The organism is Nonomuraea sp. NPDC049421, assembly GCF_040677005.1.
GTDB lineage: Bacteria > Actinomycetota > Actinomycetes > Streptosporangiales > Streptosporangiaceae > Nonomuraea > Nonomuraea salmonea.
Genome location: NZ_JBFAQA010000018.1, coordinates 1 through 57,510 on the forward strand (window position 1 = coordinate 1; position 57,510 = coordinate 57,510).

The following is a 57,510-nucleotide window of genomic DNA, read 5'->3' on the forward strand; positions in this document are numbered from 1 at the left end:
ACGACGAACCGGGGCCTGCTACCGGGCGCTCCGATGCTTACCCGGACGGGACTTTCACCCGCAGGCCTGGACCAGCTTCCAGGACGCAACATGCGGCGCAGTCTAGGGCGGCGAGCCCGGTGCGCGGCGCCGTTTGCCGCTCTGCGTGGGGGTATGCGGCATTTGTCCCCGGCATCGAGGAGTCGAGCATGAAGGCAGTCACCTGGCACGGCAAGCGCGACGTACGGGTCGAGGAAGTGCCCGACCCCGCCATCAAGGAGCCCAACGACGCGGTCATCAGGGTCACCAGCAGCGGGATCTGCGGCTCCGACCTGCACCTGTACGAGGTCCTCGGCCCCTTCATGACCGAGGGCGACATCCTCGGTCACGAGCCCATGGGCGTCGTCGAGGAGGTCGGCTCCGCGATCACCACGCTCAAGCCCGGCGACCGCGTCGTCATCCCGTTCAACATCTCCTGCGGCCACTGCCACATGTGCGGCCTGGAGATGTACGCGCAGTGCGAGACCACCCAGGTGCGCGAGCAGGGCATGGGCGCCGCGCTGTTCGGCTACACCAAGCTGTACGGCCAGGTCCCCGGCGGCCAGGCCGAGTACCTGCGGGTGCCCGAGGCCCAGTTCGGCCCGATCAAGGTCCCGGACGGACCGCCGGACGAGCGGTTCCTCTACCTGTCGGACGTGCTGCCCACCGCCTGGCAGGCCGTCGCGTACGCCGACATCCCCGAGGGCGGCAGCGTCACCGTGTTCGGCCTCGGCCCGATCGGTCAGATGTGCGCCCGCATCGCCCGCCACCTCGGCCACCGCGTGCTCGCCGTGGACGGCATCACCGCCCGCCTGGAGCTGGCCCGCCGCCACGGCATCGAGGTCATCGACGCGAGCGAGGTCACCGACGTGCCAGGCGAGGTCAGGGAGCGCACGTCGGGGCGCGGCACCGACTCCGTCATCGACGCGGTCGGCATGGAGGCGCACGGCTCGCCCGCCGCCAAGCTCGCCCAGACACTCACCGGCCTGCTGCCCGACGCGGTGGCCGCGCCGCTCATGGCGAACGCGGGCGTCGACCGGCTGAACGCGCTCAACCAGGCCATCGAGACGGTCAGGCGCGGCGGCGTCATCTCCATCACCGGCGTCTACGGCGGCATGACGGACCCGCTGCCCATGCTGCGCCTGTTCGACAAGGGCGTCACGCTGCGCATGGGGCAGGCGCACGTCAAGCGCTGGGTGAGCCCGATCATGCCGTTGGTCACCGACGACGGCGACCCGCTGGGCGTGATGGACCTCGCCACCCACCGGATGCCGCTGGATCAGGCGCCGCAGGCGTACGAGATGTTCCAGAAGAAGGCGGACGGCGCGGTGAAGATCCTGCTCAAGCCCTGACCGCTGGTTTCGCCGCCGCGGGCTCGGGCAGCGGTGCTGCCATGAGAGTCGTAGTGGTGGGAGCCACGGGGAACGTGGGCACCAGTGTGGTGCGTGCGCTGGCCGCGGACGACGACGTCACCTCGATCGTCGGCGTCGCCCGCCGGCTGCCGGGCTGGCGGGCGGAGCGCACCGAGTGGCACCAGGCCGACGTGGCGACCGCCGACCTGACCAGGATCTTCGACGGCGCGGACGCCGTGGTGCACCTGGCGTGGCTGTTCCAGCCGACCAGGGACCCGGCGATCACCTGGCGGGCGAACGTGCTCGGCAGCATGCGCGTCTTCCGCGCCGCGGCGGAGGCCGGGGTGCCGGCGCTGGTGCACGCCTCGTCGGTGGGGGCCTACTCGCCGGGGCCCAAGGACCGGCCGGTGGACGAGAGCTGGCCCACGCACGGCTGGCCGGGGGCGGCGTACGGGCGGGAGAAGGCGTACGTCGAGCGGGTGCTCGACGTCTTCGAGCACGATCACCCGAACATCAGGGTCGTCCGCATGCGGCCCGGCTTCATCTTCCAGCGGGTTGCGGCGACCGAGCAGCGCAGGCTGTTCGGCGGGCCCCTCGTGCCGCGGCGGATGATCAAGGCGGGCCGGGTGCCGTTCGTGCCTGACATCCCCGGGCTGCGGTTGCAGGTGCTGCACGCCGAGGATGCGGCGCAGGCGTACCGGCTGGCCGTGACCAGGCCCGTGCACGGCGCGTTCAACCTGGCCGCCGAGCCCGTGCTGGATCCGGGCGACCTCGCCGAGCTGCTGGGCACGCGTACGGTGCGGGTGCCGCCCAAGCTGGCCATGGCGGCGGTCTCGGCCGCCTGGAACCTGCGGCTCGTGCCGGCCTCGCCCGGGCTGCTGGAGATGGCGCTGCGGATCCCGCTCATGCGGACCGACCGGGCCAGAGACGTGCTGGGCTGGACGCCCGGCCACTCGTCGTCCGAGGCGATGCGGGCGTTGTTCGAGGGGTTGCGGGAGGGCGCGGGCATGGACACCGCGCCGCTGGCCCCCGACGGCGGCCCGGCCGGGCGGGTCCGCGAGATGGCCTCGGGTATGGGCAGACGTCCTTGACACTCTGACTTTGTGTAAATTCCGGGGGTCGGGGAAAAGGATCACGTGAGGTCCTGAAGCGCGGCCTGTGTCGGAATTGGCACGGAGGAGCGCATGCGCGTGTTGTTCAGCCAGACCTTCACCTTCCACGACGTCGGCAGGCTGCGCCACGAGGTCGCCGAGCACGCCGGAAGTTGCGGGCTGCACGGGGTGAGACTCGACGACTTCGTGCTCGCCGTGCACGAGAGTGTGGTCAACGCCGTGGAGCACGCGGGCGGGTACGGCCGGTTGCGGCTGTGGACGGTCGACGGCGTCATCAGGGCCGAGACGAGCGACCGGGGCGCGGGCATCCCCGAGCCGTACGTGGACGGCGACAAGCAGGCCTCCGGCCAGGCGTGCACGGGACGCGGCCTCTACCTGATCCACCGATTGTGCGACGGGGCCGACCTGCGCACCGGGCCGGAGGGCACCCGCGTCCTGCTCACCATGCGGTTACCGCGCGGCGCCGACCTGCCCGTGCGCAGGGGCATGCGGCGGATCAGGGTCGTCGCCCCCGGAGACGGGCACTCCGGCCGCTTCACCGCCTGATCATTCACCGTCCCGCGCGCGGCTGACCAGCGCAGGCGCCGGGTAGTCTCGTAGGGACGGAGAGGATCACCACGTGAGCGGCGACATGCCATCCCCCGAGATCATCGCTCCCGTCCGGCGTCTCGGCCGGCGAGAGTTCGATTTCGAGCGCCAGGTCGCGATCATGGCCATCGTCAACAGGACGCCCAACTCCTTCCACGACCAGGGCCGCACCTTCGAGCTCGACCAGGCGGTCGCGGCGGCCACGAAGGCCGTGTCCGAGGGGGCCGACTGGGTCGACATCGGCGGGTTCGCCTTCAGCGCCGCCCAGGCTCCGATCAGCGTGGCCGAGGAGATCGACCGGGTGGCGCCCGTCATCGCCGGTGTCAGGGCCGCCACCGACGCCGTGATCTCGGTCGACACCCACCGGCCCGAGGTGGCCGAGGCCGCCGTCGCGGCCGGCGCCGACGTCATCAACGACACCAACGGCCTGCGCGAGCCGGGCATCGCCGAGGTCGCGGCGGCCACCGGCGCGGCCGTGGTCGTCACCCACAGCCTGGGCGGGCCGGGCCGGCGGGTGCTGCGGCCCAGCTACGCCGACGTCGTCGCCGAGGTGGCCGACTATCTGCGGGAGCGGGTGGCGTACGCGCTGAAGGCCGGCATCGCGGCCGAGAAGATCATCATCGACCCCGGCCACGACCTCAACAAGAACACCTTCCACTCCCTTGAGCTGACCCGCCGCCTCGAGGAGATCACCGCGATCGGCTATCCGACGCTGGTCGCGCTGTCCAACAAGGACTTCATCGGCGAGACGCTCGACCGGCCGCAGGGCGAGCGCAAAGAGGGCACGATCGCGGCCAACGTGGTCTCCGTCCTCAAGGGCGCGCGCATCCTGCGGGTCCACGACGTCGCGGCCACCGTCGCCTCCATCCGCATGACCGAGGCCGTGCTCGGCTGGCGCGGCCCGCTCGCACCCCGTCACAACCTGGCATGAGGAGGTTCCCCACGTGACCCGGCGCAAGCCCATCGGGATGCCCTTCGAGAGCTGGATCGACCGGCAGATCCGCGAGGCGGAGGAGCGCGGCGAGTTCGACGACCTGCCCGGCAAGGGCAAGCCCCTGCCCGGTGAGGGCAAGCCGCTCGACGAGATGTGGTGGGTGAAGCAGAAGATCGAGAGCGAGGGGCTGTCGATGCCGCTGCCCCCGACGCTGGCGCTGCGCAAGGACGCCGAGAAGGCGCTGGCCGCGGCGCGTGACGCCCGGTCCGAGGCCGAGGCGCGGCGGATCGTCGAGGAGATCAACGAGCGCATCCGCGAGGCGATCCGCACGGGGCTGTCGGGGCCGCCGCTCAACCTGATGCCGTTCGACGTGGACGACGTCGCCGCCGAGTGGCGCCGCACCCGCCGCTGACCCCCTGGTAAGCGTCGGGCCGGCCCATGCGTGGGACCGGGGTCCGGGCGCGGCGGCCCGGACCCCGGTCCGGTTGCTGAGGGACCCGGGTCAGGCGGGTCCCTCTGGCCGGCCGGCGCCCCGGGTCAGGCGGGACGCCGGTCGGCCGGGTCCTTCAGTTGATCGGCGGGTAGGCGTTCTGCAGCAGCTGACGGAACTGCGCCGAGAACCACTGACCGGAGATCGGCGCGTTCGCCAGGGCGCCCGACATGTTGTTGCCGTTGAGGTCGTTGCCCTCGTACGTCGGGTCGCACATCCGGTCGAACCGCTTGCCCTCGTCGTTGTCGATCTCCTCGCTGGAGCCGTCGGACTCGCCCGGAGGCTTGACCCAGACGTAGGCGTCGATGCCGCTGGCGGGCGCGGCGGTCGGGCGGGCGCCCATGCCGGCACCGCTCTGGTTGCACCAGTTACCGGCGTGGATGCGCCGGTCGACGCGGGACTGGTCGACGAACTGGTCCACGTTGGTCGAGGTGCTCGGGCCGCCCGGGCGGGCGCTGCCGCCCCAGCCGTTGCGCGAGGTGTCGATCAGCATGCCGAGTCCGGAGCGGAAGCCCTTGGCGACCAGGGCGTTGCGCAGGGCGACGGCGAAGGACTGCTCGTCGACGTAGTAGTTCCAGTCCACCCACTTGGACTGGCGGACCGAGGTGCCGTTCACCGTGGTGTTGATGGTGAAGTGCGGCTCGACCGTGGCGGAGTAGTTGGCGGTGTTGACGATGAAGCCGTCCACGCTGTCCACGCCGTCGGCGGTGCCGGCCACCGTCTCGTAGAAGAGGTTGACGGAGGGCTGGAAGTTCGAGTCCCAGCCGAGCCAGGCGTGGTGGGCGGCGTCCACGTAGGTGTAGACGTTGGGGATGGCGTGGAGCTGGTCGAGCGCGTACCGGACGCCGTCACGGTAGCCGCCGGTGCCGTTGGCCTCGCGGCAGTCGGCGAACCTGTCGAGGTTCGTGACGAGGTTCGGCAGCGAGTCGGGCTCGATGATGGTGACGATGCGCAGGTTCGCGTAGGCGGAGTCGCCGAGGATGTCGGCGATGGGGTCGATGTACTCCGTCTTGTAGCGGTTGAAGCCGTTCTCCGAGATGCGCAGCTCGCCGTTGGAGGCCAGCGCCGAGCAGTCGCGGTTCGGCAGGTTGTAGATGACGACCTGGATGGTCAGCGGCGCGGAGCCGTTGGCGGCGTCCTGCCTGACGGCCTCGTCCATGTGCTCGCGCAGGCTCAGCGCGTCGCCAGGGCCCTCGATGGCGGCGATGCGGTCCATCCACACGGCGGTGGAGGTGTCGGCGACGGCGTCGCCGCCCGGCTCGGCCGCGGCCCTGGCGCTCCAGCTGGGGTTCACGTAGCCGGTGGCGCCGGAGTACGGGTTCTCCACGTGGGTGGGCGTGGGGCCGCCGTCGTCGTCGGCCTCGGTGGCGGTGACCGTACGCGAGGTCAGGCCGGTCGAGGCGACGGTGAAGGTGCGGGTGCCGTTCGCCGAGTCGGAGTCCTGCGCGGCGGCCAGGGTGACCGTCTGCGGGGTGTTCCAGTTCGACGTGCTGAAGGTGAGCGAGCCGCCGGACCTGACGGTCAGGTCGGAGTCGCCGCTGCCGGCCGTCGTGGTGACGGTCACGCTGGAGGACGGCTGCGCGGCCAGGCGCGCGGTGAACGTGCCGGTCGAGCCCTCGGGGACGGTCACCGAGGTCGGCGTCACGACGATGGCCTGCTCCACCGTGGCGTCGTCGTCCACCTCGGTCGCGGTGAGCGTGGCGCCGGTGACGCCGCTGCCGCCGACGCTGAAGGCGGCGGTGCCCGCGGTGGTGTCGGAGTCCTGCGCGGCGGCCAGGGTGACCGTCTGCGCGGTGCTCCAGTTGCTCGGGGTGAAGGTGAGCGAGGCGCCCGAGCTGACCGTCAGGTCGGTGTCGCCGCTGGTGCGGGCGGTGGCGACGGTGACGTTCGAGCTGGGCGCGGCGGACAGGCGCGCGGTGAACGTGGCCGTGCCGCCCTCGTTGACGGCCACGGAGCTGGCCGACAGGATCACCGACGGGGTGGTGGGCGTGGTGTCACCACAGGTGGTGCCGTTGACGGAGAACGTCTGCGGGCTGGGGTTCGTGCCCGTCCAGGTGCCGTTGAAGCCGACGGAGACCGACGCGCCGGTGGCCAGGCTGCCGTTGTACGGCATGTTGGTGCCGGTGACGCGGGTGCCCGACTGGCTCCAGTTCGCGCCCCAGCCGCTGGGGGTGTACTTCTGGCCGGTGGTCGGATAGTCGAAGGCCAGCGTCCATGAGGAGATGGGGTCGCCGGTGTTCTTCAACGTGATGTTCGCGGTGAAACCGCCCTGACCAGGGCTGCTCGTCCACGAGTTGGCTGTGTAGGTCACGTCGCAGGCGACGGCGGCGTTCGCGGCCGTGCTCTGGCCTGCGACGAGCCCTAAGGCCGCGACACTCGCGGCGGTCATGGTCACGGCCCATTTGCGGAGGCCGCGGTGGAGTCTCACTTGCGATCATCTCCAGTACTAGGTGGCTGGGAGCGCTCCCATGGTCTGCCGCCCTCGCGACGGTGTACAGAGCGCGGTTCTCTGGAGGGCCGCCGCCGCCCCGCATGCTCGTCTAATGCCCCGGAACGTGGATGAAACTTTCATCCCGGGCAGCCTGGTGAGAGGAAACGCGAGGGTTACCGCGACGCCATTCCGTTGACATACGAGCGAGGTCACCCACAATCCCGTTTGGGAGCGCTCCCACATCCCTACTCCCATGGAGACCCCGTGAAGCACAGACCTCCGATCCTCTTGACCCGCTTATCGAGGCGGCTCGCCGTGGCCACCTCCCTGGTCCTCGCGGCCGGGCTGACCTCGGCCATCACGGCGGCCCCCGCCCAGGCGGCCGTGGCGTGCGACGTGACGTACGCCGCCAACCAGTGGACCAGCGGCCAGGGCCAGGGCGGTTTCACCGCGAACATCACGTTGAAGAACACCGGCGACCCCATCACGTCGTGGACGCTGGCCTTCGACTTCCCGACCACCGGCCAGCGCTACACGCCGAGCGGCTGGGGCGCGAACTGGAGCCAGTCGGGCACCCGCGTCACGGCCACCAACATGCCGTGGAACGGCAACCTGGCCACCGGCGCCAGCACCAACATCGGCTTCAACGGCACCTGGACGGGCAGCAACCCGAGCCCGGAGACGTTCAGCGTGAACGGCGTGACCTGTGGCGGCACGGGCAGCGCGCCCAGCGTCGCGCTGACCTCGCCGACCGCGGGCCAGACGTTCACCGCCCCGGCCACCGTGCCGATCGCGGCGACCGCCTCCGACTCCGACGGCACGGTCACCAAGGTCGACTTCTACCAGGGCTCCACCCTGCTCGGCACCGACACCTCCTCGCCCTACAGCTACAGCTGGGCGAACGTGGCGGCCGGCAGCTACTCCATCACCGCCCGCGCCACCGACAACTCCGGCCAGGTGACCACCTCGTCGCCGGTCGGCATCACGGTCTCGCCCAACAGCGGCCCGGCGCTGGTCGTCAGCCCGACGACGGTGTCCGTGCCCGAGACGGGCGAGGCGACCTTCGGCGTCCGGCTGTCGCAGGCGCCCTCGTCGAGCGTGACCGTCTCGGTCGCCCGCGCCAGCGGTGACGCCGACCTCACGGTCTCGCCGTCGTCCAGGACGTTCACCACGTCGAACTGGAACACCGCGCAGAACTTCACGATCAGCGCGGCCGACGACGACGACACGACCGCCGGCTCGGCCGTCTTCCGGGTCAGCGCCACCGGCTACACCGCCGTGGACGTGACCGCCAACGAGGCGGACGACGACGTCGGCGGCGACAACGAGTACGTGCAGCGCTTCGTGGAGCTCTACAACGAGATCCACGACCCGGCCAACGGCTACTTCTCGCCCGAGGGCGTGCCGTACCACTCGATCGAGACGTTCATGGTCGAGGCGCCCGACCACGGGCACGAGACCACGTCCGAGGCCTACAGCTACTACCTGTGGCTGGAGGCGGCCTACGGGCGGGTGACCGGCGACTGGTCGAAGTTCAACACCGCGTGGGCGTCGATGGAGAAGTACATCATCCCGTCCACGGCCGACCAGCCGACGAACTCCTTCTACGACCCGTCGAAGCCGGCCACGTACGCGTCGGAGCACAACGACATCAGCCAGTACCCGACGGAACTGGAGACCGGCGTCAGCGTCGGCTCCGACCCGATCGCGAACGAGCTGCAGAGCGCGTACGGCACCCGCGACATCTACGGCATGCACTGGCTGCTGGACGTCGACAACACCTACGGCTTCGGCCGCTGCGGCGACGGCACCACCAGGCCCGCCTACATCAACACCTACCAGCGCGGCGCCGAGGAGTCGGTCTTCGAGACGATCCCGCAGCCGTCCTGCGACACCTTCGAGCACGGCGGCCCGAACGGCTTCCTCGACCTGTTCACCAAGGACGCCTCGTACGCCAAGCAGTGGAAGTACACCAACGCCCCCGACGCGGACGCCCGCGCCGTGCAGGCCGCCTACTGGGCGCTGACCTGGGCGAAGGAGCAGAACAAGGAAGGTGACATCTCCAGCACCGTGGCCAAGGCCGCCAAGATGGGCGACTACCTGCGGTACGCGATGTACGACAAGTACTTCAAGCAGCCCGGCTGCACGAGCCCCTCGTGCCCGGCCGGCACCGGCAAGAACTCCTCCAACTACCTGCTGAGCTGGTACTACGCGTGGGGCGGCGCGACCGACGCCAACGCCGGTTGGGCGTGGCGCATCGGCTCCAGCCACAACCACGCGGGCTACCAGAACCCGTTCGCGGCCTGGGCGCTGTCGAACGTCAACGAGCTCAAGCCGAAGAGCGCCACCGGCGCCAGCGACTGGAGCACCAGCCTCACCCGGCAGCTGCAGTTCTACACCTGGCTGCAGTCGGCCGAGGGCGCGATCGCGGGTGGCGCGACCAACAGCTGGGAGGGCGGCTACGGCACGCCGCCGTCGAACCTGCCGAAGTTCCACGGCATGGCCTACGACTGGCAGCCCGTCTACCACGACCCGCCGTCGAACCAGTGGTTCGGCTTCCAGGCGTGGACGATGGACCGCGTGGCGCAGCTCTACTACGCCACCGGCAACACCGCCGCCAAGGCGCTGCTCGACAAGTGGGTGGAGTGGGCGCTCGACCACACCACCGTCAACGCCGACGGCACCTACGAGGTCCCCTCCACGCTGGAGTGGTCCGGCCAGCCGGCCGGCAACTTCAACGCCACGACCGGCATGCCGCCGGCCAACCCCGGCCTGCACGTGACCGTCAAGGACTACACGCAGGACGTCGGCGTGGTCGGCGCGTACGCCAAGGTGCTCATGTACTACGCGGCCAAGGCGAACCACGCCGAGGCGCGCGACACGGCCAAGGCGCTGCTCGACGGCGTCTGGGAGAACCGTGACGACAAGGGCGTCTCGGTGCCGGAGACCAAGGCCGACTACCGGCGCGTGGACGACCCCGTCTACGTCCCGCCGGGCTGGAGCGGCACGATGCCGAACGGCGACCCGATCAACTCGAACTCCACGTTCCTGTCGATCAGGTCGTTCTACGAGGACGACCCGGACTGGCCGAAGGTCGAGGCGTACCTCGACGGCAGCGGCCCCGCGCCCGTCTTCAACTACCACCGGTTCTGGGCGCAGGTGGACGTCGCCGTCGCCCTCGCCGAGTACGGGCGGCTCTTCCCGTGAGAAAGGCAGCACTGATCGCTGCGGCGTCGCTGGTCCTGCCCCTGCTGGGGGCGGGGCCGGCGGCCCACGGGCAGCACGCCGCTGAGACCGCGCAGGCGGCGCCCGCCTTCCCCTACGGTGAGGCGCTGCAGAAGTCGCTGTGGTTCTACGAGGCCCAGCAGTCGGGCCGGCTGCCCGACTGGAACCGCGTCTCCTGGCGCGGCGACTCGGGCCTGGACGACGGCGACGACGTGGGGGTGGACCTGACGGGTGGCTGGTACGACGCGGGCGACCACGTCAAGTTCGGCTTCCCGATGGCCTTCTCCGCCACCATGCTGGCCTGGGGCGCGGTCGAGTACCGCGACGCCTACGCCTCCTCCGGCCAGCTCACCCACCTGCTCGACAACCTCAAGTTCGTCAACGACTACTTCATCAAGGCCCACCCGTCGGCGAACGTGCTCTACGGGCAGGTCGGCAACGGCGGCACCGACCACGCCTGGTGGGGGCCGGCCGAGGCGATGGCGATGAACCGGCCGGCGCACAAGATCGACGCGTCGTGCGGCGGGTCGGACCTCGCGGGGGAGACGGCGGCGGCGATGGCGGCCTCCTCGATCGTCTTCCGCCCGACGAACCCGTCCTACGCCGACACGCTGGTGACGCACGCCAAGCAGCTGTACTCCTTCGCCGACACGGTCAGGAAGAAGTACACCGAGTGCATCACCGACGCCTCCAGCTTCTACAACTCCTGGAGCGGCTACAACGACGAGCTGGTGTGGGGCGCGATCTGGCTCCACCGGGCCACGAACGACGCCTCCTACCTGGCCAAGGCCGAGGCCGGCTACGCGAACCTCGGCACCGAGCCGCAGAGCACTGTCAAGTCGTACAAGTGGACCATCGCCTGGGACGACAAGTCGTACGGGGCGTACGTGCTGCTGCACAAGCTGACCGGCAAGCAGCAATATCTGGACGACGCCAACCGGTGGCTCGACTACTGGACGGTCGGGGTGAACGGGCAGAAGGTGCCGTACTCGCCGGGCGGCCAGGCCGTGCTCGACCGGTGGGGCTCGCTGCGCTACGCGGCCAACACCGCGTTCGCGGCGCTGGTGCACAGCGACACGATCACCGACGCCACGCGCAAGGCCCGCTACCACGACTTCGCGGTACGGCAGATCGACTACGCGCTCGGCGACAACCCGCGCAACTCCTCGTACGTGGTCGGCTTCGGCGCCAACCCGCCGAAGAACCCGCACCACCGTACGGCGCACGGCTCGTGGACCGACCAGCTCACCAATCCCGAGCAGACCCGCCACACGCTGTACGGCGCCCTCGTCGGCGGCCCGCCCGACCCGAACGACGCCTACACCGACAAACGCGACGACTACGTGATGAACGAGGTCGCGACCGACTACAACGCCGGATTCACCAGCGCGGTGGCCCGGCTCTACAAGGAGTACGGCGGCGAGCCCGCGGCCGACTTCCCCGCCGAGGAGACCCCCGACGGCCCCGAGATCTTCGTCGAGGCCGGCGTGAACGCCTCCGGCTCGACGTTCACCGAGATCAAGGCCATCGTGCGCAACCAGTCGGCGTGGCCGGCGCGGGTGCTGTCGGACGGGAAGTTCCGCTACTACTTCACGCTCGACGGCGACACGACCGCCTCGCAGATCACCGTCTCGTCGGCCTACACGCAGTGCGCGGCGCCGGTGCTGCGCCAGGCGAGCGGCCGCACGTACTACGCGGAGATCGACTGCTCCGGGCAGGTCATCGCGCCCGCCGGGCAGTCGCAGCACCGCAGGGAGGTGCAGTTCAGGATCGCCAGTTCGGGGACGTGGGACCCGGCCAACGACTGGTCGTACCAGAACATCCCGACCACGCCGGGCACCACGCCGGTGCGGACGGACCGCATCACCCTCTACAGCGGCGCCACCAAGATCTGGGGTGAGCCCCCGGGTCAGGAGGAAGAGGACACGACACCGCCCAGCAAGCCGGGCAGGCCCGCGGTCTCCGCGATCACTGGCTCGTCGGCCCGGCTGACCTGGACGGCCTCGACCGACGACGTGGGCGTGGCCGGGTACGACGTCTACCTGGGGTCCACCAAGGCAGGCACGGCCACCAGCACGTCCTTCGACCTGACCGGGCTCACCCCCGCCACGGACTACACCGCCCACGTGGTGGCACGGGACGCGGCGGGCAACACCTCGGCGGAGTCCGACGCGACCGCCTTCACCACCACGGAGTCCACCGACGGGACGCCGCCCAGCAGGCCGGGGAAGCCGGCGGTGTCCGGGATCACCGCGACCGGCGCCCGGGTGAGCTGGACGGCGTCCACGGACGACGTGGGCGTGGCCGGATATGACGTCTACCTGGGGTCCACCAAGGCAGGCACGGCCACGTCCACGTCGTTCGACCTCACCGGGCTGAGCGCGAGCACCGCGTACACGGTGACCGTGGTGGCGCGGGACGCGGCGGGCAACAGCTCGCCGGCCTCCGAGGCCACCTCGTTCACCACGTCCGGCGGGTCGTCGGGCGGGTGCGCGGCGGCGTACAAGGTGATCGGCTCGTGGGGCGGCGCCTTCCAGGCGGAGGTGACGGTCACCAACGCCGGCACGTCCGCCATCAGCGGCTGGACGGTCACCTGGAGCTCGCAGAACACGATCACGCAGCTCTGGGGCGGCCGGCACACCGTGTCAGGCGGCACGGTGACGGTGCGGAACGAGTCGTGGAACGGCTCGCTCGCGCCCGGCGCGTCTGCGACGTTCGGCTTCATCGCCAACGGGACGTCCACGACGCCGGAGCTCACCTGCACGCCCGCATGAAAGACCCCGCCCCCGCCGCAGGAGCGGCGGGGGCGGTTCCACTGAACCCGTCGGCCCGCACGTGCGTATGAGGAGGTGAGGCGAACCCTTCAATCCCTGCCCGAACACCATCCCCGCCCGGATGGGACGGACGCGGCCGAACCTCCACTCGGCCGCGTCCGTTTTTCGCATCCGAGTCGCACACGCGGGCCTCCCATGTGGGCACCTTCTCGCGCGGGCCACCGTCACGTGAACCGCCTTCATCCGGAGCAGCGGGCCTCAAGGAGGCGCGGCCGGAGCTTTCGTCCCGGCCGCGTGCTCTCTAGGGTTTCCCGGCCGCCGAAGTGGCCAGGGCGAAGCGTTCGCGGGCCGCCTCGATGGCGGCGTCGTCGGAGAAGTCCTCGAACGCCTCCTGGTGGTAGCGCTCGGGAATGAGCCGCTTGACCCTGTCGGGGTAGCCGGCGCCCCCCTCGGGCACGCGGACCTGCGGCGGGATGCTGATCTTCACGGCGATCGGCCCCGAGGCCCGGACGGACGACGCCCACTCGGGGCTCTCCCCGGTGATGGCGCACATGTGGCGGGCGTAGACCCAGCGCACCTCGACCAGGGAGGTGGCGTTCGGAGGCTCGGTGCCGAAGGGCTCCACGGCGCACACGACGCCGGAGTCGAAGCTGTGCCCGTGGGAGTGGTGCTCGCCGGGTGAGGCCTGCTCGAGTATCAGGGTCACCTGCGCGGCGAGCTCGTCGTTCAGCGTGGAGGACGGCTGCCTGGCCGCGAAGAACATCACCCCGGCCAGGGTGGCCCCGGCCAGGGTGATGGTCGCCGCGATGAGCCCGCGACGCGTTTTGATCACGGGCTGGTGCAGGTCAGGCTCGGTGCGGGGTTCGGGACCGAGCCGGTGGCGTTGAACCCGAACGTGGTGGACGCGCCGGGCGCGAGCTGCCCGTTGTACGTGGCGTTCTTGACCGCCACGTTGGGCGCTTGCCCGGACAGCACGCCGTTCCACGGTGAGCCGTCGAAGTTCTGCCCGCCGGTGTAGGTCCACTTGACGGTCCAGCCGTTGACGGCGCTGGTGCCGTTGTTCTTGACCGTCACCTCACCCTGGAAGTGGCCGGCCCAGCCGGTGTCGGTGGCCTTCCACGTGGCGGTGCAGGCGCCGGTGGGCGGCGGGTCCGTCGGGTCCGGGTCGGGGTCGGGGTCGGGGCCGGGCGAGCTGCCGCCGGGGCCGACGCCGGTCACTTCGCCGTTGCCGCCGTCGAAGACGACGTCGGAGCAGCTGTAGAAGTTCTCGTTGCTGTCGGAACGGATCCAGTGGGTGAAGATGATGTGCCGGCCGCTCTTACCGGACGGGAGCTGGGCGTTCCAGTAGTAGTAGTTGAGTCCGCCCGCTCCGCCGGACTTGGGCGGGTTGGTGACGCTGCCGAAGCGCTCCAGGTCCGACCACTTCAGCGGCGAGCTGGGGTTCCAGCCGTTCCTGGTGATGTAGTAGTCGAACTTGCCGGGGTGCTCGGCCCAGTTGCTGTGCCGCATCTGGATGTTGGCGCCCGACGTGAGGTGGGTGGTGGGCCAGTCGGTGCGGGCCGCGTTGTAGGCCGAGAAGTCGTAGGGGCCGCCGGTGCCGCCGCTGCAGATCTGGCCGTCGGGGATGAAGCCGGTGGTCCGGCCGGCGCCGTCGGAGCGCAGGACCGCGAACCAGTTGTAGAGGGGGGTGGCGCCGCTCTGGTTGACGGCGGAGGCGCACGCGGGGTTGTAGGGCTGGATCTGCCCGTTCTCCCGCAGGGCGTCCTGCCAGCACAGGAAGGTACGGCTGCCGGGGAACATCGACACGCCGTGCGCCTGTGCCTGTGTGGGCACCATTAACGCGGAGGTGATGAGGACGAGGACGGCGGTGAGTGCCGCCGACTTGAACAACTTCATGGAGATTCCCTTGCGCTGACGACAGAGGAAACCTGCCCACGACCTGCCCGCCCGGCCTGCGCATTGAATCATGCTTTTTCGGGATTCGACAATCTTCCGTGAAACTTTCAGCCGATCTTGGTCATGGTTTGTGCTGGTGGTCGTACTTGGGGGCCATGAAGCACGTACGAAATGCTTGCCGGAGTTTCATGGCGGCTGGAGGCTGACGTACTGGGAGCGCTCCCACTACACTCCCCTGTCAGAGAGGCGGGAGCTACACGCCATGAGGCACGCGCACATCCACCTGATCATCGGGGCGTTACTCAGCCTCGGCCTGTTCGCCTTACCGGCGAAGGCCGCGCCGGTGATCTGCGAGAAGTACGGCTCCACGAGCATCCAGAACGGCCGCTACGTCGTCATGAACAACGTCTGGGGCGCGAGCACGGCCCAGTGCATCGACGTCAACCAGAGCGGCGGCTTCACCATCACCCAGTCCGCGCACAACAACTCCACCAGCGGCGCACCGGCCGGCTACCCCGCCGTCTACGCCGGCTGCCACTACGGCAACTGCACCTCGGGCAGCAACCTGCCCATGCGGGCGAACTCCTCCGGCTTCGCCGCGCTGCGCAGCAGCGTCAGCATGTCGTACCCGGGCTCGGGCACCTACAACGCCTCCTACGACCTGTGGTTCGACCCCACTCCGCGCACCGACGGCCAGAACACCGGCGCCGAGCTGATGATCTGGCTCAACCGGCAGGGCTCGATCCAGCCCATCGGCTCGCGGGTCGGCACCGTCAACCTGGCCGGGTCCACCTGGGAGGTCTGGTTCGGCAACACCGGCTGGAACGTCATCTCGTACGTGCGCACCTCACCCGCCACCTCGCTCGACTTCACCATCGACACCTTCTTCTCCGACGTGGTCAACCGCGGCTACGGCCAGCGGTCGTGGTACCTGACCAGCGTCCAGGCCGGCTTCGAGCCCTGGATCGGCGGAGCGGGGCTGAGCGTCAACTCCTTCTCCTTCACCAACACCGGCGGCGGTGGCGGTGGGGGCGGTGGCGGTGGGGGCGGCAACGGCAGCTGCACGGCCGCCGCCACCACCCAGGGCTCATGGAACAACGGCTACGTCGTCCAGCCCGTGACCGTGACCAACCGCGGCACCTCGGCGCTGAACGGCTGGACGGTCACCTTCCCGCTGCCGTCCGGCCACACGATCACCGGCATGTGGAACGCCGACTACTCGGTCAGCGGCGGCACCGTCACGGTCAGGAGCCTGTCGCACAACGGCGGGCTCGCGCCGGGAGCCGCGACCTCCTTCGGCTTCCAGGCGTCGCGGCCCGACGGGAACACGCAGGTGCCCAGCGGATACACCTGCGCATAAAGGCTCGCGCGGGCACGCTTTGCGAGGGGCCCAGTCCGCGCGAACGAGGGGTACGGCTGGTGCTGCCGTACCCCTCATCAACTTCCCGCATCTGATCTCTCGGTCAGTCGCGCCGCATCGCGGCTTCGATGTCGTCCAGCCGGGCCTGCAGCTCGCTCAGGCAGGCCGGACGCAGGCGGCCTTCGCGCAGCCGGTCGGCCAGCTTCTGGCGCAGGTCCCGCGTCCTGGAGACCTCCTCCGACGGGCCGTGCTCCGGCGCCCGGCCGGGGGAGACCACGCCGGCGAGCACCTGCTTGAGGTCGAGCACCACGTCGTCGTCCGTCGCGCCGCAGGGCGTCCTGGCCTCCAGCGTGGTGGTGAACTCGGCGGCGGCCTGCTCGACCGTGCGCGCGGAGGCAGGAGAGCGCTCGACCAGCCGGGCGGTCGGCGACGGCGGCGTCACCGGCGTCACCGGCGCCACCCCAGGGTCGCGCATCGTCTCCTGCGGTGTCCCCGACTGCTGGAACCACAGCAGCGCCGACAGAGCGAGCGCCGCGGACCCGGCCACCGTGAGCCCGCGCCGCACGTGACGGCCCAGCGTCGCGGTGCCGAGCGCGGAGGTCAGCGCGGAGACGATCTCCGCCGCCGCCGGCCGGTCCTCCGGCCGGTGCGCCAGACAGCGCTGACAGAGCGTGGCGACGGCGTTCGGCACGCCGGGCACGCGGGGCGGCGGCTCGGTCCTGCGCGCCGCCTCGATCTCCTCCCACGTCGTCTCCGGGTACGGCGTCCGCCCGGTCAGCATGAGGTGCAGCAGCACGCCGAAGGCGTAGACGTCCACCGCCGGATGGGTGGGGGCACCCAGCAGCCGCTCGGGGGCGACGTAGGGCGGGGTGCCGCGGTCGTCCTCCGGATCGCCCGCCCAGGCCGCGATGCCGAAGTCGAGCAGCTTGGGGCCGCTCGTGGTGAGCAGCACGTTCTCGGCGGTGACGTCCCGGTGCACCAGGCCCCGGGCGTGCCCGGCCATCAGCACCCTCGCCAGCCGCAGCGCGATGGAGGCGGCCTCCTGCCAGGGCAGGGGGCCCTGCTCGATGCGTTCGGCCAGCGGCGTGCCGTCGAGCAGCGGCATCACCACGTACGCGGCGACGCCGCCGCTGGTGGTGACGGTCTCGCCGTAGTCGTAGATCTCGATCGAGTCGGGATGGATGAAGCGGGCCGCGGCCCTGGCCTCGCTGCGTACGCTGACCCGCTCTCCCGGGTCGGTGTGCAGCGAGGCCGTGAGCACCTTGACCGCGATCATCCGGTGCAGGGACTGGTCGAAGGCACGCCAGATGACCGACATGCCCCCGCGGGCCAGCGGGTCCAGCAACAGGTACCGCCGGGCCAGGACGTCCCCTGGATTAAGCCGACTCACGGACGACCAGTTCCGTGGGGAGTACGGGGTCGACGCCCGAGGCCCCTGTCAGGAGCAGCCGGGTGGCGACCGTGGCGAGCTCCTCGACGGGCTGGCGGATGGTGGTCAGGGCGGGGACGGTGTGCCGGGCGACCGGCGCGTCGTCGAACCCGATCACCGCGACGTCGGCGGGCACCTTGCGCCCTGCTCTGCGCAGGGCCTGGATGGCGCCCGCCGCCATCAAGTCGCTGGCCACGAACACGGCGTCGAGACCGGGCGCGTGGCGTAACAACCATTGCATGGCGTGGGTGCCGGATGCGGCGGTGAAGTCCCCGTACGCGACGGGGACGTCGGGAGCCCCGGCCGCCTGGAGGGTCCTGACGAGACCTTCCAGCCGGTCGCGGGCGCCGGGTAAGGAGGGTGGGCCGCCGATGGCGGCGACGTTGCGGCGGCCGGAGAGGAGGAAGTGCTCGGCCGCCTGGCGGCCTCCGTCGAGGTTGTCGACGTCGGCGAACGGGAGCTTGAGGTCGTGGGGCGGACGGCCGATGTTGCGGACCGGGATGCCCGAGGTGGATAACTTGATCGCCAGGGGATGGCGTTCTCTGGCGCCGATGATCAGCACCGCGCCGGATAACGCGGGCAGCGTGGACGAGGTCGGGGTGACGGTGGTCACCATGAGGTGGGTGCCGTGCTCGCTGATCACCGCGCCTGCGGCGGACAGGAGCCGGGCGTAGTAGGGTTCGGAGAACAGCCGGGGCAGGTGGTCACAGATCACCGCCGTGACTCCGTCGGCCATGGTCTTGGCGGCCGTTCCCCGGGGTGCGCGTTGTCGGACGTATCCCATTCGGGACACGGCGTCGTAGACTTGGCGGCGGGTCGAGGTACTGACCCGCACCGAGCCCGTGAGGACTCTTGATGCGGTCGCGGGGGAAACCCCTGCAGCGGCCGCCACCTGTGCCAGTGTGGGCTGCTCGGTCATGGAGCACCTCGCGGAAAGATCCTGGGAGCGCTCCCACGTTACCAATGTTTCGCCGCTGTTAATAGGGCCTTTGCTAGGAGTGCGTCCGCTTGTGCGGACGCACTCCGAATTTGCTCAGCTAGAGGCGGTGGTAACCGTCAGAGGTTTCTGTGCAGGAACGAGATCACGGAGATATTTCCGTGCCCGATTTGTCGTATCTGACAATCAGGAAACCCTGCCATTGTGATCATTAGAAGTCCGCGATGTCCGCCTCGTCCAAGGGGCCGTCGCCGACGTCGTTCGTCGCGTCGTCCGGCTGCGTCTGGCGCACCGGTGCGCAGCCCGAGCCGCAGCCGCCGAAGCGGGCCGTGTTGACCGGGTGGAACTCGGTGGCGGGCACGCCCTTGAGCGCGGCCAGCATGGTGTCCTTCCAGATCGGCCCGGGAATCGTGGCGCCGAAGACGTTGCCGTAGTACTTGCCGCCGATGGTGACGCCGTTCAGCTTGTGGTCCTGCGCGCCGCGCGGGTCGCCGATGCTGACCGCGCCCGCGAGGTCGGGGGTGAACCCCGCGAACCAGGCGGTGGCCTGGTTGTCCGTGGTGCCCGTCTTGCCGGCGGCGGGCCGGCCGATGCCGCCCACACCCGACATCGTGCCCTTGGTGAACACGCCCGAGAGGATGTTCGCCGCCGCGTCGGCGACCTCGGGGTCGAGCGCCTTCTTGCACTCCGGCTTGTAGGTGGTGACCTTGCCGTTGCGGTCGGTGATCTTGGTGATCGCCATCGGCTCGCAGAACTTGCCGCGCGCGCCCAGCGTGGCGTACGCGTTGGCCACCGTCACCGGGTCCATCTCGTTGGTGCCCAGCGTGAACGTCTCGTACTCGAGCAGGTCCAGCCCGTCGGAGCGGTGGATGCCCAGCGACTTGGCGGTCTGGACCGTCTCACACAGGCCGACCTTCTGCTCCAGCATCACGAAGAAGGTGTTGACCGACTGCCACGTGCCGGTGGCCAGCGTCTTGAAGCCGCCGCCGCCCTCGTCGTTGGTGACGGTGTGGCTGGGGTCGCCGATGCTCTCACCCTTGCAGTTCTTGAACGAGGAGTAGTACGGCGCGGTGTAGCCGCTGCCCACGGTGAACCCGTCGTTGATCTTCCAGCCCTTCTTCAGGGCCGTGACCAGCGTGAACGTCTTGAACGTGGAGCCCGCCTGGAAGCCGGTGCCGCCGCCGTGCTTCGCGTCGGCGACGACGTTGTACGACATCTCCTTCTTGCGCTTGTTGTTGCCGTACTTGCGGCTGGCCGCCATCGCCTTGATCTCGCCGGTGCCCGGCTGCACCAGGGCCTCGGCGGCGACCGGGTTGTCCTTGGCGAAGACGTACTTCTTGATCGCCTGCTCGGCGGCCCGCTGCATCTTCGGGTCGAGCGTGGTCTGGATCGTCAGGCCGCCCCGGTTGAGGAACTGCGAGCGCGCCTTGGCCGTCTTGCCGAACGCCTTGTTGCTGAGCACCTCGTTGCGCACGTACATGCAGAAGTACGGGTACTGGCTCGCGCTGCAGCCGCCGGGCAGCGAGGTGCCCTTGTAGCCGAGCGGCTTGGACTTGGCCTCCTCGGCCTCCTCGGGCGTGATCTTCTTCAGCTCGGCCATCCGGTCGAGCACCACGTTGCGCCGGTTGAGCAGCCGCTTGCGCTGGGCCTTGCCGAGGTTGGGGTCGGTCGCGTTGGGGTCCTGCACGGCGCCCGCCAGGGTCGCCGCCTGCACGAGGTTGAGCTGGGACGCCTTGACGCCGAAGAAGCGCTTGGCGGCGGCCTCGACGCCGTTGGCGTGGGCGCCGAAGTAGGCGATGTTGAGGTACTTCTCCAGGATCTCGTCCTTGGTGTACTTCTCCTCCACCGCCATCGCGTAGCGCAGCTCCTTGAGCTTGCGCGCGTAGCTGGCCTCCAGGGCGGCGTTGCGCTCCTTGTCGGTGGTGGCCGAGTTGAGCAGCACCTGCTTGACGTACTGCTGGGTGATGGAGGAGCCGCCCTGCGCGATGCCGCCCGAGGCGAAGTTCTTGGCCAGGGCGCGCATGGTGCCCTCGATGTCGATGGCGCCGTGCTCGTAGAAGCGGAAGTCCTCGATGGAGATGATGGCCGTCTTCATGATCGGCGCGACCTCGTCGAGCGTGACCGACTCGCGGTACTGCTCGTAGAACTGCGCGATCGGGTTGCCCTTGGCGTCGACGACGGTGGTCTTCTCCGCGAGCGGGGGCTCTTTGAGCTCTTCGGGTTTGATCCCGAGGTCCTCGGATGCCGAGACGAATATCGCTCCGGTGCCGCCGACCGCGGGCAAGGCGACCGCGGCGGCCAGCACGCCGGCCGCCGCAGCGGCCGCCGTCAGGCGCGCGACACTCGACAAACGGGAACCCATGGTGGTAATCCCCTCCCCCTCGTGGCAATAGGGTGCATCCTAAACCCGGGCATGACATGCTCCGCGTAAAAGCTTGGACGTCCCTTGACCCCGGAAAGTTGATCCACATCGGCGTTTTGTGCCGGGATCCTGGGTATAACCGACGTTTGCCCAGCTTGAGGCCGCTGCGGTTCCAGTGATCTTCTGTGGCGGCTGTGATTCCGTCCAGCCCCGGGCAAAGAAGCGTGTCGGCCGCCGTGTCCCCCTACGCCGATCTGGCAACGTCTACCAGGCCATTTCTTCCCGCGCCTTGGTGGAGGGGCTTCATGCGTCACGTCGGGGAAGGCGAGCACGTCGATCGGCTGCTCGCCGCCGCCAGGACCTGCTGGGGGGAGCGCCCCGGCGGAGACGGGTACGTCGCGGTGGAGGCGTACGACGAGGACCTGCGGGCCGTGGCCAGGACCCTGCTGGTGGGGCGGGCGCTCTGCGGCCTGCTGGGGACGCGGCTCGTCGCGCGCACCCGGCCGTCGTGGGCCCGGCTCGCGGTGGCCTTCGGCGCCACCGACACGCCGCCCGACCAGCCGCCCGCGGCCGTGGTCACCACGGTCGCCGACCGGTCGGTGCCGAGGGAGATCCCCGTCCTGCACGTGCACGGCACGGGCTCGCTCCAGGCGTACGCGCTCTTCCCCGACCAGGGGTCATGCTCGATCGACGAGGAGCTGCCCGCCAGGGTCGGCGCGTTCTTCGAGCGGCACGTCTGGCCCCGCCGCGAGGCGATCAGGCCGGGCGCCGAGCGGGTGACAAGGCGGGCCCGGCGCGGCTACCAGGTCCGTACGGAGACCGAGCGCCGCCAGCTCCGCCACTACGGCTGCGCCAGGCTCGGCCTCGACCCCGACCGCCCCACGATCGCCGTGCACGCCCACGCGCCCGGTCGCGACGACCGCATGTTCGCCGCGATCACGCAGTACGCCGCCTCCGACGAGTCCGCGAACTGGCTCTTCCACGACCCCGTCACCTGGCACGCCCGCACCCGGCGGGTGGACGGCAGGCTCTCGGCGAACCTGCTGTGGAGCATGACCGACGCCGCCGTCACGTTCGGCGACAGCGACCTGCCCGCGTTCGGCATCCCCGTCGTCCAGGCCGGCTGGTCGGCGGGCCGCGCGTGCGGCGCCGTGCACGCGCCGGCCACGCCGTCGGAGCTGCGCGCGCTGCTGGGCGAGGCCATCGCCAGGCACGCCAAGGGCGAGAGCATCCTCGGGCCGGAGCAGCGCGAGCGCGCCCGCCTCTGGCTCTGGCTGCGCCGCTGCGGCGCCGACGTGCCGAGCCAGCTCCTGCCCCACTGGGAGCAGGGCGACGACTACGCGCGGGTGCTCGCCGTCAACCTGCGGCACGTCGAGCCGGACGGCGACCCGCTGTTCAGCGCCGTCGCCCGGCTGTGGGAACGGCGCGACCCCGTGCTCACCCGCTTCGACTTCCACGATCAGGACATCACGTGCACCCCCTGGAGGAACACCCGATGAGCAGCTCAGGATCAGTCACCGACGTGGACCCGGTGATCCTTCCCGCCATCCCGCCCGTGCATCTGAGCAGCGGCAAGGTGGCCCCGCTGCAGGTCACCGACCGGCTGCGCAGGGGCACCCAGATCGTGGGCAGGTTCGAGACGTCGGGGCTGGCCGGGTTCAAGGTCTCGGCGCAGGGGCGGCCGCTGCGGGTGCAGGTGTCGCTGTCGGCCGACGAGCGGTCGGTGAGCGGCTGGCACGAGGGGCGGGTCGAGCCGCTGGGGCCCGTGCCGCGCTTCCTCCAGGTCAGGTCCCAGGGCCGGCTGCGGCAGTGCGTGCTGCTGCGTGGCCGCAGGGCGCACGCCAGGGTGTCCTTCGACCTGACGCCGGAGGAGATCCCGGACGACGGGCTCATCTGCGTCGAGGTCCTCGACATCACCGAGGGCGACGGCATCAGCGCGGAGGTCCGCGAGGCCGTCGCCGGGCGGATCGCGTCCGACGGGGTGGCCGGGGTGCGGCTGGACAAGGTCGTCTTCGAGGAGCCGCCGCCCGTGGACTACGACCCCGACACGCTCGACGGGTCGCGCTGCGAGCTCTACTCGCTGATCAGCGCGGGCGGCCTGGCGAACGTCAACCGGCAGGGCGCGCGGGTGCTGCGCTCGGGCATGTTCGTGGTCAATCCCGTGCTCAAGGACCGGTTCGGCTCCAGCGGGGACATCACGCTGCGGCTCGGCACGCGGGCCGAGGCCGTGAGCATGATCCCCGCGACGTGGAAGCGGGTCAACAGCGAGCTGCGCTGGCTGCGGCACGCCACCAGGAAGCTGCTGCACTCGGCCGCGCCGCCGGTCGATCGGGTGCTCAGCGTCAGGGACGGCTCCCTGGGCGAGCCCGCGCAGAGCGTGCGGGGGAACGTGACCGAGCTGGTGGTGCCGAGCCCGTCCACCTCGCCGCTGCTCGTCATGCTGGGGCCGAGCCCCGACTGCGTGCCGACGCTGGAGTCCGGTACGCAGTCGGTCTGACCCGCCCCAGGTCGCATGCCGGATCCGCCCAGTTTTAGCGGCTTATATCGCGATCACCTGTGAGAACGCCGCTCAGCGGGCAGTGTTCTTCTGTGGGAACGAGCGGATTGCGGATCGAGACGACCCGGCACCTGCACTGCACGGTCGTCCGTGCCGACGGAGTGCTCGACCACGCCGGCCGCGTGCGCTTCAGCTCCTGCATCGACCTCGTCTGGAACTGGTCGGTCGGCCCCGTCCTCGTGTTCGACCTGGCCGACCTGGACTTCTACGACGCCTCGATCATCGGGGTGCTCGGCATGGCGCTGCAGCGCATGGAGGAGGAGGGCGGCAGCGGCCGGATCATCCTGGTCCGGCCGTCGGCGCACCTGCTGACCGTGCTGCGGCAGACCGACCTTCTGCCACACGTGGAGCTGCGCGACAGCGTCGCCGAGACGGTCACCGAGCTGACCCTGCACCCCTCGGAGCCCGAGGAACACCCCGGCGCCGCCCGCCGCGCCACCGGCTGACCGGCTCTTACAGCCCGTACGTCTCCAGCAGCCGCAGCCAGATCTCGCTCACCGTCGGGAAGGACGGGACCGCGTGCCAGAGGCGGTCGAGCGGCACCTCGGCCGTCACCGCGATCGTGGCCGCGTGGAGCAGCTCCGCCGCGCCCGGCCCGGCGAACGTGACGCCCAGCAGGACCTTCCTGTCCTCGTCCACGACGGCCTTGGCCTTGCCGCGGTAGCCGTCGCCCAGCAGGTAGGCCCCGGTGACGGCGCCCATGTCGTACTCGACCGCCCGCACCTGGAAGCCCTCGTTGCGGGCCTGCTCCTCCGTGCGGCCGACCGCGCAGACCTGCGGGTCGGTGAAGACGACCTGGGGCGAGCCGTAGGGGCCGGCCAGGTCGCGCATGGCGGGCAGCTCGTCGCCGCGCGCCCTGGCGGCGATCACGTCACCGCAGATCCGCGCCTGGTACTTGCCCATGTGCGTGAGCAGCGCCCGCCCGTTGACGTCGCCCACGGCGTAGAGCCAGCCGTCGGCCACGCCGGTGGCCCGCATGCTGTCGTCGACCTCGACGGGGGCGTCGTCGGGCAGGCCGATCGTGTCGAGCCCGAGGCCGCGGGTGGCGACGTCGCGGCCGGTGGCCACCAGCACCTCGTCGGCCTCCAGCGGCGGGCCGTCGCCGAGGTGCACGGTGACCTTGCCGCCCGGCTCGGGCCGCTCGACCCGCTCCGTCTGCGCGTGGAAGCGCACGTCGATGCCGGCCTCGGAGAACGACTCCGCGACCAGCTCGCCGGCGAACGGCTCCATGCGGCCGAGCAGGCGGCCCCCGCGTACCACGACGGTCGTCTGACGGGCGCCCAGCCCGTGCATGGCCTGCGCCATCTCGCAGGCGACCACGCCGCCGCCCAGCACGACCAGCCGCTCGGGGACCGAGGACGCCGCCGTCACCTCGTGGCTCGTCCACGGGTTCGCCTCGGCGAGGCCGGGCACGGGCGGCACGGCGGCGGTGCTGCCGGTGGCGAGCACGACGGCCTGGCGGGCGGTCAGCACGCGATCGTCGCCGTCCTCGCCGGTGACCCGCACCCGCTTGGGACCGTCGAGCCGGCCGCGCCCGCGGAAGAACTCGATCGGCACGCTCTCGATCCAGCGCACCTGCCCGCCGTCGTCGTAGCCGGAGACCGCCTCGTCGCGCCTGGCCAGCACCCTGGCGACGTCGATCTCGCCCAGCGTGAGCCCCGGCATCCTGGCGACCTCGGCGGCCAGATCGACCGGCCGCAGCAGGGCCTTGCTGGGGACGCATGCCCAATAGGAGCATTCGCCGCCGGCCAGCCGTTCCTCGACGATCGCGGCGGTCAGCCCGCCGCGCACCGCGCGGTCCGCCACGTTCTCGCCGGCGGGTCCGGCGCCGATCACGATCACATCGAACTCGTCAGCCACCGCTGCCTCCCCAAGCACTCGCTCGGCCTATGAGGAGATGCTTTCATGTCGCGGCTGTCAGCGGGCGTGGCGGGGGGTGGGCTGGATGCCGCGGAGGCTGGGAAGGTGGCGGCGGGCGGGCGCGGGGAGGCGGTAGGCGTCCACCTGGGCGGCGGCCAGCGCCTCCGCCATCGTGGCGTGCACCGGGATGTCGGCCTGCTCGCCCATCAGCGCGATGAGGCGGCGCAGCGGCGGGCGGGCCTCGGCGACGGCCAGGTGCCCGCCCTTGGCCCGCAGCGCGCGGTGGGTGAGCGTGAGCCGTTCGAGGCCGTTGAGGTCGCAGAACCACAGGTCGGCCGCCGCGACCAGGACGTGCATGAGCGGTGACCGGGGGACGGGGTCGAGGATCGAGGACAGCACGGGCCTGCTCATGTGGTCGAGCTCGCCGGTCAGGGCGACCACCAAGGTGTGGCCGTCCACGGGGACGAGCCGGACGGAAAGGTGCATCATCGCGAGCCCCCTCTCATGTCCGGGGCGCGTCAGCGCTCCCCATCCTCCTCCTGCCGCGCGCGATCGGATAGGTCCTACGGCCTCAAAGCACGTCAAGAAGGGGGTTCGGCAGGCTCGTCCAGTGATCGCCGGTGCCTCTCACCCGCGTGAGCAGGTGAGCTTTGGCCGGGAGCCGTTCCGCGAACAGGGCGGCCCGGTCGGCGGCCGGCAGCACGTCGGCGGCGTCACGTGCGGCGGCGGCCACGACGTGCCACAGCTCGCCCTCCACGGCCCTGTCGCCCCGGCCGACGGCGGAGATCAGGCTGCCGAATGTGGTCGCGGCCAGCGAGCCGAGCAGCTTGGCGTGCAGGACGGCCGGGTCGTCGCTGAGCAGCCGCGCGCTGACCGGCGGGGTCTCGATGCCGTGGCGGGCGAGCCTCTCCGGGCTGATCCGCACGTCGGCCAGGTCGCGGTAGATCAGCCGGTACGGCCGCCCGTCGCCGTCCAGGACCACCAGCAGGTTCTGGCCGTGCGCCTCCAGCGCGATCCCGTGGGCCAGCATCCCCAGCGCGCCCTCCCAGAGCAGCCGCGCGAGCGTCTCCAGCCAGGTGGCCGTCGCCCGGGTGGGGAGGGCGGCGAGGGGCAGGACGGGGTCCGGGTCCTGGGTGGGGTCGCGGAGCATGACCGACACGTCCGCGCTGGGCCGCCCGTTCACCGGCCCCGCGGCGCCGGCCAGGTAGCGGGCGATGCGCAGCCCGCCGCCCTGCTCGGCCACCGTGGTGAGCAGGTCGGACAGAGGGACGCAGTCGCGTACGGAGCCGGGGGAGATGTCCCTGACCCCCGATGTCATGCGGGTGGTGAAGGCGGTCTTGAGGTGAGGGCCGCCGTCGAGCGGGGCGAGCGTCCGTACGGACATGAGGGGCCGCGCGGGCAGCGCTCCCGTCACATGGGGACGGAACCCCAGCCCGGCGAGCACGTGCCGGGTCTGCCACGGGTGCACGGGCAGCAGCAGCCGGTCGCCGTCCACGAAGGGCCATGGCCCGGTGACCAGGCAGTCGCGGGCGGGCAGGGCCAGCAGGTCGAGGTGGACGGTGGGGCGGTGCTCCGGCATGTACGCGAGCTGCTCGGCCACCGACACCCCTGGCCTGTTGCGGCACCCCGGATGGTAGGGATGCCCGTCGATCACGCTCTGCTCGTGCTCCTCGGGCGTCTTCGGGGCCTCCTTCGACGCGCCGGCGCGGGAGAGCGCGAGGGAGGCGACGCTGTTGTCCAGGTCCTCGACCAGGGCGGCGGTGCCCGGCAGGGCGAGCGCTTCGAGCAGCGCGGCCGGGTGGGTGCGGGGCTTTCCTTCCAGCAGCAGCTCGGGCTCGTCCCGGACGTCGTACGGCCGCCGCTCCGGCCCTATGAGCCGGCGTCCGTCGGCGAGCACCACGCACCCGGGTCCGGCCGCTCTCAGCCCTGGCAGCGGCTCGTACAGCAGCCCCCGCCACAGCCGCCCCATGACGGCGGCCCGCGCGCCCGGCAGCTCGGCGGCGTACCGGCCGGACAGCTCGGGCCGTACGCGGGCCAGCTCCCCGGCGAACGCGGCCTCCACCGGCCTCATGATCTCCACCTTCCGCGTCCTCATTCCCGGTGGCTACCCTGTGGGCACCAATGGGGACAAAAGGGTAGGAGTACGGTCGCCATGGCAGCCACCGACGACGTACTCCCGCCCACCGGCCCTCCACCGGACCCGGCCGACGAAGCCGCCGCACTCGCGACGACGGCCCTGCTCAACTGCCTGATCAGGGAGGTGGCTCAGCCCGCACGGTCCGCGCAGGTCCATCGGTTGCCTGCCACCGGGCGGCTGTTGCGCGTGGCGGATGGCCGGCGGCCGGGTGCGCCGCTGTTGCGGGTCGCCGGCGGGTGGCGGCCCCTGACGCTGGACGAGCTGGTCGAGCTGGCCGCCGCCGAGCTGCGGGCGGGCACCGGGGTGGGCAACGACGTGGTGCCTGCCGAGATCCTGCACAGCCGCGACGTCGCCGCCGCCCTGCTCGCCGCCAGGCGGGACGCGCCGGTGCCGGCCGACCTCTACCTGCGCTCCGAGCAGGCGCTGATGGCCGGGCACCCCTACCATCCCGCCCCCAAGGCCAGGGGCGGGATGGGGCCGGAGGCGTGGCTGCCGTACTCGCCGGAGGTGCGGGCGAGCTTCCCGCTGACCTTGCTGGACGTGCCGGACGGCGAGCTGATCGAAAGCGGGGACGTGAGCGCGCTCGGCGGGGCGCTGCCCGCTCATCCCTGGCAGGTCGAGCTGCTCGGCGGGCTGCCGGACCTGCGGAGGCTGGGACACACGCAGGGCAGGGCGGTGGCGACGGCCTCCATCCGTACCGTCTACCTGCCGGACGCGGACCTGTTCCTCAAGTTCAGCCTGGACGTGCGGATCACCAACGACGTACGCCGCCTGTGGCTGCACGACCTGCGCCACCTCCCCGTCGTGGCGGCCCTGCTGGAGACGGTCTTCGACGACCTGCCCGGCCCGTCGCTGCTCCGGGACCGGGGGTACCGCAGCGCCGAGCGGGACGGCGACGGAGGCGAGGCGCTGGCGGTGATCGTCAGGGACGGGCTGGGCGAGCACGTACGCCCGGGGCTGACCCCGCTGCTGGCGGCCGGGATCGCGGAGGGCTTCCCCGGCAACCCCCTGGACGCCTCGGACGAGGACGCGGCCCTGGTGTGGTGGCAGCGCTACCTGGAGCACGTGGTGCCGCCGGTGCTGCACGCGTACTTCAGGCATGGGGTGGTGCTCGAATGCCACCTGCAGAACGTGCTGGTCGCGGTGGACGCGGCCGGGCTGCCCGCGCAGGCGCTGTTCCGCGACTACGAGGGCGTCAAGCTGGTCGCCGAGCGGCACGCGGCGGGGCCGTTGCTGGGCGCCGTACGGGCGTGGGAGCGCCTGGTCTACTGCCTGGTCACCAACAACCTGTGCGAGATCGCGGGCGCGCTGACCGAGCGGCATCCTGGGCTGCGGGCGGAGCTGTGGGCGCGGGCGAGGGCGGTCTTCGCGGCGGCGGGCAAGGAGTACGGCGATCCCCGGGAGCTGCGCGAGCTGCTGGCCGCCGCGTCCGTGCCGGCCAAGGCCAACCTGCTGCTGCGCTGGCTGGACGCCGACGGCGCGGCCATGCGCTGGGTGCCCGTCCCCAATCCGTTGAGACTCTTTACGGCATAAGCTATTGTCGCCTCATTAACTCTTTACGGCGTAACGAATCAGGGGAGGGCGCCATGGCCGAGGCGACGATGCACGACGGCGAGACGATCGAGGTGGAGGTGCACGGGTCGGGTCCCGCCGTGCTGCTGCCGGTCGATCCACAGCCTGTGGAGGGCGAGCGGGCCGAGGAGATGCGCAAGTGGGGCATGGACCCCGCGCTCGGCCGCACCTTCATCGACGGGCTGTCCGACGCCTTCCAGGTGGTGGCCTTCGATTACCAGGGGCACGTGATGGACCACCCCAAACCCGGCACCCTCACCCCCGAGAACGTCGCCCGCGACCTCCTGGCCGTGGCCGACGCGGCCGGGGCCGAGCGGTTCGCCTACTACGGGTACTCGTGGCTGGCGCTCAGCGGGCTCCAGCTCGCCCTCCGCACCGACCGGCTCTCCGCCCTGGTCATGGGCGGGTTCCCGCCGTACGCGGGGCCGTACGCGGAGATGCTCAAGGTGACGATGGCGACGTACGAGATGGCCGTCGACCCGCCCGCACCCTCGGAGAGCGACGACCCCTGGTCGTCGACGGACGGCCTGCCGAGCGAGGAGCAGGCCAGGCAGTTCGTCACCCTCTACGAAGGGCTCCAGGGCTTCGACGACAAGGAGGCCGGGCTCACCTGCCCGCGCCTGTGCTTCGCGGGCTCCGAGGACGAGATCCGCTACGAGGAGAAGTGGGGCGGCGTGACGGTGGACCTGCGCGGCCCGCTCGTCCGGCACCGCGCCGAGCTGGCGGAGCGGGGCTGGGACGTCGAGGTGCTCGACGGGCTCGACCACATGAGCGCGATGCAGCCCGTCAACGTGCTGCCGGTCCTGCGTCCGTGGCTGTCCAAGGCGCTCGGGTGAGTCAGGGCAGCAGGCGCAGGCGGCCGATGATGGCGGTGGTGGAGCGGTCGGGCAGGTAGTCGAGCACCCGCACCTCGCCGCCCAGCGCCCGCACCAGCGGCGCCTCGGGCAGCATCTCGGCGGTGTAGTCGCCGCCCTTCACGTACAACTCGGGGCGGATCATCCGCAGCAGCCGTTCCGGGGTGTCCTCGTCGAACTCGGTCACGTAGTCCACGAAGGTGAGCGCGGCCAGCACCGACATGCGGTCCTCGCACGGGTTGACCGGGCGGCCGGGGCCCTTGAGCCTGGCCACGCCGGCGTCGCCGTTCACCGCCACCACCAGCACGTCGCCGAGCCGGCTCGCCTGCTCCAGGTACGTCACGTGCCCCCGGTGCAGCACGTCGAAGCAGCCGTTCGTGAACACCACCCGCTCGCCCCTGCGCCGGTGCTCGTCCAGGAGCCTGGCCAGCTGCTCGGCGGCCTGCACGGTGCCCTCCTGGCCCTCCTGGCGGCGCAGGGCGCGCTGGAGCTCGTACCGGGTGCAGACGGCGGTGCCCTGGCGGCGGACGACCACCCCGGCCGCCGCCTGCCCGGCCCGCGCCGCCTCCTCGGGGGCCGCGCCGCCGGTCAGCCAGAGCGCGAACGCGGCCGTGTACGTGTCGCCCGCACCCGTCGCCATGTGCTGCGGCGCGGGCTGGGCGTAGGTCCGGTACGGCGGCTGCCCCGGGCGGTGCAGCAGCGTGCCCTCGCCGTCCAGGGTGGTGACGACCATGCGCGCGCCGGTCAGCTCCAGGAGCTGCTCGGACCTGGCCATCAGGTACGCGGGCCGGTCGCCGGTCTCGTCCTCGTCGTCGAGCAGGCGGACGACCTCGGCGAAGTTCGGCAGCACCGCGTACGGGCCGCACTCGCGCCAGGGGGCGACCGCGTGCGCGTCCACGACCAGCAGCGGCTGTCCCGCCAGGGCCTTGCGGACGGCCGGCGTGCAGACGCCGCCCCCGTAGTCGCAGGCGACGACCACGTCGGCCCCGGCCAGGGCGTCGGTCAGCCGGCCGAGCAGCTCGCGCTCGGCGTCCTCGGGGAGTTCGCCGTGGTCCTCCTCGTCGTAGCGGGCGGTGAGCTGGCCGCTGGTGATCAGCCGCCGCTTGTGCGCCGTACGCCGGCCGGGCACGGTCACGAGATCGACGCCGACGCCGAGCAGGCGCAGCGACTCGACGAGCGTCGCGCCGCACTCGTCGTCGCCCACCACGCCGACCAGCCGGACGCGGGCGCCGAGCGCCACCAGGTTGGCGGCGGTGTTGGCGGCGCCGCCGGGAGCGTCCTCGGTGGTCTCCAGGCTCATCACGGGCACCGGCGCCTCCTGGGCGAGGCGCTTGGCAGAGCCGTGGAGCCACGAGTCGAGCATGACGTCGCCGACGACCACGGCGCTGGGGATCTTGTCTGTGCCCATGAGGAGGAGGTACCTGTAAAAGCCCTGCTCAAACCCGGCATACCGGAAGTTAGGCGCGATAGGGGACGGGTAGCCAGGCGGCTATGCACGGCCCTGGAGACCTCGATGTGCTCGTACCGACCAAGGACCGCCCGGCTTCGCTGGCGGTGACGCTGGCCGGGCTCGCGGCGCAGGACGCGCGCGGGTTCCGGGTCGTGATCTCCGACCAGTCGTCCGTGCCGGTGACCGGGGACCCGCTGGTGGCCAGCGCCGTACGGATCCTGGAGCACCGCGGCCATCCCGTCTCGCTGCTGCGCCACGTGCCCGCACGGGGGCTCGCCGAGCAGCGGCAGTTCCTGCTGGAGCAGGCGGAGCGGCGGTGGTGCCTCTACCTGGACGACGACGTGTGGCTCGAGCCTGGTGCGGTCTCCGTGCTGGTGTCCGCTCTCGGGGAGCTGGGGTGCGGGTTCGTCGGGTACGGGCTGCACGGGCTGTCCTACCGGCACGACCGGCGGCCCCACGAGCTGGCGCCGTACGAGGAGTGGGCCCGGCAGGTGTGGCCCGAGCGGGTGCGCAGGGACAGCCCCGCCTGGCGGCGGCACACCCTGCACAACGCGGCCAACCCGCTGCACCTGGCCGAGAAGGTGGGGATCAGGGCGGCGTGGCAGGCGTACAAGGTGGCCTGGATCGGCGGGTGCGTGCTCTACGACCGGGCCCTGCTGGAGGGGTGCGGCGGGTTCGAGTTCTGGCGGTCGGTGCCGGCCGCGCACGCCGGCGAGGACGTCGTGGCGCAGCTCCGCGTCATGGAACGGCACGGTGGCGCCGGGCTGCTGCCCAGCCGCGCCTACCACCTGGAGCTGCCGACCACCGTCGTGGACCGCACCGCCGAGTGCTACGACTACGTGATGGAGCCGTCATGATCGCGCCTGATCCCGCGGTGAGCGCCGGCCTGGGGACCGTGGCCGGCTCGGAAGCGGGCGGCGGGCTGGTGGCGGATGTGCGGCGGATCGCGGTGCTCCGGGCCAACGCGCTCGGCGACTACCTCATGGCCGTGCCGGCGCTGGACGCGCTCAAGCGGGCCTATCCCGGCGCGCAGCTCACCCTGCTCGCCACGCCGTGGCATGCCGCGTTCCTCACCGGGCGGCCAGGGCCGGTGGACGACGTGGTGGCCCTGCCGCCGATCACGGGCGTGTCCACGTACGAGAGCGGGCGCGGCGCCCCCGACGTGCTCTACGACGAGCTGCGGGAGCGGCGCTTCGACCTCGCGGTGCAGATCCACGGCGGCGGACGCTACTCCAACCCGTTCGTGCGCCGGCTGGGCGCCCGGGTGACCGCAGGGCTGCGCGCGCCCGGGGCGGAGAGCCTGGACCGGTGGCTGCCGTACACCCACTACCACCACGACACCCTGCGCTTCCTCCAGGTCGCGGCGCTGGTCGGCGGGGTGGGCGGCGGGCTGGAGCCGCGCATGGAGGTCACCGGCGGCGACCGGGCCGAGCTGGCCCGCGTGCTCGGCAGGACGCCGCGGGGGCTGGTCGCCGTGCATCCCGGCGCCACCGACCCGCGCAGGCGCTGGCCGGTCGAGCGCTTCGCCGAGGCCGCCGACCGTACCGGAAGACCGGTGGTCGTGACCGGCACCCGCGCGGAGGAGGACCTGGTCACGGGCGTCGTCGCGGCCATGCGGCGGCCCGCGATCCCCGTCGTCGGCACCCTCGGGCTGGGCGGCCTCGCCGCGCTCTACGAGCGATGCGACCTGCTCATCGCGAACGACACCGGCCCGCGCCACCTGGCCGCGGCCGTCGGCACCCCCACGGTCGCCGTCTACTGGTGCGGCAACCTCATCAACGCGGGCCCGCTCAGCAGGGCCGCGCACCGGCCGCTGATCTCGTGGACCACGGCCTGCCCGGCCTGCGGCGCGGACGGCGTGGACCCGGCGGCCGAGCGCTGCCCGCACGAGGAGTCCTGGGTGCGCGACGTCACGGTGGACATGGTGGCGGAGCAGGCGGACGACCTGCTCCACGGAACTCCGGGGGAGAGCTGATGACGGAACACGCGGTGCTCGACGAGCTGCGCCAGGCGATCGACGAGGCGTTCCAGGGACGCGAGCGGGTGGCGATGAGAGACGTGTACGCGCAGGCGTCCCGGCACGTCAGCCTGCCCGCCGACCTGCTCGGGCACCTCAACGAGCTGCCCGAGGGCGCCTACGACAGGCAGGAGCTGACCGAGGCCATCAACGCGGTCATCACCCGAAGGGGCGAGCAGGACACGCTCGGCCTGCTGGAGGTGCCGGAGCAGATCCGTCCCGTGGAGGAGACGCCCGAGGCGGAGCGGGCCGTACGGGACGACGCTCCGCTCGAATACCTCAACCCCACGCCGACCCGCCCGGACGACGACGAAGACCCGGACGTCACGCGCTAGGGAGCAGGGCCGGGGACGCGTCCAGCAGCCGGAACCGGTCGCCCTCCCGACAGACCCGTCCGCCGGTGGGATGCGTGAAGTGGGTGCCCAGCAGCAGGTCGTCGGTACCGGCCAGCTCGGTCAGCAGGCGGTGGCGGGTGGTCCGTGCCTCGGCGGGATCGACGTCGCCGACGCTCCCCATGTCGGGGTACGCCAGTTGCACGGGATGATGCAGGCTGTCGCCGCTGATCAGCGCGTTGCGGCCGGCGCCGGTCAGCTTCACCGACAGGTGGCCGGGCGTGTGGCCGCGGGTGGGCACCAGGCGGACGCCGTCGGCCACGTCCAGCCCTGAGGCGGGGATGTCGAGCAGGTCGTACAGGCCGTGGTCGCGGACGGGCCGCAGCGAGTCGCGGTGCGCCTGGGCGACGTCCTCGTCGGTTTCCGCGGCGGCGGTCCAGTAGTCCCATTCCCTGCGGTCGGTGAGGTAGCGGGCGTTCGGGAAGGTCGGCGTCCAGCGGCCGTCGGCCAGGTGGGTGTTCCAGCCGACGTGGTCGACGTGCATGTGCGTGGTGATCACCAGGTCTACGGTGTCCGGGGCGAAGCCCGCGGCGGTCAGCCGGTGCAGCAGCGGGGTCCGGAGGTTGTCGGCGTCGGGGATCTGCCGGGGCTTGTCGTTGCCGATGCCGGTGTCGACGAGGATGCGCCGGCCGTTCGCCTCGATCGCGAAGAGGTGGACGTGCATCGCGACGGCGGTGAAATCGGGGGGGAGCAAGGGGTGGTGCAGGTGTTCCGGGGTGGCGTCGGGCAGCAGCCATTGGCTGGTCGCCGGTGACATGTCGATCTCGTCGATGCGGCGGACCACGATGCCTCCGAGGTCCCAGCCGAGGAAGGCCGGGGATACATGGCTTGCTACCACTTTGAATCCGTTCGTCGTGTTTGCAGGTGGGTTCGACTGTAGAACTGCGGCTCACCTTTCGTAAGTACGTACCTTTTTGTAAGCTCGGGGCATGGCGGTGAGTGAGCAGTTCGAGCTGCCGGCGGACTCCTTCGACAAGGACTGTCCGGCCCGGCCGGTCATGGCCGAGGTGACCGGGCGATGGGGTGCGTTGATCATCGCCGCGCTGGTTCCCGGGCCGATGCGCTTTTCCGCTCTTCACCGGCACATCGGCGGGATCAGCCAGAAGATGCTGTCGCAGCACCTCAAGTCGATGGTGCGCTACGGGCTGGCCGAACGCCTGGTGGAGCCGACGGTCCCGCCGCAGGTCAGCTATCGCCTGACGCCCCTGGGGCGGAGCCTGGCGCGGCAGCTGTGCGCGCTGCTGAGTTGGTTCAGCGAGAACACCCCGGCGCTGCAGGCCGCCCAGCAGCACCACGACCTTCGATAGGTCGCATAGCGGGGCGGCGCCACGGCGTCTGCAAGGGTGATTGTCGATCCCCTTGGAGGTGACCGTGGACGCCGCGGACGAACACCTGTTCCGCGAGTTCGTCGCCGCGCGATCGCCTGCCCTCATGCGGCTCGGATACCTGCTGACCGGCGGGGACCAGCACGCGGCCGAAGACCTGGTGCAGACGGCGCTGGCGAAGCTGGCGGGCAGATGGCGGCGGGTGGCGACGCCGGAGGCGTACGTCCGGCAGATCATGTACCGGCAGCAGGTGAGCTGGTGGCGGGCGAGCGTACGCCGGCCCGAGGTCGTGCAGGCGAGCCCGCCGGAACGGGCCGCGCGCGACGCCCACCACCAGAGCGAGCTGCGCCTCGTGCTGCGCTCGGCTCTGTCCAGGCTGACCGCCCGGCAGCGGGCGGTGCTCGTGCTGCGGTACTTCGAGGACCTGCCTGAGCAGGAGGTGGCGAAGATGCTGGGCTGCACCGTCGGCACCGTGCGCAGCACCGCGCACCGGTCGCTGGCGCGGCTGCGCGAGATCGCCCCCGAGCTGGCACAGGGAATGGAGGAGGTGGCCAGATGAGCAGGTTGCTGCGTGACACGTTCGAGGAATGGGCGGACGAGGCCGAGGTGCCGGCCGACCTCGCCGACCGGGCGCTGCGCAGGCGCGCTCCCTGGGTGCCGCTGGGGGCCATGCTGCTGGTGGGCGCCATGATCGCGGCCGTCGCGGTGTTCGTGACCGGCCGCGCCGACCCCGTCGTGGCGCCCGCCGACGGGGTGCAGCTGCCGGCCAGGCCGTCGCCGGCGCCGACGGACGTGCGTACCGACACGGAGAACGTCCCGCCAGCCAAGCTGATCGCCGCGGGGACCGTGGCCGTCTCGGCGTACTACCAGACAAGCGCCGAGCCCATCGAGAACGACCTGCGGCGCATCCGGTACACCTGGTCCCTGTACGACCCGCGCACCGGCGGCTACGAGCGGACCCCGTACGCGTGGGTGGACGTCGCCCCCGGCCTTCAGGTCGCGGCCGTCGTCGAGGGCGACGTGATGGGCAAGCGGGTGGGCGTGCTCGACATGAACACCCGGCAGATGCTCGCCTGGTACGAGCTGGAGCACTCGGTGGCCTCGGTCGCCTGGTCCCCGGACGGCACCAGGATCCTCGCCACCGCCTACTCCGAATACCCTGACCTGCAGGAATCCCTAGGCGAAGAGTTCGGCCCACGCAGGGCCCCCAGCCCGCGCACCGGCTACTACGTCATCGACGTGCCGGCGGGCACCACCGACTACCACGAGCTGACGCCGCTGCCCACCATGGACGAAGGTCTTCCCTTCCTGCGCACCCCTGGGGAGCGGCGGCTCGAAGGGAACAGGCGCCAGGACCTTGGCTGGAGCCTCGACGGCACGCTGATCTGGAGCCCCACGATCAACCGCCCCGATCGTGTCTGGTACACGATCGACGGCAAGGAAACGGAGGCGCCGGCCGGGCAGCACTACGTCGGCCACTCGCGACACTCGGCGCTCTCGCCGGACGGCCGGCTGCTGCTCGGTGACGACGGGCTGCCCACGAAGATCACCGATATCAAGACCGGCGAGGTGGCCGGCCGTCAGCGGGTGCTGCAGCTGCACGCCTGGGCCGGCGACGACGAGGTCATCGCGCTCGGGTGCGCGGGGACGTGCGAGAACGAGTTCAAGAACGGGCTGGTGCTGGTCAGCGTGGACGGCTCCAGGGCCACCCAGCTCGCCGCCAACTCCAACAGCCAGGCGGACGGTGCCTGGAGGGCAGTCCTCACGCCGCGCTGAGGGGCGGCAGCCGATGTTACCGGCAGCTCGGCGAGACGGATTTTTGACCGATCGGTCTCAATACTGCTAGCGTCACGGCCGTGGCAAGGACCAAGGAGTTCGACCCGGACGTGGCGTTGCAGCATGCGCTTGAGCTGTTCTGGGAGCGCGGCTACGAGTCGACGTCGATGGCCGACCTCGTGGAGCGGCTCGGGGTCGCGAAGGCGAGCATCTACGCGACGTTCGGAGGGAAGCGGGAGCTGTACGTCAAGGCGCTCGACCGCTACGTGCGGGGGCGCGACGTGATCGGCCCGCTCTCCCAGCCGGGGCCGGCGGTGCCCGCCGTCCGGGCGCTCCTGGACTCGTACGTGGCCACCTGCCTGGCCGACGAGCTGCGGCGGGGCTGCATGGTGGTCAACTCGGCCGTCGAGTTCGCCGCCCGCGACCCGGCCGTGCTGGCGAAGGTGGCGGCGAGCTGGACGGAGTTGGAGACGGCGCTGACCGGCGCGCTCGTGCGGGCCCGCGCCCAGGGTGAGATCCCGTCGGGCAAGGACCCGCAGGCGCTGGCCGCGTTCCTCCTCGTCCTGCTGCAGGGGCTCCAGGTCCTCGCCCGTGCCGACCCCGACCCGCGCCGCCTGCGCGACGCGGTCGACCAGGCCATGATGGCCGTCCAAATATGAGAACGATTGGTATGGAATCCATGCAGCGAAGGTTCGAAGGCAAGGTCGCGCTCGTCACGGGCGCGAGCGGGGTCGTGGGACGGGCGGCGGCGCTCGCGTACGCGCGGGAGGGCGCCGCCGTCCTGGTCGCGGGCCGCGATGAGGCCCGGCTCGCGGAGCTGGTGAAACTGATCGAGGAGAGCGGCGGGCGGGCGAGCGCGTACGCGGTGGACGTGACGCGCTCGGCGTCGGTCGCCGCCATGGTGGACGCCGCCGTAAGCCGCTACGGCCGCCTCGAGATCGCCCTCAACGCAGCCGGCATCTTCGGCACGGTCGCCCCGCTGGCCGACTACGACGAGGACACCTGGGACGACGTGGTCGCCGTCAACCTCAAGGGCGTGTTCCTGTCGATGAAGCACGAGATCGCTCACATGCGAGCCAACGGCGGCGGCACGATCGTGAACGTCGCGTCGAACCTGGGAGCCCACTGGCGCCTGGCAGGGGCCAGCGCCTACGCCGCCTCAAAAGCCGCGGTGAGCCACCTGACGAGAACCGCCGCCCGCGACCACATCACCGACGGCATCCGCATCAACGCCCTCAGCCCCGGCCCCATCGACTCCCCCATGTCGATGCGCCCCGGCGAAACCCGCGAAGACCGCGACACCCGCATGAAGAGCTCGCTCCCGATCGGCCGCGTTGCAACCCCGGACGAGATCGCCGCCGCCGCCTTGTGGCTGTCGTCGGACGAGTCAAGCTTCGTCGTGGGCACCGACCACGTCATAGACGGCGGCGCCACCGCCTGACGCCATTTCCTGAGCAAGGTGCCGGAACAACTCATCGAGGGTGGCCCCGCACCGGACATTGGACAACCCGCTGGTCCGGGCGACAAGAACGACCCGGTACGCGATGTACCCACCCCCGGCACCCTCAAGGATCTCCCACCCCGGGTATTTCCTGTTCACGGAATGGCCGCGAGATCGGCCCAGACGACCCGGTGGCCGCGCCCGAGCACCTCGGTGCCGTACCGGATGCTCAGGGCTGCGACGATCCCAAGCCCCCGCCCCGACTCCTCCAGAGTCCCGGTCTGGGAGCCGAAGCACGGCACCGCCCGCCGCGCCCCCGGATCGATCACCTGCACCCGGACGAACCCGTCCCCGAACCCGAGCCGCACCGTCACCCAGCCCCGCCGCCTCCCACCCGGCACATGCCGCACCGCGTTGGCGACCAGCTCGGCGACGACCTGGAGGGCATCCGCCCGTAGAGCGGGGTGACTGTCGACAAGCCAGAGCCCGGTCGCCTGCCGAGCCTGCCACGAGATTCTGTCGTTTCGGCGCAGGGTCGTATGCCGCCACACATCGACGTCCGGAATCTCCGCTGCCATGCGCATGCGATCACCGACTTTGCTGTGAATTGCCGCTGTTTCGTGCCGACAGCCGGTTAGCCCGTTGTCCGCACGCCCTTACCAGCGTGGCATTCCACCGCTATTTTGTAATCGCTGAGTCACGGTCTGTACCCGGACGGATGGGCGTGAGAACCATGGGCGAGGGGACGTACGGCGAGATCCTGCGAAAGGCCCGCGAGCGAGCAAGCCTCTCGCAAACGGCTCTGGGAGAGCTGCTTTCCTGCAGCGAGAGCCTGGTAGGGCTGATCGAACGCGGAAAACGCCGACCGACGAGGCAATTCACCCTCACCGTCGAAGCAGTCCTCGGCCTCAACGGCGAGCTCTTCGACCTCCTCCCCAACACAACGGCCATGTCCGTGCCGAAGTGGTTCCGCGAATGGCCCGAAGCGGAAGAAAGGTCGCACACCATCCGCACTTGGCAACCGCTCGTGATCCCCGGGCTGCTTCAAACCGCTGACTACGCGCGAGCCGTTCTCGCGGCATGGCCGCTGGCCACCGACCTGTGGATCGAGGAGGGCGTCGAGGCGCGGCTCCGGCGGCAGGCTGTGCTGGAGCGAAGCGAGCCGCCGGCCTATCGGGCGCTGCTCGATGAATGCGTGCTCCTGCGACCTGTGGGCGGAAAGCAGGTGATGCGGGAACAACTACGCCACCTGCTCGTGATGGCTGAGCGGCCCAACATCTCGGTGCAGGTGGTTCCGCTCGATGTGGGTGCCACAGCCGGCGTTCTTGGGGCCTTCTCCCATGTGCAGGGCGATGGCATGTCGGACCACGTGTACCTCGAAGCGGCCGCGCAGGCACACGTTTCTGCCCATCAGGAGACAGTGCGTCGCATCTGCGAAATGTATGACGTAATTCGCGAATGGGCACATCCGGTACACGTAAGCAAGCGCCTGATAAGTGAGGTGGCGGCACGGTATGACGATCGGTGATGAACTGCGCGCCGAGCTGGAAACCGCTCGATGGGTCAAGTCCACACTCTCCGGCCCCAACGGCGGGGACTGCCTCTACGCCGCCAAGCTGAGCGGCGACCGGTACGCGATCCGCGATTCCGAGCAGCAGGACGTTCCGCCGATGGTGCTGCGGGGTGAGGTGTTCCGGGCTTTCCTGGGTGGGGTGAAGCTGGGTGAGTTCGATTTCTGACCGCTGAAGTGCGGCCCGCGCCCGGGAGGTAAGCGGGCGCGGGCCGGGGTTATTCAGAGGGTCAGCGGCTGATGCGGACGGCGTCGGCGATGACGAGGCCGGTGCCTGAGGTCCAGCGGCTCACCCCGACCACGTTGTACGTGCCCGCGTTCAGGGAGAAGGTGCCGATGGAGCGCCAGGCTCCGCCGCCTGAGCGTTGGTCGACGTACACGGTCTGGTTGCCGCTCGATGTCGCCACGATGTACGGCGCCGAGCTGTTGTAGCCGGGGTCGGCCGGGTACCAGACCTCGACCCGGTACGTGCCGGCGCTGGGGATGGTGGCCGAGTACCAGGCCGGGTCGCTGGAGGCGACCGGGTCGGCGAAGCGGTAGTCGGCGCCGTGGCGCTGGCTGGAGTAGCTGGAGGTGCCCCAGTTCGCGCTGGCGGTGAACTGCCCGGAGGTGCTGTTGTCGACCGTGGTCGTCCAGCTCGGGGTGCCGCCGCCACCGGTCACGTAGTTCATGTACGTGGTCCAGTTCCAGTTGGAGCCGGGGTCGGTGTGGGTGGCGCCGGGCACCTCGTTGTGGCCGATGATGCCGGTCCGGTTCTTCGGGATGTTGTACTTGTCGCACAGGTAGCGCGTGAGCGCGGCCGAGGCCCGGTACATCGCGTCGGTGAACCACGAGGCGTCGTTGACGAAGCCTTCGTGCTCGATGCCGATGGAGCGGTTGTTGTAGCTGGAGTTGCCGGCGTGCCAGGCGACGTCCTTGTCGCGGACCATCTGGGTGATGGCGCCGTTGGAGGACTTGACCACGTAGTGGGCGGAGACCTGCGCGGCCGGGTTCTGGAACCAGGAGATGGTCCCGGCGTAGGAGCCCTGGGTGACGTGGATGACGACCTTGTCGATGTTGTAGCTGGTCTCGCGGTTGGAGACACGGTAGTTGCTGGAGCTGGCGGCGACCCAGGCGGCCGGCGGGTAGTCGGCGCTGGCGATGGCGGCGGGGGTTTCGGCCGCCTGGCCGGACTTCTGGCCGGCACGCGCGTTCAGGTCGCGGGCCTCGGCGTACTCGCCGCGGTCCGCGGTGATCTCCTGGGGCGCGACGCGGACGCCCTTGGTGTCGATGCCGAGTCCGAGCTGCTCGTAGACGGCGTCGGCGTACAGGCGGGCCAGCTCGGGGGAGGAGGCGTTGCCGTACTTGGCGACGGCCGGGTACCAGCGGCCCGGGTCCTTGCGGGCGCCGTCGTCGAGGCCGAGCGCGTCGGCGTGGGCGCGCAGGACGGCCGCGCCGCCGAGGATGTTGGCCGCGTCGTCCTTCTTCAGCTGGTCGGCGGGGATGCCGGTGAGCTTGGCGGCCTGTTCGAGCGAGTGGTTGGTCGGGTTGCTGACCAGGTGCATGACGCCGTAGCCGTTGCTGGCGCTGGGCTCGCCGCCGTGTCCGTCGAGGTGGGTCTCGGCGTAGGCGAGCGCGACCAGCAGGTCACGCGGTACGTCGTGCGTCTCGGCCGCCTTGGTGAACGCGGCGGGCAGTGGGGGCTCGGCGGACTGGGACCAGGCGGGCTGGCCTGCGCCGATGAGAATGAGGGTGAGGATCGCGGTGGCGAGGGCTGCTAATCGCGTGCGGGCGAGAGTCATGGGGGCTCCTCGTTCACAGACGTGACGGCAGCACGCTACGGCAATCTCCTGACAAATGTCGATAATTGACATTACTTCCGAGTTAAGTGAAACTTCTCGCCCTTCAACGGACGCCTGGGTCCTCCGATCTTTCTGAAGACCATTGCGCAATCCGTCGATTGCGCTGAAACTTTCCTTCGTGACCGCGCTTCCGCGTATCGTCCTGGCGGCGCTCACCGCCGCACTCCTCAGCCTCGTGAACCCCCTCTCCGCCGCGGCCGCGGCCTGCACCCCCGACCCCGCCACCCCGAAGCGCCAGCTCCGGGCCATGTGGATCTCCTCGGTCGCCAACATCGACTGGCCCAGCCGCACCGGGCTCAGCGTCTCGGCGCAGCAGGCCGAGTATCGCGCCTGGCTCGACCTGGCCGTCTCCAAGCGCATGAACGCCGTGATCGTGCAGGTCAGGCCGACGGCCGACGCGTTCTGGCCGTCGCCGTACGAGCCATGGTCGCAGTGGCTGACCGGCACCCAGGGCCGCGACCCCGGCTACGACCCGCTGGCCTTCATGGTCGCCGAGGCCCACGCCAGGAACCTGGAGTTCCACGCCTGGTTCAACCCGTACCGGATCGCCAACCACGACGACCCGTCCAGGCTGGTCTCCACGCACCCCGCGCGGCAGCACCCCGACTGGCGCTTCGCCTACGGCGGCAAGCTCTACTACAACCCGGGCATCCCCGAGGTCCGCGCCTTCATCGAGGACGCGATCATGGACGCCGTCAGCAAGTACGACGTGGACGGCGTACACCTCGACGACTACTTCTACCCGTATCCGGTCAGCGGCCAGAACATCCCCGACGCCGACGCCTACGCCCGTTACGGCGGCTCGTTCGGCAACGTCGGCGACTGGCGCCGCGACAACGTCAACCGCCTCGTACGCGAGCTCGACCAGCGCATCCACGCGGCCAAGCCGCATGTGGCGTTCGGCATCAGCCCGTTCGGCATCTGGCGCAACGCGGGCACCGACCCGCTCGGCTCGCGCACGTCGGGCCTGCAGTCGTACGACGCGATCTACGCCGACACCCGCACCTGGGTCAAGCAGGGCTGGGTCGACTACCTGGCGCCGCAGATCTACTGGCACATCGGCTTCTCGACGGCCGCGTACGAGGTGCTCACCGCCTGGTGGTCCGACGTGGCGAGGGGCACCGGCGTGCAGCTCGTCGTCGGTCAGGCCGCCTACCGGGCGGGCGCGTCGGGGCAGGACGCCGCCTGGCAGGACCCGGCAGAGCTGAGCGACCACCTCCTCGACAACCGCCGGCATCCCGAGATCACCGGGGACGTCTTCTTCAGCGCCAAGGACGTCAAGGCCGACAGGATCGGCGCGTTCACCAAGGTCGTCCGCGACCACTACACGAGGCCGGCGCTGGTGCCCGCGCGCGGTTCCGCCGCCGCGCCCGCCGTGCCGTCGATCACGTCGGCCACCCGCTCGGGCGGGAGCGTGCAGCTCGCCTGGACCGGCTCGGGCACCGCTTACGCGGTCTACCGGGTGGACGGGACGGCCGGCGAGTGCTCGTTCGCCGACGCGACGAACCTGATCGGGACGACCAGGCAGAAGACGTTCACCGACCCCGCTCCGATCGCGTCGCCCACCTACTACGTGACCGCGCTCAACCGCACCCACCAGGAGAGCGCGCCCAGCCAGGGCCGCGCGCCGGGCGGTGGCGGCGGCGGGTTCAGCGTGGTGGTGGACAACGCGGACGCCGGGTTCACGGCCGGTTCCGCGTGGGGCACCTCGACGTACTCGGGGCAGCTGCACGGCACCGACTACCGCTTCGCCGCCCCGGTCGCGGCCAGCGATCCCGCGTGGTTCCGCGCCGCGATCCCGAGCGCGGGCAGCTACCGGGTCGAGGTGTGGTATCCGGCCGACGCGGGCTACAACAGCGCGACGCCGTACCTGGTGGCGGCCTCGGGCGGGAACCAGACCGTCACCGTGGACCAGCGGAGCAACGGCGGAGCCTGGCGGTCGATAGGCACCTTCTCCCTCAACGCCGGCACGTACAACGTGGTCGGGGTGAGCCGGTGGACCTCCACCACCGGGTACGTCATCGCCGACGCCGTCCGCATCACTCGGGTCTGAGCGGCTACCGGATCGGGGGTGGGCAGGCACGGCGGGTGATCGTACGATGAGGCGGTGGACGGTGCCCGCCCGCGACCGATCGACGCCATCGCGGTCCTGGTCGCGGCCGGCTTGACGCTCGCGACCGGCCATACGGGCGCGGTCCTGGCGATCCTGCTGGCGGCGGCGGTCCCGGTGTTGTGGCTGCGCCGCGCTCCGCTCGCGGTGGCCTGGGTCGGCGCTGCCACGGCGGTCGCGCTGCCCGTCCTCGCGGTGCTCCTCCCCTCGGTGGTGCCGCCGCCCGCGCCTGGTGCCCCGATCTGGCCGCCCGCCGGGCCGTTCGCCGCGTACGCCGCGATGGCGTTCGCTGCCGGCGAGCGGCCGCTGGCGCGCTGGCTGCCGGTGATCGTGCTGGCGCTCGGCGTGCTCGCGCTCTCCGACCGCCTGCCGCTGGCCGGGCGCACCGAGGCCGTCATCGCTCTGTCCGTCATGTACGGCCGCTACGTCCGCGTCAGGGACCGCCTCCGCGCCGAGCTGGCCGAGCGCGACCAGCGCGTCGAACGCGAGCGCCTGGCCGGTGAGCTGCACGACGTCGTCACCCACCGCGTCAGCCGCATGGTGCTCCAGGCCGGGATCATGGCGATGAACACCGGCGACGAGCGGGCCAGGGCGGCGGCCGAGGAGATCAGGGCGGCGGGGTCGGAGGCGCTGGACGAGCTGCGCCACATGGTCGCGCTGTTACGGCGCGGCACCGGTGAGGGCTTCGACCTCGGGCTGCCGCTGCCCGACCTGCGGCCCCTGGTGATCGACTCGGCCAGGGAGGGGCTGCCGGTCGAGCTGTCGGTGGACGGCACGCCGGTGCCGGTGCCGGGGCTGGTGGGGCGGACGGCGTACGTGGTGGTGGAGGCGGCGCTGGCGCACGCCCGCAAGCACGCGCCGGGGGCGGGCGCGCGGGTGCTGGTGCGGTGGCTGCCGGGCGCGGTACGCGTGACCGTGCGGCACACCGGCGGCCGGCCCGACGCCGGCGTGCCCCACTTCACCGCCACCTCCGGCATCGGCCTGCTCGACCTGCGGCGTCAGGTGGAGCTGGCGGGCGGCACCCTGGAGTGCGCCCCCCTGCCGGAGGGCGGCCACCGCATCGAGGCCACGTTCCCGACCTGACGCCGGGACCGGCCGTGGACGGCCGAACCCGGCGCCGCGGGTCAGCCGCCGTAGATGACCGACAGGAAGCGCACCAGCACCGCCTCCCTGGACGCGGGTGGCAGGGCGTCCAGGACGGCGTTCACCACGGCCATCTCCGGCTGTCCCGAGCCGGGCCGCAGGTCCACGCCGACCGACGCGCTCAGTTCGGCGAACGTGGCGTCGTCGATCGCGTCCAGGTCGATGCCGGCGACCAGCTCCACGAGACCGTCGGGCAGCACGGCGGGCCCGCGCTCGCGGGCGGCGTCGGCCGACTCGGCGATGACCTTCAGCATGGCCTCAACCCCGGACAGCGTGACGCCGGTGACCGTGATGTGCAGGTTCGCGGGGATCCCGGCGTACGAGAGCTGCGGTTGCAGGAACCAGCCGCGCGCCCGCGCCTCGTCGGCCAGCACGAACACGTCCACGTCGTCACCCGTGAAGGCCACCAGCGACGACTCGGGCTCCCCGAGCACCCGCAGCCCGGGGATCGCGGCGAGGCCGTCGCGCAGCCGGCGGGTCGCCTCAAGCGTGGCCCGGCCGAGTTCCACGTACCCCTCGCGGCCCAGCGCCTGCAGCGTCGCCCAGGCGCCGCCGAGCGGCCCGGCCGAGCGCGAACTCTGCACGGTCGCGTTGATGATCGTGTACCCGGGCCAGGCGGCGGAGGCGAAGTACGCCTTGCGCCGCATCGCGGGATCGGCGAACAGCAGCACAGAAGCGCCCTTGGGCGCGTAGCCGAACTTGTGCAGGTCGCAGGAGAGCGACGTGACACCGGGCACCGACAGGTCGAACGCCGGCATCGCCGCGCCCGCCTCCCGTAACCAGGGCAGCAGCCATCCGCCCACGCACGCGTCCACGTGGCACGGCACCCCGGCGGCCGCGGCCAGCGCCGCGACCTCCTCGACCGGGTCGATCACGCCCTGCGGGTACGACGGCGCGGACACGACGACCAGCACCGTCCGCTCGTCCATCGCGGCGGCCACGTCGGCGGGCCGCACCTTGTACGTCTCCAGGTCCACCGGCACGGCCTTGACCTCGACGCCCAGGTAGTGGGCCGCCTTGTGGAAGGCGGGATGCGCGGTGACGGGCAGCACCAGGTTCGGCCGGTCGCGGGCGGCGCGGTCGCGGGCGGCCTTCACGGCCAGCATGATCGACTCGGTGCCGCCGCTGGTGAAGATCCCGTGGCCGCCGCCGAGCAGGTCGGACACCGCGCCGACGACCTGCCGCTCCATCTCGACCACGCTGGGGAACGCGGTCGGGTCGAGGCAGTTGACCTCCAGCATCTCCAGGTACGCCCGGGTCGCGGCGTCGTGCACGGCGGCCCGGCCGGTGTCGTAGACGTAGGCGGTCACCTGACCGCCGCGTACGGGCAGGTCGTGCTCCTTGAGCCGGGCGATCTCCGCCAGCAGGTCCTCGGCGGACCGGCCGGCCGGGGGGAGGGTCACACGGCCTCCTTTCTGGTGAGGGTGAGCCTGCCGTAGCGGAGGACGAACGGCAGGCTGATCAGCATGAGCAGGGCGGGCAGCGCGGTGAAGCCGAGCAGCAGCCCGGTCAGCGCACCAGGGGACTGCGCGACGGGGGTCGCCGCGGAGACGAACCCGGACAGGGCCAGCACCAGCGCGTACAGGCCGGGGCCGAGCGCGAGGCCTGCCGTCTCGCCGGCCGTCCACAACCCGGTGAACGCCCCGGCCTGCGCCTGCCCGGTACGCGCCGCGTCGGCGTGCACGGTGTCGGGCAGCAGCGACAGCGGCAGCAGTTGCAGCGCCGCGTAGCAGACGCCGGCCAGCGCGGTCAGCGCCAGCGTCGCGGCCAGCCCGCCCGCCGCGATGGTGGGGACCAGTGTCACGGCGACCCCGCAGAAGCCGATGGACGCGGCCAGGTAGCAGCGCACCGGCCCGTGGACGCGCGCCAGCCAGGCCCAGGCGGGCACGGCGAGCATGCTGGGCCCGACGAGGCAGACGAACATCACCGAGGTCAGGCCGTCGTCGCCGAGCCGGTACGCCGCGACGTACGGCGCTCCCGCCAGCATCACCGCCACGGCCAGCGCCTGCGTCACGAACGCGGCCAGCAGCACGAAGAACGGCCGGTTGCCCCGGGCCAGCCTGAAGGCCGCCACCGGGCCGAGCTGGCGCGGCCCCGGAAGGGACGGCACCCACCGGGTGGCCAGCGTCGAGGCCACCAGCGCCGCCGCCATGATCGCGCCGATCGTCACGCCCATCACGGCGTAACCGGCCCGCCCGCCGCCCGCCAGCTCGACCAGGGCGGGGGCCAGGCCGCCCGCGACCAGGATGCCGACCGTCAGGCACACCACCCGCCAGGACATGATCCGCGTCCGCTCGCCCCGGTCGGGGGACATCTCGGTGGGCAGGGCCACGTACGGGACCTGGAAGCAGGCGAACGCGGTGGCCGCGAGCAGGAACGCCGCCCCCGCCCACACCGCCCCCGGCACGTCACCCGGCACCGCGAACATCAGCGCGAACGCCACCGGCAGCGCCAGCGCCCCGGTCATCAGCAGCCGCGTCCTGCGGCCCGTCCTGACGGCCTCGCGGTCGCTGGCGGCGCCGACCAGCGGGTTCAGCAGCACGTCCCAGATCTTGGGGGCGACCAGCACGACGCCGGCCACGGCCGCGGGCACGCCGAGCATGTCGGTCAGGTAGTAGAGCAGCAGCAGCCCGGGCACGGCGGAGAACACGCCGGTGCCGACGGAGCCGACGCCGTAGCCGAGCAGCCGGCCGCGCCCGAGGTATCCGGCCGGCGGCGCGGCGCCGCGGGCGGTCACCGCAGGTCGCCGGGCAGGCCGAGCGTGCGGTGCACGACGCGGTGCAGGTGGGCGCGGAAGCGGCGCAGCGCCGCACGGTCGCCGGCCGCCCTGCGGCGGCCCTCCGCGTCGAGCACGCCGCCCTTGGCGAAACCGTGCACGGCCCAGATGACGGTCCAGACGGTGTACTCGACGTCGGCGTCGGGGGAGATCAGCCCCGACTCGACGGCCGGCCGCAGGGCCGCGGTCACCGTCTCCATCAGGGGTTTGACGTATTGGCGTTCGAGCTGGGTGATGTCGCCGGCGTCGGAGAGCCAGCGGTGCATCCACAGGGCGGGCACCTCGGGGTGGTCGACGCAGAAGTCGAGGTAGTCGTCGGTGAGCCGGTGCAGGGCGGCCACGGGGTCGTCGCCGGGCAGGCGTTCGAGCGCGCGTTCCAGGGCGGCCTTCTCCGCCTGGTGCGCGGCCTCCATGACGGCGAGATAGAGCTCCCGCTTGCCGCCCACGTGGTAGTTGACGGTGGCGATGTTCAGCCCGGCGGCCTCGGCGATCTGGCGGGTGGACGTGCCGTCGTAGCCGAGCGCCGCGAACAGGTGGGTCGCGACCTTGAGGATCAGGGCGGCCTGCGTGCTCTCCCCAGGGGTCATGGGGCCGACGGTAGTTCTGGTCCGGCCCCTTGGTCAATCACTTGATGGAGAGTTTTACTCGTAACTGACCGGGCCGCCGGGCTCCCAGCGGGTGAGCACCGTCCGGTGGCCGGTCTGCACGCCGGTGCCGGGGTCGAGGGCGAAGGCGCCGTACAGGGTGGTGGTCCGCAGCTCCGCGGCGGCCCGCCACAGGTCATCGGGCGCGGTGCCGCCCGCCAGCTCCGCGCAGTGGACGGCGAGGATCGCCGCCGCCGCGGCCTGGACGGCGGGATAGTCGGGCGGCCCGCCGTACGCGGCGATGAAGTCCGACTCGGCGCAGCCGATCGCCGCCTCGGCGCCGCTGCCGGGGAACCACTGGCCGACGCCGTAGACGCCGCGCGGATCGGGTACGCACTCGCCGAACGCGCGCACGCCCGCCGCCACCGCGCACACCGCGCCCGGCACCTCCGTGTGCGTCACCGTGGTGACGTCCTCGTCGAACGAGCCCGCGCTGAACAGGTGCCACGACCGGTCGCGCGGCCGCTGCCTGGTCACCGGCAGGCCCGCGATCCGCGCCCGCCGCTCCGCGCCCAGCGCCACCTCGCGGGCGAAGCGGCCGGTGCCCTGGACGATCCAGAGCGGGCGCGAGTCGCCGCCGCGTACGAGGTGCCGGACGAACGGCTCGGCGTACCGGCTCGCCGGGGTGAGGACGGGGACCACGTGACCGGGGAAGGCGGGGCCGCCGGAGCCTCCGTGGTTCCACAGCAGGAGCCCCTGCTCCACGGCGACCCGGCCGGCCCGGCGGGCGAGCCCTGCGGAGTACGGCCCCAGCAGCAGGTCACAGCGCCCCGCCAGGTCGCGCAGCACGCGCTCGACCACCTCGGGGTCGCTCTTGTCGTCCTCGACCACCAGCTCCACGCCGTCCGTGAGCGAGCGCCAGGCGTCGAGGCCGCGCGCGGCCTGGTCGCCGAACCGGGCGTACCGGCCGGACAGCGAGAGCGGGACCCCGATGCTGAGCACGCCGTTCTCCTGCCCGCGACCGGCTCAGTCAGGCGCCCAGTACTTTCCATCGCCCGTTCCAGGTCGCCCACGACGGGCTTCCAGGTCGCTGGCAAAGAGTAGCGGCTGACGCGGTGCCGGTCGTACACCAGTGTGTACTTGAGGAAGTCGGCCCCCTGTGGCCTGGCCTCCGACGTGCCGAGCCGCAGCTTCCCGAGGATGATCCGCAGCCGGCGGCGCTCCGCGAACATGAGGGCCCTGGCGATGGCCGTGCGCCGGCGCCCGCCCCCGGACATGCCGGTCGGGTGCGTACACCCGGCCCGGTGACCGGGGCCGAGGCGCTACGGCGCCGCCAGGGCCCGTCCCCGCGGAGCCGGTCCGGTCGCGAGGGGCGATCGGTTCCGGCTCCGTCCGGCAGCGTAGTGGTCTTCACGCCGTTCGAGGACGTAACTACCTAAATCCGGGCGAACCGAATGGGCGGTTCACCCGCAGCGGGCCCCGTTCACGTGGAACACCTCGGGCGCCGGGTTCGGCCCCGACGGGTTGGTGCCGTTGAAGCCGAACGTCACCGTCCCGCCCGGCTTGATCCGGTCGTTCCAGCCGGTGCCCTCGGCCGTCACCACCGAGCCGTCCTGCGAGACCTCGGCCCCCCAGGAGTGCCCGACCTCCTGACCGGCCAGGAACGACCAGCGCAACTGCCAGCCGTCCACCGCCTTCTTGCCGATGTTCTCGATCACGACCTGCGTGGTGAACCCGCCCGGCCACGAGCCGTGCGCCGAGTAGCGTACCTTGCAGTCCGAGCGCTCGCCCCGGTCGGCCAGGAACGCCGAGACCCAGGCCAGCGGCGAGTTCCAGTTGATGGTCAGCTCGTTCGTCGCCCACGACTCGATGTCGTCGATGTAGCAGAACTGCGGCTCGCAGCCCTGCAGCAGGCGCTGCGCGACCGGGTCCTGGATGGCCGAGTTCGGGCCGCCGGCCAGCGTGCCGCGCGGCGGGTTGGGCAGCTCGGGGTTGAGCTGGCGGGCGTACCAGCGGCTGTGCTGGTTCTTCGAGGCGACCTCGCCGTAGCCGGTCACGTACGACTGGTTGAGCGCGTTGCGGCCGAGGATGTAGTCCATGCCCTCCCTGACCGCCGCCCGGTACTTCTCCTTGCCCGTCAGGTCGTACGCGGTGGCCAGCACGACCAGGTTGTTGAGCACCAGGTTGTTGGAGCCCCAGTCGTAGTCGGGCACGTCGTACGGGATGCCGTACGGGTGCGCCTGCTGGATCGCCAGATACTTCTCGGCCCCCTGCACCACCGACTGCCGCACCCTGGCGCGGTCCGGCAGCGCGTTCGGCACGGTCGCCAGCTCCAGGCGGCCGAGCTGGGCGGTGTTGCCCCAGTCGAAGCCGCGATCACGCCAGATGTCGCCCGTGTGGTGCGGCGAGGCGAGCACGAAGTCCTTGAACTCCTTCTCACCCGTCGTGATGAACAGCTCCGCCGCCGCCCAGTAGAACTCGTCGCTGACGTCGCCGTCGCTGTACGCGCCGCCGCCGACACCGTCGTTCGGGTCGGCGTACTTCTCCGGGTTCGCCTTGGCCGCCGCCCACGCCTTGCGCGCCGCCGCCAGGTTCTTCGCCGCGAACGCCGCGTCGTACGGCGCGAACAGCCGGGCCGCCTGCGCCGCCGTCGCGGCCAGGTTCAGCGTGGCCGCGGTGGACGGCGGGTGCAGTTCGCGCGGTTGCGGGTCGAGGTGCGGCAGCAGCGGCAGGCCCGTCCACGCCTGGTCGTGGATCTTGTGGTGCGCCATGCCCGCGAGCGGCTTTCCGTCCGGCACCTGCATGCTCAGCAGGAACTCCTGCTCCCAGCGGGCCTCGTCCAGGATGTCGGGGCGGCCGTTGCCGCTCTCCGGGATGTTGAGCTGGCCGTCGCGGAAGGCGGCCTTGTCCCGCTCGTACGTGGACATGAGCTGGTGGACCGAGATACCGCCGTTGACGACGTACTTGCCGTGGTCGCCCGCGTCGTACCAGCCGCCCTTGACGTTCAGCGTGTAGTCGCAGACGCCGGGCTGGCAGGGCACCTCCACGTCACCCTGGTTCGGCGCGACGCCGACGTGACCGGCCGGACGGCCGTAACCCGGCCTGAGGCTGTCGAGGATCTCGATGCCGCTGCGCTGGGGGTAGTAGAACTTCAGCGCGTCCGTCGGCAGTTCGTCGTAGAGGTCTTCCTTGATGTCGAACGGGCGGCTCGTCTCGCCGTCCGCCGTCAGCGTGTAGCCGGCGCCCGGCTTGCGGTGGGCGCCGAAGTCGATCGTGTGCACGTTCTGGCCGGAGCTGTCGTCCACACCCCTGGGGACGGTCCTGCCGTGCGCCACCGTCTTGCCGTCCGCGTTCTTCAGCTCCCACTCCAGGGCGCTCGTCCCGGACGTCACCAGCGTCGCCTTCTTCGGGCCGGCCGGGAGGTAGCCGACCATGTTGACGCGTACCCTCGGGCCGGTGTCGGGCTCGTACACCTCCGGCTCCGCCCCGCCCTTGAGCGACACGTCGTCCATGCAGAATCTCCAGGGTTCGGCGCTGCCTCCCAGCTGGAAGACGGCCTGCGCGTTCGTCAGCGACACGGGGGCGGTGAACGTGTACGCGTAGTCGTTGCCCGAGACGCTCAGCTCGGGGTTGGCGGCGAAGTACTGCGTCCAGGGGTCCACCGGGAGCTGGATCAGCGCCTTGCCGACCTTGGCCGGGGTGCCCGAGGCGTAGAACCTGTAGGCGTAGGTCTCGCCCGCCACCAGGGGGAGGTTGTCCTGGCCGATGATGACGTCCCAGGGGTTGGCGGTGCCGCCGGGGATGTCGGCGCACAGACGGCCGTCCTCCACCGCCAGGGTGATGTTCGCCGTGCCCCACCAGGGGGCGGTGCCGGTGTCGAAGGTACCGTTCACGATCTGCTCGGGGCCTTCGTCCGCCGCCGCGGCGGTGACGGGGGATAAGGCGAGCGTGGTGATGAGGGCCAGTAAGGCGGCCCGGTATCTCTTCATGGAGGTTCCTTAGGTTTTGGGAGCGCTCCCAACAGAACGCCCCGATCCTCCTTGTCCACCGCCTCCCCGTCAACGGTCCCGTCCTGCTCCGGCCTCGTCCGGCGGCGGCACCTCACGATCACCGCTGCCGAAGTGATGAAACTTTCATCGAGCCGGGGTAGGTGAGGCAGGCCACGACGGCCTCCGCCCGTACGCGGTCATACGGGACGTCCAGCCGCGTCGCCACCCGCACGGCCTCCTCCGCCGCCCGCCGAGCCGCACCCCGCCTGCCGGCGACCGCCAGGACGAGCGCCCGCGCCCACCCCACCCGGGCCGCCGCACCCGGGTTGCGGCGGACGAACCGGACGAGATGCCGATGCAGCCGCCGCGCGACGGCCGGGTCCGGCCACGGATCCATCGCCCACAGCAGCTCGGCCAGCCCTGCCCAGCACTCCAGCATCCCCCGCTGCGCCGAGGGCAGCCGCTCCGCCATCCCCAGCGCCTCGCCCACCACCTCGCCCACCACCCGGCGCTCCGGCTCGCCGGTGAGGCGGGCGGTGGCGGTCAGGAGGCGCATCTCCTGGATGGTGGTCATGGTGGGGCCGTCGTGCAGGCCCAGCTCCTCGGCGTGGGTGCGGCGGCGGTCGTGGGAGGCGCGGGCCGCTGCCAGCACGTCGCTTATGGGGGCTGTGGGGAGGTCGTGCAGCCTGAGCAGGGCCTCCGCCCGGCCCATCAGGCACCAGTGACGGCCGATGTCGTCGCCCACCCGTGTGGCCGCCTGTTCCGCCGTGGCGGCGAACAGGTCCGCGGCCTCCTCGAAGCGGCCCTGCCAGAGGGCGGTCTCCGCGAGCATCCCCGCGCAGTTCTCGGCCACGCGGGGCGCGAGGGTCCCTGCCCGGCAGGTCGTGAACGAGCGCCTGGCTGCTTCGAAGGAGCCCGCGTGGAGCTGGTCGATGCCGCGGGCCAGGTGGGCGCGGTGGGCGGGCTCCGCGGGGTGGGTGACGGCGGCCAGGGCGTGGTCGGCCATGGTCCCGTAGCGGTCGGCCGTGCGGCGGAGCCCGGCGAGGCGGGCGATGGTGGCGGCGTTCGCGTACGCCTCCGCCCGCAGCGCGGCGTCGCCCGACCGGTCGGCGGCCTTGAGCTGGCGCAGGGAGGCGGCCAGCATCGTGAGCACGTCCTGCTGGTGGTAGGCCAGCCTGGCCAGCATCGTCAGCGCCTGCGCCGCCTCCGCGCCGTGCGACCTGCCCCCGGGAAGCAGCCGGCGGGCAGTGGCGGGCAGGGCGGCGGGCAGGGCGGCGGACAGGGTGGCGGGCAGGGCGGCGGTAGCGGTCGCGATGAGCAGGCCCGCTCTGGACTCGGGCAAAGGCTCGCCCAGGGTGGCCAGGGCCGTTCTCGCCAGGCAGGTGGCCTCGCGTTCGCGGGCCAGGTGGTGTTCGCTGGTGCCGGCCATCCACAGGTGCCTGGCCCGCAGCCTGGGCTCCTCGTCGGTACCCGCCAGGTGCCGGCGCACGACGGCCGCCGACTCCTCGTACAGGTGCAGGCGCAGGCACAACGTCCAGTACAGCTCCAGGAAGCGGGGGCGGCCCGACGTGGCCCAGGCGGCTCTGACGTTGTCGAGCTCGGGGGCCAGCAGGCGGGTGCCCTCGGTGTCGGCGGCGTCCTGGAGGGCGGTGGCGTGGGTTTCGAGGAGGCGGCCGAAGTACGCGGCGTGGCGGCGGCGGGCGGCCCGGCGTTCTGCGGGGGTCAGGTGGGCGGCGGCGTACTGCCTGATCAGGGGGTGGACGGCGTACCTGCCCGAGGGGGTGAGCTGGAGCATGCTGTGGTCGACCAGGCGTACCAGCACGTCCGGGGTGGTCGTGGCGACCTCGACGGCCGCCTCCAGCGTGCACCCGCCGCCGAACACCGACAGCGCCGCGAGCGCCGCCTGCCCCTCCTGGTCCAGCAGCCGCCACGACGTCTCGAACACCGTCCGCATGCAGGCGTGCCGGGGACGGGCGGCGGGGCCGGCCACGGAGAGCAGGCCGAGGTCGGCGCCCAGCAGCCGGGCCAGCTCCGCGCCGGGCACGGCCCGCAGCAGGCCGGCCGCCAGCTCGATGGCCAGCGGCAGGCCGCCGGTGGCGGCGCAGATCGCGGCCACCGGCGCCGCCTCCCGCTCCGGGTCGAACGCGGGCTGCGCGGCCCGCGCGCGGGCGGCGAACAGCGCCTCCGCCGCCTCCGCCGCCAGCTCCCGTACGGTGATCGCCTTCTGCCCCGGCAGCTCGGGCCGCCGCCTGCTGGTGACCAGCACCCGCACGGCAGGAGCGGCCTCCAGGATCCGGCCGATCACCGCGTCGAAGGCGGGCAGCTGCTCAAGGTTGTCGAGCACCAGCAGGAGCGGCCGTGATCGTCCTGACAGGGCGGCGAGCAGCAGATCGAGCGCCGGTCGCGAGGGCGAGAGATCCACTCCGAGCCGCCGCGCCAACGTCGTGACCGCCGCCTCCCCCCGCACCCCGGCGAACCCCACGAACACCGCCTCCACGCGCCCCGCCGTGGCCCGCCCCGCCTCTCCCCGCCCCGCCTCTCCCCGCGCCGCCTCTCCCCGCCCCGCCTCTCCCCGCGCCGCCTCTCCCCGCGCCGCCTCTCCCCGCGCCGCCTCTCCCCGCGCCGCCTCGGCACGCCCCTCCTCCGTCGGCTCGCGACAGTGGGCGGCGGCGATGGCGAGGCGGGTTTTGCCGATGCCGCCCGGTCCCAGGAGGACGACCAGGCGTTCGCGGTCGAGCAGGGCGCATAATCGGCGGACGTCCGCCTCGCGTCCGATCAGTTCGGTCGAGGGGACGGGCAAGGCGCCCGGCCGGCGCTTTGCTGACGGTAGTCCGCGCGCCCGCCGGGGTTCCGGGACGAGGCCGGGGCCGGTCAGCTCCCTTCGGAGGGCCTGGGTTTCCGGGGCGGGGTCCACGCCGAGGTCGGTGGTGAGGCGCTGACGTAGCTCGTCGTAGCGGGCCAGGGCGGCGGCTCGGTTGCCCGCGCGGGCGAGGGCGGTCATGAGCACCCGGTACGCCTCCTCGTCGTACGGATCCAGCCCCGTCACGACGGACGCCAGCCGCGCCACCTGCGCGCACGGCGACGAGGTAGCCGATCGCAGCAGCACCTCGCGCAGCAGCAGCCGGACCCGGGACCGCTCGGCGGCCAGCCAGTCACCGAAGGCGGGAGCGTCGCAGAAGGAGACCCCGTCCATGAAGTCGCCCCGCCACAACCGCAGCACCTCGGCGACCGGAGGAGCGCCGGCGAGCTGGTGCCGGTCGACGAAGCAGCCCTCGGCGGCGGGAAAGCAGACGTGCTCGCGGGTGACGTCCAGCCAGTCGCCCACCTCTCTGCGCAGCTCGGACAGGGCGAGCCGGAGGCTGCCGCGGGCGTTGGCGTCGGGCCGTTCGCCCCACAGCAGCGTGGCCAGCTCGGCGCGCGGCCGGGGCGCCTGCGCGGTGGCGAGGTAGCAGAGCAGGGCCCGCGCCTTGGCGGAGCGCACGCCCAGCGGAGTGCCCCCGGCGGCGAGCCGCGGCGAGCCGAGCAGCAGCACGGACAGCGACTCCCTCATACCGCGGAGGGTAAGCACGCCGAGGCCGTCCGGACTGTGCAAAACGTTACATCCAGCCTGTGCTGTAGGGCACTCACCTGCTGACCGGCCCCGCCGCGAACGATGGCGGGGCCGGCCCGCGGTCACAGGACGGAGGTGACGGCGGCGGTGACGGCGGTGGCGAAGCCGCGCATGCCGCGCGCGTTGGGGTGGAAGGGTACGGCGGGGGACGTGGGCACGTACGGCTCGATCCACCGCCGGCCGGACGAGGCGCACGGGGAGTGGTCGGCGCTCGGCGTCTGCAGGTCGATGAAGCCGACCCCGGCCGCGGCGGCCTGCTCGGCGAGCATCTGGTTGAAGTACATCAGCGTGGCCCTGATGTAGTTGGCGTCGGCGCGGATGATGGGGACGCGCGGGTAGCAGCCGTTCGGCGGCGCGTACGTGGCGTAGCCCACCATGAAGATCCGCGCCTGCGGAGCGCGGGCGCGGATGTCGGAGACCAGGGTGAGCAGGCGGGGCCGTAACGCGTCGGTCTCGACCCGCCACTTGTCCTGGCCGCCCACGACGTAGTCGTCGTTGCAGGCGTCGCCGACGGGCGGGGGCAGCAGGTTGAGGCAGTCTTCGATGAAGTCGGTCAGGCCGAGGTCGTTGGCACCGATCTGCACGGTGACCAGGGTCGTGTCGGGGCCGACGGCGTCGAGCTGGGGCGGCACGTCGCCGAGGTCGGTGCTCTGGGAGTTGTAGAGGTCGTCGGTCTCGGCGCCTGAGCAGGTACGGTCACGCAGGACGCTCGCGCCGATGGCCTGGGCGGTCAGGTGGGCGTAGTTGCGGTCGGAGCGCCAGCAGCCGTAGTCGGGGCCGATCTGGTTCGGGATGAGCGGTCCTGAGGCGGCCGAGTCGCCGAGTGCGACGTACACCTCTCCCTGGGCGGCCTGCGCGGGCGGCGCGAGGCTCAGGACGAGTAAGGCCGCGGCGAGCACGACGAGCATCCGTCGGACCATGGGGACTCCCTCCGGCAGGGTGTGCGGGGTGCGGGCAGCCACGACCGGCCGAGGGTGCTGGCCGGGGACGTGGGGCGATCACCCACACGATGAGCCATGTCCGCCGGTCTGTGAACCGCGCGGAGGGAGTGATGCTGAGGCGGTATGGATCAGCGCCCGCCGAACCGCTGCTCAGAGCGGGTGCGGGTCAGCGCCGTGCCGGGGCCGTCACGTCAGGGCCTGCCCGGGCCGTCATGTCAGGGCCTGCTCCGGCCGTCACGTCAGGGCATGCCAAGCCGCCCCATCAGGGTGTGGCGGGGCGCCACATCGGCCAGAACAGCGCGCCGTCGGGCAGCGCGAACGGCTCGCGGGCCTGGTAGCCGTGGCGGGCGTACAGGTCGCGGTTGCGCGGGTCGCTGGCCTCCAGGTAGACGGGCAGCCCGCCGAGCCTCGCGTGCTGGTGACGCAGCAGGGCCGTGCCGAGCCCCTGGTTCTGGCAGTCGGGGTGGACGGCGAGACAGGCCAGGTAGTGGTGCGGCTCCTTGGGGTGGTGCCGGCGGAACAGCTCGTCACGCAGCCGGAACCGGTCGGCGAACTCGCCGGTGGCCTCGCCCAGCCGCCGGTCGTAGTCGGCTGGTTCGGACGCGCCCTCCGCGTACGGGATCCACACGGCCGCCGCCTCGTCGTCGATGAGGTGCA

46 protein-coding genes (1 of these 46 only partly in view) are annotated in these 57,510 nt (G+C 71.7%); 25 read left to right on the top strand and 21 right to left on the bottom strand.

Features of this window, described 5'->3' with window-relative positions:
* The first annotated feature begins 188 nt into the window (after window positions 1-188).
* From AB0K18_RS28005 to AB0K18_RS28025, 5 genes are all read left to right on the top strand, one after another.
* Window positions 189-1,370, top strand: a complete 1,182-nt coding sequence (locus AB0K18_RS28005; protein ID WP_364919736.1) for a zinc-dependent alcohol dehydrogenase — start codon at window positions 189-191, stop codon at window positions 1,368-1,370.
* Between the two features lie 41 nt (window positions 1,371-1,411).
* Window positions 1,412-2,461 (top strand): NAD-dependent epimerase/dehydratase family protein, encoded by a 1,050-nt coding sequence (locus AB0K18_RS28010; RefSeq protein WP_364919739.1) that lies wholly within the window; start codon window positions 1,412-1,414, stop codon window positions 2,459-2,461.
* 93 nt (window positions 2,462-2,554) lie between these two features.
* Entirely contained in the window at window positions 2,555-3,028 is a 474-nt protein-coding gene (locus tag AB0K18_RS28015; RefSeq protein WP_364919741.1) for an ATP-binding protein, read from the top strand.
* A 73-nt stretch (window positions 3,029-3,101) separates the two neighbouring features.
* Complete coding sequence (gene folP, locus AB0K18_RS28020; RefSeq protein ID WP_364919743.1) at window positions 3,102-4,001, top strand: dihydropteroate synthase; 900 nt, start codon at window positions 3,102-3,104, stop codon at window positions 3,999-4,001.
* Between the two features lie 13 nt (window positions 4,002-4,014).
* The gene (locus AB0K18_RS28025; protein ID WP_364919745.1) at window positions 4,015-4,416 is read left to right on the top strand and encodes a DUF1992 domain-containing protein; all 402 of its coding nucleotides are present in this window, start codon (window positions 4,015-4,017) and stop codon (window positions 4,414-4,416) included.
* Between the two features lie 154 nt (window positions 4,417-4,570).
* On the opposite strand, the gene AB0K18_RS28030 is transcribed toward AB0K18_RS28025, so the two are convergent.
* Window positions 4,571-6,883: a glycoside hydrolase family 6 protein gene (locus AB0K18_RS28030; RefSeq protein ID WP_364919747.1), complete on the bottom strand. Its 2,313-nt coding sequence runs from the start codon at window positions 6,881-6,883 to the stop codon at window positions 4,571-4,573.
* Window positions 6,884-7,189: 306 nt separating this feature from the next.
* On the opposite strand from AB0K18_RS28030, the gene AB0K18_RS28035 reads away from it, so the two are divergent.
* Together AB0K18_RS28035 and AB0K18_RS28040 are read left to right on the top strand one after the other, a co-directional pair.
* Window positions 7,190-10,132 carry a glycoside hydrolase family 48 protein gene (locus AB0K18_RS28035; protein ID WP_364919750.1) on the top strand — a complete coding sequence of 981 codons (2,943 nt, stop codon included), beginning with the start codon at window positions 7,190-7,192 and terminating at the stop codon, window positions 10,130-10,132.
* Window positions 10,129-12,924, top strand: coding sequence for a glycoside hydrolase family 9 protein (locus AB0K18_RS28040; RefSeq protein ID WP_364919751.1), 2,796 nt, complete (start codon window positions 10,129-10,131; stop codon window positions 12,922-12,924). Before AB0K18_RS28035 ends, AB0K18_RS28040 begins: the two co-directional genes overlap by 4 nt.
* A 301-nt stretch (window positions 12,925-13,225) precedes the next feature.
* Here the strand turns inward: AB0K18_RS28040 and AB0K18_RS28045 are convergent, their stop codons facing one another.
* Together AB0K18_RS28045 and AB0K18_RS28050 are read right to left on the bottom strand one after the other, a co-directional pair.
* Entirely contained in the window at window positions 13,226-13,756 is a 531-nt protein-coding gene (locus AB0K18_RS28045; protein ID WP_364919752.1) for a hypothetical protein, read from the bottom strand.
* Window positions 13,753-14,820 (bottom strand): lytic polysaccharide monooxygenase, encoded by a 1,068-nt coding sequence (locus tag AB0K18_RS28050; RefSeq protein ID WP_364919753.1) that lies wholly within the window; start codon window positions 14,818-14,820, stop codon window positions 13,753-13,755. The genes AB0K18_RS28045 and AB0K18_RS28050 overlap by 4 nt, the downstream gene beginning before the upstream one ends.
* A gap of 262 nt (window positions 14,821-15,082) precedes the next feature.
* Between AB0K18_RS28050 and AB0K18_RS28055 the strand changes: the two genes are divergently transcribed.
* Complete coding sequence (locus tag AB0K18_RS28055) at window positions 15,083-16,180, top strand: cellulose binding domain-containing protein (protein ID WP_364919756.1); 1,098 nt, start codon at window positions 15,083-15,085, stop codon at window positions 16,178-16,180.
* Window positions 16,181-16,283: 103 nt separating this feature from the next.
* Here the strand turns inward: AB0K18_RS28055 and AB0K18_RS28060 are convergent, their stop codons facing one another.
* From AB0K18_RS28060 to AB0K18_RS28070, 3 genes are all read right to left on the bottom strand, one after another.
* Entirely contained in the window at window positions 16,284-17,570 is a 1,287-nt protein-coding gene (locus AB0K18_RS28060) for a serine/threonine-protein kinase (protein WP_364919759.1), read from the bottom strand.
* Window positions 17,557-18,528, bottom strand: a complete 972-nt coding sequence (locus AB0K18_RS28065; RefSeq protein ID WP_355412484.1) for a LacI family DNA-binding transcriptional regulator — start codon at window positions 18,526-18,528, stop codon at window positions 17,557-17,559. The genes AB0K18_RS28060 and AB0K18_RS28065 overlap by 14 nt, the downstream gene beginning before the upstream one ends.
* A 229-nt stretch (window positions 18,529-18,757) precedes the next feature.
* Window positions 18,758-20,908, bottom strand: coding sequence for a transglycosylase domain-containing protein (locus AB0K18_RS28070; protein ID WP_364919762.1), 2,151 nt, complete (start codon window positions 20,906-20,908; stop codon window positions 18,758-18,760).
* Between the two features lie 305 nt (window positions 20,909-21,213).
* On the opposite strand from AB0K18_RS28070, the gene AB0K18_RS28075 reads away from it, so the two are divergent.
* The 3 genes from AB0K18_RS28075 to AB0K18_RS28085 all read left to right on the top strand — a co-directional run bounded on the left by AB0K18_RS28075 (window position 21,214) and on the right by AB0K18_RS28085 (window position 23,911).
* Window positions 21,214-22,407, top strand: coding sequence for a hypothetical protein (locus AB0K18_RS28075; protein WP_364919765.1), 1,194 nt, complete (start codon window positions 21,214-21,216; stop codon window positions 22,405-22,407).
* Window positions 22,404-23,405 (top strand): hypothetical protein, encoded by a 1,002-nt coding sequence (locus AB0K18_RS28080; protein ID WP_364919768.1) that lies wholly within the window; start codon window positions 22,404-22,406, stop codon window positions 23,403-23,405. Before AB0K18_RS28075 ends, AB0K18_RS28080 begins: the two co-directional genes overlap by 4 nt.
* A gap of 92 nt (window positions 23,406-23,497) precedes the next feature.
* On the top strand, window positions 23,498-23,911 hold the full coding sequence (locus tag AB0K18_RS28085; protein WP_364919771.1) for an STAS domain-containing protein: 414 nt from the start codon (window positions 23,498-23,500) through the stop codon (window positions 23,909-23,911).
* A 7-nt stretch (window positions 23,912-23,918) separates the two neighbouring features.
* Here AB0K18_RS28085 and AB0K18_RS28090 read toward each other — a convergent pair whose 3' ends face one another.
* The 3 genes from AB0K18_RS28090 to AB0K18_RS28100 form a co-directional block, all read right to left on the bottom strand.
* Window positions 23,919-25,325, bottom strand: coding sequence for an NAD(P)/FAD-dependent oxidoreductase (locus AB0K18_RS28090; RefSeq protein ID WP_364919774.1), 1,407 nt, complete (start codon window positions 25,323-25,325; stop codon window positions 23,919-23,921).
* A 57-nt stretch (window positions 25,326-25,382) separates the two neighbouring features.
* Window positions 25,383-25,814 (bottom strand): STAS domain-containing protein, encoded by a 432-nt coding sequence (locus AB0K18_RS28095; RefSeq protein WP_364919777.1) that lies wholly within the window; start codon window positions 25,812-25,814, stop codon window positions 25,383-25,385.
* A gap of 82 nt (window positions 25,815-25,896) precedes the next feature.
* Window positions 25,897-27,396 (bottom strand): IucA/IucC family protein, encoded by a 1,500-nt coding sequence (locus tag AB0K18_RS28100; RefSeq protein ID WP_364919780.1) that lies wholly within the window; start codon window positions 27,394-27,396, stop codon window positions 25,897-25,899.
* An 81-nt stretch (window positions 27,397-27,477) separates the two neighbouring features.
* On the opposite strand from AB0K18_RS28100, the gene AB0K18_RS28105 reads away from it, so the two are divergent.
* Together AB0K18_RS28105 and AB0K18_RS28110 are read left to right on the top strand one after the other, a co-directional pair.
* Window positions 27,478-28,995 (top strand): IucA/IucC family C-terminal-domain containing protein, encoded by a 1,518-nt coding sequence (locus tag AB0K18_RS28105; RefSeq protein ID WP_364919783.1) that lies wholly within the window; start codon window positions 27,478-27,480, stop codon window positions 28,993-28,995.
* A gap of 53 nt (window positions 28,996-29,048) precedes the next feature.
* Window positions 29,049-29,870: an alpha/beta hydrolase gene (locus AB0K18_RS28110; protein WP_364919786.1), complete on the top strand. Its 822-nt coding sequence runs from the start codon at window positions 29,049-29,051 to the stop codon at window positions 29,868-29,870.
* Between the two features lies 1 nt (window position 29,871).
* Here AB0K18_RS28110 and rfaE2 read toward each other — a convergent pair whose 3' ends face one another.
* Window positions 29,872-31,296, bottom strand: a complete 1,425-nt coding sequence (gene rfaE2 / locus AB0K18_RS28115; protein WP_364919788.1) for a D-glycero-beta-D-manno-heptose 1-phosphate adenylyltransferase — start codon at window positions 31,294-31,296, stop codon at window positions 29,872-29,874.
* An 83-nt stretch (window positions 31,297-31,379) separates the two neighbouring features.
* Between rfaE2 and AB0K18_RS28120 the strand changes: the two genes are divergently transcribed.
* From AB0K18_RS28120 to AB0K18_RS28130, 3 genes are read left to right on the top strand one after another with little or no spacing between them, the layout of a single operon-like run.
* On the top strand, window positions 31,380-32,195 hold the full coding sequence (locus tag AB0K18_RS28120; RefSeq protein ID WP_364919791.1) for a glycosyltransferase: 816 nt from the start codon (window positions 31,380-31,382) through the stop codon (window positions 32,193-32,195).
* Window positions 32,192-33,313, top strand: a complete 1,122-nt coding sequence (locus AB0K18_RS28125) for a glycosyltransferase family 9 protein (protein WP_364919793.1) — start codon at window positions 32,192-32,194, stop codon at window positions 33,311-33,313. The genes AB0K18_RS28120 and AB0K18_RS28125 overlap by 4 nt, the downstream gene beginning before the upstream one ends.
* Window positions 33,313-33,690 (top strand): hypothetical protein, encoded by a 378-nt coding sequence (locus AB0K18_RS28130; protein ID WP_364919796.1) that lies wholly within the window; start codon window positions 33,313-33,315, stop codon window positions 33,688-33,690. Before AB0K18_RS28125 ends, AB0K18_RS28130 begins: the two co-directional genes overlap by 1 nt.
* Here AB0K18_RS28130 and AB0K18_RS28135 read toward each other — a convergent pair.
* Window positions 33,680-34,531 (bottom strand): MBL fold metallo-hydrolase, encoded by an 852-nt coding sequence (locus tag AB0K18_RS28135; RefSeq protein ID WP_364919798.1) that lies wholly within the window; start codon window positions 34,529-34,531, stop codon window positions 33,680-33,682. The two genes, AB0K18_RS28130 and AB0K18_RS28135, sit on opposite strands and share 11 nt — an antisense overlap.
* A 145-nt stretch (window positions 34,532-34,676) precedes the next feature.
* Between AB0K18_RS28135 and AB0K18_RS28140 the strand changes: the two genes are divergently transcribed.
* The 5 genes from AB0K18_RS28140 (at window position 34,677) to AB0K18_RS28160 (ending at window position 38,289) form a co-directional block, all read left to right on the top strand.
* The gene (locus AB0K18_RS28140; protein WP_364919801.1) at window positions 34,677-35,054 is read left to right on the top strand and encodes a helix-turn-helix domain-containing protein; all 378 of its coding nucleotides are present in this window, start codon (window positions 34,677-34,679) and stop codon (window positions 35,052-35,054) included.
* A gap of 64 nt (window positions 35,055-35,118) precedes the next feature.
* Window positions 35,119-35,631, top strand: coding sequence for a SigE family RNA polymerase sigma factor (locus AB0K18_RS28145; protein ID WP_364919804.1), 513 nt, complete (start codon window positions 35,119-35,121; stop codon window positions 35,629-35,631).
* The gene (locus AB0K18_RS28150) at window positions 35,628-36,848 is read left to right on the top strand and encodes a hypothetical protein (RefSeq protein ID WP_364919806.1); all 1,221 of its coding nucleotides are present in this window, start codon (window positions 35,628-35,630) and stop codon (window positions 36,846-36,848) included. The genes AB0K18_RS28145 and AB0K18_RS28150 overlap by 4 nt, the downstream gene beginning before the upstream one ends.
* Before the next feature lie 80 nt (window positions 36,849-36,928).
* Complete coding sequence (locus AB0K18_RS28155) at window positions 36,929-37,507, top strand: helix-turn-helix domain-containing protein (protein WP_355412452.1); 579 nt, start codon at window positions 36,929-36,931, stop codon at window positions 37,505-37,507.
* Window positions 37,508-37,527: 20 nt separating this feature from the next.
* Window positions 37,528-38,289 carry an SDR family oxidoreductase gene (locus tag AB0K18_RS28160; RefSeq protein WP_364919810.1) on the top strand — a complete coding sequence of 254 codons (762 nt, stop codon included), beginning with the start codon at window positions 37,528-37,530 and terminating at the stop codon, window positions 38,287-38,289.
* Between the two features lie 155 nt (window positions 38,290-38,444).
* On the opposite strand, the gene AB0K18_RS28165 is transcribed toward AB0K18_RS28160, so the two are convergent.
* Window positions 38,445-38,873 carry an ATP-binding protein gene (locus tag AB0K18_RS28165; protein WP_364919813.1) on the bottom strand — a complete coding sequence of 143 codons (429 nt, stop codon included), beginning with the start codon at window positions 38,871-38,873 and terminating at the stop codon, window positions 38,445-38,447.
* Between the two features lie 149 nt (window positions 38,874-39,022).
* On the opposite strand from AB0K18_RS28165, the gene AB0K18_RS28170 reads away from it, so the two are divergent.
* Both AB0K18_RS28170 and AB0K18_RS28175 read left to right on the top strand, forming a co-directional pair.
* On the top strand, window positions 39,023-39,817 hold the full coding sequence (locus AB0K18_RS28170) for a helix-turn-helix transcriptional regulator (protein WP_364920235.1): 795 nt from the start codon (window positions 39,023-39,025) through the stop codon (window positions 39,815-39,817).
* Window positions 39,804-40,028, top strand: a complete 225-nt coding sequence (locus AB0K18_RS28175; protein WP_364919815.1) for a DUF397 domain-containing protein — start codon at window positions 39,804-39,806, stop codon at window positions 40,026-40,028. The genes AB0K18_RS28170 and AB0K18_RS28175 overlap by 14 nt, the downstream gene beginning before the upstream one ends.
* A 61-nt stretch (window positions 40,029-40,089) precedes the next feature.
* Here the strand turns inward: AB0K18_RS28175 and AB0K18_RS28180 are convergent, their stop codons facing one another.
* The gene (locus AB0K18_RS28180; protein ID WP_364919818.1) at window positions 40,090-41,640 is read right to left on the bottom strand and encodes an N-acetylmuramoyl-L-alanine amidase; all 1,551 of its coding nucleotides are present in this window, start codon (window positions 41,638-41,640) and stop codon (window positions 40,090-40,092) included.
* 178 nt (window positions 41,641-41,818) lie between these two features.
* On the opposite strand from AB0K18_RS28180, the gene AB0K18_RS28185 reads away from it, so the two are divergent.
* Complete coding sequence (locus AB0K18_RS28185) at window positions 41,819-43,753, top strand: family 10 glycosylhydrolase (RefSeq protein ID WP_364919820.1); 1,935 nt, start codon at window positions 41,819-41,821, stop codon at window positions 43,751-43,753.
* Window positions 43,754-43,807: 54 nt separating this feature from the next.
* Complete coding sequence (locus AB0K18_RS28190) at window positions 43,808-44,893, top strand: histidine kinase (RefSeq protein ID WP_364919823.1); 1,086 nt, start codon at window positions 43,808-43,810, stop codon at window positions 44,891-44,893.
* Between the two features lie 41 nt (window positions 44,894-44,934).
* Here the strand turns inward: AB0K18_RS28190 and AB0K18_RS28195 are convergent, their stop codons facing one another.
* From AB0K18_RS28195 to AB0K18_RS28230, 8 genes are all read right to left on the bottom strand, one after another.
* A complete protein-coding gene (locus AB0K18_RS28195) occupies window positions 44,935-46,356 on the bottom strand; it encodes an aspartate aminotransferase family protein (RefSeq protein WP_364919826.1) in 1,422 nt (473 codons plus the stop codon).
* Window positions 46,353-47,690, bottom strand: coding sequence for an MFS transporter (locus tag AB0K18_RS28200; RefSeq protein ID WP_364919829.1), 1,338 nt, complete (start codon window positions 47,688-47,690; stop codon window positions 46,353-46,355). Before AB0K18_RS28200 ends, AB0K18_RS28195 begins: the two co-directional genes overlap by 4 nt.
* Window positions 47,687-48,316 carry a TetR/AcrR family transcriptional regulator gene (locus AB0K18_RS28205; RefSeq protein WP_364919832.1) on the bottom strand — a complete coding sequence of 210 codons (630 nt, stop codon included), beginning with the start codon at window positions 48,314-48,316 and terminating at the stop codon, window positions 47,687-47,689. Before AB0K18_RS28205 ends, AB0K18_RS28200 begins: the two co-directional genes overlap by 4 nt.
* 54 nt (window positions 48,317-48,370) lie before the next feature.
* Window positions 48,371-49,315 (bottom strand): ABC transporter substrate-binding protein, encoded by a 945-nt coding sequence (locus AB0K18_RS28210; protein ID WP_364919834.1) that lies wholly within the window; start codon window positions 49,313-49,315, stop codon window positions 48,371-48,373.
* Between the two features lie 461 nt (window positions 49,316-49,776).
* Entirely contained in the window at window positions 49,777-52,302 is a 2,526-nt protein-coding gene (locus tag AB0K18_RS28215; protein ID WP_364919837.1) for a glycoside hydrolase family 9 protein, read from the bottom strand.
* 118 nt (window positions 52,303-52,420) lie between these two features.
* Window positions 52,421-55,852, bottom strand: a complete 3,432-nt coding sequence (locus AB0K18_RS28220; protein WP_364919840.1) for a BTAD domain-containing putative transcriptional regulator — start codon at window positions 55,850-55,852, stop codon at window positions 52,421-52,423.
* Window positions 55,853-55,974: 122 nt separating this feature from the next.
* Window positions 55,975-56,832, bottom strand: a complete 858-nt coding sequence (locus AB0K18_RS28225) for an SGNH/GDSL hydrolase family protein (protein ID WP_364919843.1) — start codon at window positions 56,830-56,832, stop codon at window positions 55,975-55,977.
* Window positions 56,833-57,115: 283 nt separating this feature from the next.
* Window positions 57,116-57,510 carry the 3' portion of a GNAT family N-acetyltransferase gene (locus AB0K18_RS28230; protein WP_364919845.1) on the bottom strand. Its footprint extends 241 nt past the window's final position, so the window shows 395 of its 636 coding nt (coding positions 242-636); the start codon falls outside the window, past its right edge; it ends in the stop codon at window positions 57,116-57,118.

Excerpts from the sequence above, each read along its gene's own strand:
- AB0K18_RS28005 (WP_364919736.1), top strand. The coding sequence starts at position 189 with ATGAAGGCAGTCACCTGGCACGGCAAGCGCGACGTACGGGTCGAGGAA.
- AB0K18_RS28010 (WP_364919739.1), top strand. The coding sequence starts at position 1,412 with ATGAGAGTCGTAGTGGTGGGAGCCACGGGGAACGTGGGCACCAGTGTG.
- AB0K18_RS28015 (WP_364919741.1), top strand. The coding sequence starts at position 2,555 with ATGCGCGTGTTGTTCAGCCAGACCTTCACCTTCCACGACGTCGGCAGG.
- AB0K18_RS28030 (WP_364919747.1), bottom strand. The coding sequence starts at position 6,883 with ATGACCGCCGCGAGTGTCGCGGCCTTAGGGCTCGTCGCAGGCCAGAGC.
- AB0K18_RS28050 (WP_364919753.1), bottom strand. The coding sequence starts at position 14,820 with ATGAAGTTGTTCAAGTCGGCGGCACTCACCGCCGTCCTCGTCCTCATC.
- AB0K18_RS28055 (WP_364919756.1), top strand. The coding sequence starts at position 15,083 with ATGAGGCACGCGCACATCCACCTGATCATCGGGGCGTTACTCAGCCTC.
- AB0K18_RS28065 (WP_355412484.1), bottom strand. The coding sequence starts at position 18,528 with ATGACCGAGCAGCCCACACTGGCACAGGTGGCGGCCGCTGCAGGGGTT.
- AB0K18_RS28070 (WP_364919762.1), bottom strand. The coding sequence starts at position 20,908 with ATGGGTTCCCGTTTGTCGAGTGTCGCGCGCCTGACGGCGGCCGCTGCG.
- AB0K18_RS28075 (WP_364919765.1), top strand. The coding sequence starts at position 21,214 with ATGCGTCACGTCGGGGAAGGCGAGCACGTCGATCGGCTGCTCGCCGCC.
- AB0K18_RS28080 (WP_364919768.1), top strand. The coding sequence starts at position 22,404 with ATGAGCAGCTCAGGATCAGTCACCGACGTGGACCCGGTGATCCTTCCC.
- AB0K18_RS28095 (WP_364919777.1), bottom strand. The coding sequence starts at position 25,814 with ATGATGCACCTTTCCGTCCGGCTCGTCCCCGTGGACGGCCACACCTTG.
- AB0K18_RS28100 (WP_364919780.1), bottom strand. The coding sequence starts at position 27,396 with ATGAGGCCGGTGGAGGCCGCGTTCGCCGGGGAGCTGGCCCGCGTACGG.
- AB0K18_RS28105 (WP_364919783.1), top strand. The coding sequence starts at position 27,478 with ATGGCAGCCACCGACGACGTACTCCCGCCCACCGGCCCTCCACCGGAC.
- AB0K18_RS28110 (WP_364919786.1), top strand. The coding sequence starts at position 29,049 with ATGGCCGAGGCGACGATGCACGACGGCGAGACGATCGAGGTGGAGGTG.
- rfaE2 (WP_364919788.1), bottom strand. The coding sequence starts at position 31,296 with ATGGGCACAGACAAGATCCCCAGCGCCGTGGTCGTCGGCGACGTCATG.
- AB0K18_RS28120 (WP_364919791.1), top strand. The coding sequence starts at position 31,380 with ATGCACGGCCCTGGAGACCTCGATGTGCTCGTACCGACCAAGGACCGC.
- AB0K18_RS28125 (WP_364919793.1), top strand. The coding sequence starts at position 32,192 with ATGATCGCGCCTGATCCCGCGGTGAGCGCCGGCCTGGGGACCGTGGCC.
- AB0K18_RS28130 (WP_364919796.1), top strand. The coding sequence starts at position 33,313 with ATGACGGAACACGCGGTGCTCGACGAGCTGCGCCAGGCGATCGACGAG.
- AB0K18_RS28140 (WP_364919801.1), top strand. The coding sequence starts at position 34,677 with ATGGCGGTGAGTGAGCAGTTCGAGCTGCCGGCGGACTCCTTCGACAAG.
- AB0K18_RS28150 (WP_364919806.1), top strand. The coding sequence starts at position 35,628 with ATGAGCAGGTTGCTGCGTGACACGTTCGAGGAATGGGCGGACGAGGCC.
- AB0K18_RS28160 (WP_364919810.1), top strand. The coding sequence starts at position 37,528 with ATGCAGCGAAGGTTCGAAGGCAAGGTCGCGCTCGTCACGGGCGCGAGC.
- AB0K18_RS28165 (WP_364919813.1), bottom strand. The coding sequence starts at position 38,873 with ATGCGCATGGCAGCGGAGATTCCGGACGTCGATGTGTGGCGGCATACG.
- AB0K18_RS28170 (WP_364920235.1), top strand. The coding sequence starts at position 39,023 with ATGGGCGAGGGGACGTACGGCGAGATCCTGCGAAAGGCCCGCGAGCGA.
- AB0K18_RS28175 (WP_364919815.1), top strand. The coding sequence starts at position 39,804 with ATGACGATCGGTGATGAACTGCGCGCCGAGCTGGAAACCGCTCGATGG.
- AB0K18_RS28180 (WP_364919818.1), bottom strand. The coding sequence starts at position 41,640 with ATGACTCTCGCCCGCACGCGATTAGCAGCCCTCGCCACCGCGATCCTC.
- AB0K18_RS28205 (WP_364919832.1), bottom strand. The coding sequence starts at position 48,316 with ATGACCCCTGGGGAGAGCACGCAGGCCGCCCTGATCCTCAAGGTCGCG.
- AB0K18_RS28215 (WP_364919837.1), bottom strand. The coding sequence starts at position 52,302 with ATGAAGAGATACCGGGCCGCCTTACTGGCCCTCATCACCACGCTCGCC.
- AB0K18_RS28220 (WP_364919840.1), bottom strand. The coding sequence starts at position 55,852 with ATGAGGGAGTCGCTGTCCGTGCTGCTGCTCGGCTCGCCGCGGCTCGCC.
- AB0K18_RS28225 (WP_364919843.1), bottom strand. The coding sequence starts at position 56,832 with ATGGTCCGACGGATGCTCGTCGTGCTCGCCGCGGCCTTACTCGTCCTG.